The sequence below is a fragment of the Laedolimicola sp. genome, from assembly GCF_051972735.1.
Classification (GTDB): domain Bacteria; phylum Bacillota; class Clostridia; order Lachnospirales; family Lachnospiraceae; genus Laedolimicola; species Laedolimicola intestinihominis.
In genome coordinates, this window is sequence record NZ_JBOKYU010000018.1 from 1 (window position 1) to 43,121 (window position 43,121).

The window sequence follows — 43,121 nt, forward strand, 5'->3', positions numbered from 1 at the left end:
GGAAGTAACACCGCAAAAGCCCACCTGATTTTTGTGCAAAACATAGATTTTTTATGTGTGATATCAGGTTCGCTCCCTTCCCGGTGTCACAGCCTTTCTGGGCGCTGCCTCATGGTCTGCAACGTATCCACAGGAGGATCTGGACAAATTTTCGGCACCTTGAAAACTTTATATTTCCCTGGTTCTATGACCATCACACCGCCATACAGGCATAGGCAGAATGACGGAACCCGCATGGCTGCCGGTTCGCAATCCTTTGTGTTTTCTGGTATAATGAAAACAGTTTAAGGAGCAGGACAATGGCAGACAGACATACACTGGAAGAACTGAATAACTGCAGCCGGGAGGAGCTGATCACCATCGTTCTTATGATGCAGGGACAGCTGGACACACTGAATGAGAACATTGAACGGCTGATCGAACAGGTGCGCATAGCGAACAGCTATCGTTTCGGAAAACACACGGAAACGCTGGATTCCATAGACGGCCAGCTGTCCTTCTTTGATGAGGCAGAAAGCTGCTGTGATCTGTCTGTCCCGGAACCTGCTACGGAGGAAGTACTTCCATCGCGACGTAACCACAAGAAAAAAGGACAACGGGAAATGGATCTGAAAAATTTCCCGGAAGAGATCCTTTCACCTTATCATGTATCCACAGAAGAACTGGATACGTTTTATGGTGCAGGAAACTGGCGCAGAATGAAGGATGAAACCTACAAAAGACTGCGCCACGAACCGGAATCCTGGACGGTGGAAGTCCATACCGTGGAAGTCTATGTGGGGACTGGCGGAGATCATCAGGACGAATTCTTACGGGGAAAGCGTCCAAAGGATCTTCTCCGGGGAAGCATCGTGACTCCTTCCCTGCTTGCTTCTATTCTGAATGTAAAATATGTGAATTCCTCTGCACTGCACAGAGTCGAGCAGGAGTTTCAGCGTAATGGTGTAAATATCTCCAGACAGACCATGTCAAACTGGATCATCCGGTGTGCTGAGAAATATTTTGCACCGTTTGTGGAACGCATGAAGCAGGAACTGCTGTCCCTGCCGGTGACGCAGTCAGACGAAACACCTACACAGGTGCTCGGCGACAGTGACCGTCCGAACAGTAAATGCTACATGTGGGTATACCGTTCCGGGGAGTTCTATCAGGAACGTCCTGTGGTGATCTACGAATACCAGAAAGGCAGGGATCACGAAAAACCGCTGGAGTTTTACCGAAACTACAAAGGAGTTCTGGTCACGGACAGTCTGGAGCAGTATCATCTGCTGGACAAGAAACTGCCGGAAGTGACAAACGCAAACTGCTGGGCACATGCAAGAAGAGCCTTTGCAGATGCCGTAAAGGCAGCGGATAAAAAGGATCCCCTGGCAGTAAAAAATTCCGTGGCATACCAGGCGTTACAAAAGATCGCGGAATTCTACCGGATCGATACCGAACTGAAAGAACTTTCCGCAATGGATCGCCTTACACAGCGACAGACAAGGATAAAGCCGCTGGTTGAGGATTTCTTTGCGTGGGCAAAACAGCAGGCTGCAGTGTGTGCGGTACCTCCGAAATCCAAGGCCGGACAGGGACTAAATTTCGTCATCCGTCAGGAAAAATATTTAAAAGTATTTCTGACCGATGGGAATATCCCAATCGATAACTCTGCTTCCGAGCGGGCTATCCGGATTTTCTGTATTGGCAAGAAGAACTGGATGTTCCATAACACAGCAAAAGGAGCCAGGTCCAGTGCTCTTGTTTACAGTATTTCGGAAACGGCAAAGCTGAACAATCTGCGCCCGTACTATTACTTTAGGCATATCCTCACGGAGCTGCCGAAGTATTGTGACGAAAAAAGAAATATAGATCCGGCAAAACTGGACCAACTGATGCCTTGGGCAGATGAGCTTCCCGAGGAATGCCGGAAACCACGCCGCTCATAAAAGCGGCGTTAAATTTAAGGGTAGGCGCAGGATTTGACGTTTACAAATAATTGGAGATTATACACATATGAATATATATGATTTGCTAAATAAGTGTATTGCAATAAAAAAATATGGTCTAAATGCCAGTGTGTTTAAAGATGAGGACAGAGAATGCTTAGATACTGAGGAAGAAAAGCAAGTTTTTGATTTGCTGAAGAATATTTCCTCTATGGCTATTAAAGTTAATAAAAAAGGAGTCACATTTCATCCTTTTATGGTATGGGAGGGGAAAAGGACTTTTTCAATTGAAGATTTGACAGAAGATGATTATAAGACAATGGAATCTCTTGTGCTGGAACAACTTCCTATAAATATAAGGGCTAGGATTGCAGATGTTCTTTGGACACAAAAGAAGAATTATAAAGCTGCAATTGTGGCAGCTAAAGCGTATTATGAACTGTTTTGTCTATTTTTTACAGATGAGAATTGGGGCGGCACTTTGGATATGATAAAGCGTACCTTATTTATTTCTGCACAAATCAATCAAAAAGATATATATAATGAGGCAGGGGACAAGCTTTTTAATCATGTTGTAAAAGTAAATGGACAGGATAAGGATTTTCAGTCTTTACGTTTGTTAGACATTCTTGTTGAAAAGGAATATGGTGATTTTAAGATTTTGCTCACAGTGATAGAAAATATTATTAATAATAACATTGATGATGTGACGAAAGTTGAGCAAGCATATAGGTTAAAGGTAGAATGTTTATATAAAATAAAGGATAGCGTTGCTGCGAAAAAGAGCAACATAGATTTAGCAGATTATTACGTGAATTATGCAGAAGGAATCTTAGGAACGACTTTACAAGGGGCATTGCAAGCGGAACATTTTTATCAAAAAGCAATTGAATTATATCGCAATAATGGTGAAGCTGCAAAAGGTGAAGGAGTTCTTAGGAGATTAGTAGAAATTCAAAAAGAAATTCCTAAGCAAATGGTTCCTGTAAAAATGGAATTTGATGTTAGTGGAGTAAATACAAATATTGATGAAAATATGGCGGGATTGACATTTGAGGAAAGCATTATACGATTGACCCAAATGGTATTGTTTTCTAAGAAGGATGATATAAAGAAAAAACTCTATAAAGAATACAATAATAGTCCTATCAGTCATATGTTTGGTAAAAATTTAGTTAATGCGTCCGGACAGACCGTGTTAGCCCTAAAGCCTTTAAATTTTAATGACCCAGAGTCGGATTTAGAGTTGTTAGACTTACATTTACATCAAAAAGCATTAGAAGAACAAAAGATTTCAGGAGATGTTTGGTTAAAATACGCATTTTACTATATTAGAAATAATTATGAATTTGAACTTACTGATTTAGACTTTTTAGTGTGTAATAATCCTATTATTCCTACGGGAAGGGAGAATATATTTCGGTCTGCTATATATATGGTGTTAAAGGGACAATATTATGAGGCAATGCATATACTTGCTCCTCAAGTTGAAAATCTGTTTAGAAATATTGCGAAAGAGGTAGGGGGATTAACCATAACATTGGAAACTGATGGGGCATCAAAGGAGAAAGCCTTAAAGTCGATTTTTGATTTGCCGGAGTTGTTGGATTGTTATGATAATGATATTCTGTTTCTTTTTAAAGGTTTGTTAAATGAACAAGCTGGTGCAAATATAAGGAATGAGATTGCTCATGGTATAACTAGTGAGTACATGGCGAGTTCGGGAGCATATTTATACTTTGCAGGTGCAGTTATAAAATTATTAACGTATACATCCATAAAATGTTATGACTTGATAACAACGGAAGGTTCGAAGTTAAAAACATTTATAGAACCGGGAAGTGATGCGATAAAAATTAAAAGAGTATAATAGTAGGCAATATTATGGGATTGACATAATGGAACGTTAATATTATCACTATTTGCAAACGAAAAAGATGAAGATAGGATATGTGATTACAGAGTGGATTATAGCATAATAAAAATGCAAATAGAATATTGGATAAACTATGCGGGTACAGGAGATGCGTATAGAAAAAAGAATGATTTAGATTGCATATTAACGAATCTATATAGTGGGGTCTATATAGTGGGGTCAGACCCTATTAAAAAAGTACGAGAACCATATAGATTATTGGTTTTGGCAGGTGGAAAATTTAAGGAAACGAATTTTGGAGCATTTGCAGAAGCTATTATAAATTTAGGAGTGTCTCTTTTATTTATTATAAAATTTGGACTAATTGGTGTTGCAGTGGGAACACTGGTTGCTATTGCATTTAGGCTTATTTATCTTGTTTGGTATCTTCATAAGGATATTATTCAACTTAGTTATGCATCGCTTTCTCCCTACATGGTTACATTTATTGTAGCATTTGCTATGAATTTGTTTGTGTATATTTCTTGGCCTTTAATGTTGAATGGCATTGTTCAGTTTTTTGTTGCTGGATGTATTGTATTTGTTGCAGAGTGTGGAGTCTGTGGCTTAGCATATTGGATTAATCGAAGAATATTTCAAGCGTAAGAGGGCTGTTATTACTACCCGGCTGATTATATAATTCCTCGAATTCATATAGAGAGCAAAAATCGTTGAGGATTTCTTTCATCTTTAGTTAAACAGAGGTCGTTAATTTATAATCAGTAAACAGGATTGGCATACTAAGTATGATTTTTTGTAGCCGGTTTCTGTTTGAGTCATATCTGGAATAATAAACAATTATAGCTATGTGAGATAGCAAAATCAGTTTCCAAAAAGAGATGAGAACTTGCAACACTGCACATTCATATAAGGAGTTATCTGATTTGATATTTTCAAGAGTAACCATATTTCTGCAGGAACTTCTGCATCAGATTCATTACAGTACAAGCCTGAACCTGTCCGGGAAGGAGATTATTTTCCTGGCAGTTCTGGGTCTGGCGGCCTGGATAGCCGGGCGGAAAAGGCCACGCATCCTGCCCGGATACTGTATTTTTCTGATTCTGTATATCACCCTCCTGCGCCGCGCGCCCGGCTATGATGAAAGCATCCGTTGGAGCTTGCGCTTCTGGCCCGGTGCCGGAATCTGGGCAGGCAATCTGCTGAACATTTTACTCTATATCCCACTGGGCTGGACGGCTGCCCGGACACAGAGACGGAGAAACTGGTTTCGGCTCCTGGCGTTGGGAGCGGTGCTGTCGGTGTCTTGCGAATGCATACAGTATCTGACAGGGCGGGGGTACGCGGATGTGAATGACGTGATTTGGAATGTGGTTGGGATGTCAGTGGGGGGCTTAGGGGCCCGCCAAATTACGTTGAAACATTAAAAAACAAGCATGAAATGTTTTAAGAAATCACACACAAAGGAAAAACAATGGGTACCAGAATTACAATTCATTCCATCAGAATTAAAAATTTCAGAAGCATCAAGAACGAATATTTGGAAGCGAAGGATATGAATATCTTCGTAGGACTGAATGATGCGGGTAAATCCAATGTGTTAAAGGCGTTGAATTTATTTTTCTGTGGTGAGACAGATTATAAGACGCCATTTGATTTTCAGCGGGATTTCACCTACTTATATCGCCCGGAATCCCATCGGCCTAAGGAGATTGCGATTGAAATTAAATTCGAAATTCCGGATTCCTATAAGAATGCCGGCTTATATACATGGCGGAAGATATGGAAAGCGAATGGATACAAGACAGACGTTGTTTTGGACGCGGACGGAAAGAGACCGACGGAGCGCTCCAGAATCCAGGTAGCGCTTCAGAGAGTGCGTTATCAGTATGTACCGGCAGTTAAAAGCAGAGAATACTACAAGGCGTTGCTGGCAGATGTATATATGACGGCTTCTGCTGTACTGGACAGCCCGCTGGAACAGTCCATGAAGGAATTTTCAGCAGTACTGCAGGATTATACGGATCAGATCCATCAGGAGGTAGCTCGTAGGATTGGAATTGATAGCAGGCTTTCGATTCCGCAGAATATGAGCGAAATGTTCAAAACGCTGGTATTCGAAACGGCAGGAACTTCGGAAGATATTACGATTCCGTTGGAGATGCGTGGAGACGGTATACAGGCAAGGCATATTCCGATTATTTTAAAATATATTGCGGATCAGGCTCAGAAAACCCGCAACAGAGGCGCGTCTAAGGCAACTACGATTTGGGGATTCGAAGAGCCGGAAAATGGCGTAGAGCTTTCGCGCGCATTTGAGATGGCAGAGGATTTTCTGGAGTATTCGATGGATATCCAGATGTTTGTTACCACCCATTCACCGGCTTTTTACAACAAGAAATCGGATGACAGAACAAGGATTTTTTATACCTCCAGAAAAGAGAAGGGCGAAGGCACGAAATTAAGCACGGCCTTTAACAATGCGTATCTCAGCGCTACGATGGGACTGATGCCTCTGGTGGCGCCGTATATTGAGGAAAAAGAGAGAGAACTGGAACGTACGAAGCAGATTTTAAATCAAAATCTCCTGTGTGATATTCCTACCATATTTGTAGAAGGGAAGACGGATAAGCAGTACCTGGAATTGGCAATCAAGCATTATTCCCAGGATCTTTATGAGAAGATAAAAAGAGGACAGCTGCGGATATTTACAGAGGAAGGGAAAGGCGGATGCAGCAGGCTGATTAACTGGGCCTGCGCATGGATCTATAGCGGCTATACCAGTAAGGCGGTTGTTTTATTTGACAAGGATGAGGCTGGACGCAAAGCCCATGAGGAACTGTGCGGACACGAAATCTACAGGGGAAAGCGGTCGACGGCAGAAATTCAGGTAAAATATCTGGAGCCTTCGGATGAAATTCTGGAGCTATACAGGAAACAGCTGGATTTGCCTTATGAGATAGAGCATTTGCTTTCGGTGACATGCTGGGAAAAGCTGAAAGAGATGAACTATGTACAGCCAAAGGAGAATGAAGAATTATTTGTTTTGCTGAAAAGATTTTTGGACAGGAAGCGGACAATCGATAATCTGATTGACGATTTTGTAGAAAATGTGGATGTGAGAGATACGATTGTGACGATGAGTCCGATAGACAAAAAGAAGGAACAGATTGCCTGCTGGGTGGCGCAGAGTTCGGAAGCGGAACAAAAGGAATATTTAAAGGGACTGGAGAGAACCATAAGAAAATTGGAAGAGGTGTTCAGATAAAAGAAGAATTGGATGTTCTATAACGCAGCAAAAGGAGCCAGAGCCAAGAGCTTAAAGGTCTATATGGACACCTACAAGCCCGCCTATGCTATCAAGCTCTCTGCCAAAAACTTCGGCTTTGAAGACAATAAAAAAATCGTTCCGCTCTATGCCGCATTTTGTATCTGAAATAGGCATCCATTTTTCCTAAAAGGGCAGTGAATTAATTCAAAACGGGATAAGGAGAACAACCATGTGTGACCCCCAAAACCAATCATCCCCCGCCGCGCAGCAGCCCATGGCAGTGGAACGGCTTCAGCGCACCCGGACCGAGGACGCCCTCTGGCAGGCCGTTGTGGCATTTCAGGGGGAGGCATTTTATACGATATCAGGCCTGCCCTTTTCTTATACGCTGAAACGGGGACGAAGCGGCGACTATAACCGGGAGCTGCTGGTGAGCAGACGCAGGGAGAGCAAGACTCTGGCCTGGAGTTCGGTGGTGCTGGCGTTTCAGAATGCGCTGCAGATGGAGAGGGGCACAGTGATAGGCCGCCCGAAGGAGCTGGGTGATATTCGGGGAATATCCTATATCTATCCGCTGCTGTATCGATGGGGCGTGATACAGGTTCCGGAAATGGCAGCGGAAAAGATGGCTGGAATAGAAAAAGAGACAGAAAAACCTTGCGCTTGCACTTTTTAGTTGTGAATTTGCACTTTTGATTAACTAAAAAATGACATTTGCACTTTTTAATCAAAAATCAATTTGTACTTTTCAATTTAGCAATTATCTGCTACAATACCAATAACAAGTCGGTACCGATTCCTGGCATCCGACAAAGGTAAAATTGTCAATTTGTATAACGGAGCATAAACTGAAGGAATAACAGGAGGATTAAAGGAGTATGTGTGGTATTGTAGGATTTGTGGGAAATCATCAGGCAGCGCCGATTCTGCTGGACGGACTGTCCAAGCTGGAGTACAGAGGTTATGATTCCGCCGGAATGGCGGTGCGGGACGGCGACGGAGCCATCGAAGTAGTGAAAGCAAAGGGACGGCTGAAGATTCTGGCTGAGAAGACCAATGGCGGTCAGGCGCTGGCAGGCGACTGCGGCATCGGCCACACCCGTTGGGCGACCCACGGCGAGCCCTCGGAGAATAATGCCCACCCCCATTGCAGCGACGACGGCAATGTGGTCGGCGTACACAACGGCATCATTGAGAACTATCAGGAGCTGAAGGATAAGCTGCTGCGGAAAGGTTATCAGTTCTATTCCCAGACCGACACCGAGGTGGCGATTAAATTAATTGACTATTATTACAAGAAATACCTGGGCACCCCGGTAGACGCCATCAACCATGCCATGGTGCGTATCCGCGGTTCCTATGCGCTGGCTGTGATGTTTAAAGATTATCCGGAGGAGATCTACGTGGCCCGCAAGGACAGCCCGATGATTCTGGGCGTGGAGAATGGCGAGTGCTTCGTGGCCTCCGACGTTCCCGCCATCCTGAAATATACACGTAATGTCTACTACATCGGCAACCTGGAGCTGGGCCGTCTGCAGAAGGGCAAAATTACCTTCTATAACCTGGATGGCGACGAAATCGAGAAAGAGCCGGTGGAGATTAAATGGGACGCCGAAGCGGCGGAAAAAGCAGGCTTCGAGCATTTCATGATGAAAGAGATCCACGAGCAGCCAAAAGCCTTACAGGATACCCTGAACTCTGTGGTAAAGGATGGCACAATCGATCTGTCCGAGATGGGACTTTCCGAGGAAGAAATCCGCGATATCAGCCAGATATACATGGTGGCCTGCGGCTCCGCATATCATGCGGCCATGTCCGCCCAGTATGTCATCGAGGATCTGGCGAAAATCCCGGTCCGCGTGGAGCTGGCGTCCGAATTCCGCTATCGGACCCTGCTGCTGGACAAAAAGGGACTGGTTATCCTTGTCAGTCAGTCCGGCGAGACCGCAGACACCCTGGCGGCTCTTCGTGAGGCCAAAAGCATGGGTATCCGTACCCTTGCCATCGTAAATGTGGTCGGCTCCTCCATTGCCCGTGAGGCAGACAACGTCTTCTACACCCTGGCCGGTCCGGAGATCTCTGTGGCCACCACTAAGGCCTACAGCACCCAGCTTCTGGCCTGCGACATCCTGGCTGTCCAGTTCGCGAAGGTACGCGGTGCGATCGATGAAGACCGCTACAGGAGCCTGATTGCGGAAATGGGAACCCTGCCGGAGAAAATCACCCGGATACTTCAGGATAAAGAGCGCCTCCAGTGGTTCGCCTCCAAGCAGGCCGCAGCCCACGACGTCTTCTTTATCGGACGCGGCATCGACTACGCCATCTCCCTGGAGGGCAGCCTGAAAATGAAAGAAATCAGCTACATCCACTCCGAGGCCTACGCCGCGGGTGAGCTGAAGCATGGCACCATCAGCCTCATCGAGGACGGCACCCTGGTCATCGGTATCCTGACTCAAAGCGACCTCTACGAAAAGACTGTCAGCAATATGGTCGAGTGCAAGAGCCGCGGCGCCTACCTGATGGGCCTGACCACCTACGGTCATTACAACATTGAAGACACGGCCGACTTCGTCACCTACATCCCGAAGACCGATGAACACTTCGCGGCCTCCCTGGCCGTGATCCCACTCCAGCTCATCGGATACTACGTATCCGTAGCGAGAGGCCTGGACGTCGATAAGCCCCGGAACCTGGCGAAGAGCGTAACGGTAGAGTAATAAATAGTAGTAAGCAAAATATAGAAACTATATCCCGGACAGGAGAAGAACCGCTCCCTACCGGAACGTTAGTTGATTTTCCGTAGCGACGAGCAGGCTGGCAGCGCCCGAAGGAGCCACTGTCTGAGGCCCTTTAGGGCCGAGTTTGGCAGTCGGGCGCGAATAAGCCGCCTGCGAGGAGTAGGAAAATCTGCGTGTTCCGGTAGGGAGCGGTTCTTCTCCTGTCCGTACACAAGCTAAATCCTTTTATACTCCGCCTCTTCCCTGCACAGAAACCCGATTTCCCGGGGAGCGATAGGAAAAGGCAGCGGTAGCTCGATGAGAGAACCGCTATGCAGCTCCGTCTGCACAAACTGCCGTATCACACCTGCGATCCCCAACCCCACCCGGGCGAAATCAATGAGCAGATCCATAGAAGTTGTCTCCAACACATTTTCCGGAAACAGCGTATGCTCCTTCATATGCGCGTCCAGATACTGCCGGGTCAGATTCTCCCGATTCAGCAGCATCAGGACGCCATTTTTTATGAAAGAAACAGAATCCTCAGCAGTCAGATTCTCGGGAACAGGCTGCCCCAGCTGCCGGGCCAGATTGTCGAGATAATCCCGGGTAGTCACAAACGTATCCTGGATCTCCATGACCGGAGAGAAGAGCAGCGTCCCGGTCTCCTCCGGCCGCCCGGTCAGTCCCAGATCCAGCTCTCTGTTTTCCAGCATCTGCAAAGTCTGGTTAGTGGCCTGGCAGGAAATGGTGACCCGCAGGTGCGGATGGGTTTTGATAAAATCCTTAAGCCGGGGCATCAGAACATATTTACAGAGGGTTGAGCTGGCTCCGATGCGCAGCTGCCCTATGCCCAGCTCCCGGCGGAGACGCAGCTGATTTTCCGCATTCTCCAGGGTCTGGAAGGCTGATTTTACATGGGAGAAAAGCAGTTCCCCGTCTTCGGTCAGCTGGACCCCCCGGGAGGACCGGGTAAAGAGAGCCGTGTTCATAGACTGCTCCAGCTTTCGGATAGACTTGCTGACTGCGGGCTGGCTGATAAAGAGTTCGTCGGCGGCGTGAGAAATATTGCCGGTCAGGGCGACCGTGTAGAAAATGCGGTAGAGGGATAGATTCTGGTTCATGATTCAAATCCTTTCTATAAAAAAGAGAGAAGCCTGACGCTGCAAAGAATTTCTGCAGGAATCCTCAGGTTATTCCTAATCCTTTGAAACATAACTTATAGTTATAATAAATATTATTAATATGTATTTTGATTATATCAATAAATGTGCTAGAATACAAGAAGCTGAAAATAAAGACTGCATACCCGAAAGGAGCTTATTTCCACAGATATGCAGAAACTACAGATAAAAGGAGAACAAAATCATGGGAATGACAATGACACAGAAGATCCTCGCAGCCCACGCAGGACTTCCCGAGGTAAAAGCGGGACAGCTCATCGAGGCCGATCTGGATCTGGTTCTGGGAAATGATATCACCACACCGGTAGCTATCCGCGAGATGCAGAAGCTGAACAGACAGGACGTATTTCATAAGGACAAAATCGCCCTGGTTATGGATCATTTTATTCCGAACAAGGACATCAAATCCGCGGAAAACTGCAAATGCGTCCGTGAATTTGCCTGTCGTCAGGAGGTAACCAATTACTTCGACGTGGGAGAGATGGGCATCGAGCATGCGCTGCTTCCGGAAAAAGGACTGACCGTAGCAGGCGACTGCATTATCGGTGCAGATTCACACACCTGTACCTACGGAGCCCTGGGCGCGTTTTCCACTGGTGTGGGAAGCACCGACATGGCAGCAGGCATGGCCACCGGCAAGGCCTGGTTCAAGGTACCGTCCGCCATTAAATTCAATATCGTAGGCAAGCCCTCCAAATGGGTCAGCGGTAAAGATGTAATCCTGCACATCATCGGCATGATCGGCGTAGACGGCGCCCTTTATAAATCCATGGAATTCGTGGGCGAGGGAATCAAAAATCTGTCTATGGATGACCGATTCACCATCGCTAACATGGCCATCGAGGCAGGCGGCAAGAACGGCATCTTCCCGGTGGATGAGAAGACCATTGCTTATATGAAGGAGCATTCAAAGAGGGAATATAAGATTTACGAGGCAGACCCGGACGCAGAGTACGATGAGGAGTACACCATCGATCTGAGCGAATTAAAGTCCACCGTCGCATTCCCGCATCTGCCGGAGAATACGAAGACCATCGACGAAATCACCGATCCGGTAGAGATCGATCAGGTAGTCATCGGTTCCTGTACCAATGGACGTATCGACGATCTGCGTGCAGCCGCTGAGATTCTGAAAGGCCGCAAGGTGAAGAAGGGACTTCGCTGCATCGTGATTCCGGGAACCCAGAAGATCTACATGGACGCCATGGACGAGGGACTCTTAAAGATCTTCATCGAGGCGGGCGCTGTGGTCAGCACACCCACCTGCGGACCCTGCCTGGGCGGATATATGGGAATTCTGGCAGCAGGCGAGCGCTGCGTATCCACCACCAACCGGAACTTTGTAGGTCGTATGGGACACGTGGATTCCGAGGTATATCTGGCAAGCCCGACGGTAGCCGCAGCCAGCGCCGTGACCGGACGCATCAGCGCACCGGCAGAGCTTGGATTATAGGAGGAAGAAAAGATGCAGGCAAAAGGAAAAGTATTTAAATACGGAGACAATGTAGATACAGACGTAATCATTCCCGCCAGATATCTGGCCATCGCAGACCCCAGGGAGCTGGCGGAGCACTGCATGGAGGATATCGACAGGGATTTTGTAAAGAAGGTACAGCCCGGCAATATCATGGTGGCAGGCAAGAACTTCGGCTGCGGCTCATCTCGTGAGCATGCGCCGCTGGTCATCAAGGTGTCCGGCATTTCCTGCGTTATCGCGGAGACCTTCGCGCGTATCTTTTACCGCAACGCCATCAATATCGGACTTCCGATCATTGAGTGTCCGGAGGCGGCAAAGAATATTCAGGACGGAGACGAGGTAGAGGTGGACTTCGACAGCGGTATCATTTACAACCGCACCAGCGGCAAGCAGTACCAGGGTCAGGCCTTCCCGGAATTTATGCAGAAGATTATTAAGGCCGAGGGACTGATCAATTATATCAATCAGAAATAGAATATCGCGATTCGCTTCCTATCGGTGGTGTTCTGCGGATATTTTATAACATAAGAAAGGCATGAGATTTTGAAATTGACAGATTTTCAGAATCTCATGCTTTTTCTGTGGCTTTTGTTTCTTTCATTTTATGTCGGCGGCGTAAACAGTGGCAGCTCCGGAGGCGCGAAGCTGAAGGAAAAGAAGCAGATGACGAGGAGAAGCAGCAGCACATAGACCGCCAGCAGCGGCAGCCTGAGGCCGGGGCAGCGCACTTCAAAGCAGCGGGACAGAAAAAAGGTCTGCAGGACGCTGAAGATAAAGATCAGAATATCCAGCGCCAGAAAATCCCGCCCCAACAGTCCGGTGTAAGTGAAAAAAGCGGACGCGATAAAAAACATTCCAATGCAGACCGCCAGAAGCCGGGACGTGAGAAAATGCCCGGAGGTCTTATACAGCACGATGATTTCAAAAAAGGTATAGAGCAGCACAGGAAAAAACAAAAGCTTTAAGTGTTCCCAGACTGACTCATTGACTGGTGAGTAGAGAGCCACAAAAGGGTTTTCCCCGCTCCATTCATAGGTGAAGTGTAACAGCGTGCCGATGATCAGCGTAAACAGAATCCCGGCAGCCAGGTTGATGCGCTCACGGATTTTCATAAAAGTACTCCTTCGGATAACAGCTTCCATTAAATTTAGAACAGAAAATGCTCCAAAATGTCTGTCCTCTGAAAAATATTTTTTGTTTATTTCACTGGAATTATTCACGAAAAGGATAAAACAGGAAAATAAATACAAAAAATGTTACAAAATTATTACGGAAGGCTTGACGGAGCAGACAATCATTTCTATAATGGGCGTATGAACAGACTAAGAGATGGTGCAATCGTGCTGGGATTGGCAGGCATGCTTTTGATGGTGTCCGCCGATACGAAGGATGTGGAAGCGAAAATCTCTTACGAAAGTGAAAATATTGATAGATCGACAGAAGATGATGCCGCCGGAGCGCTCCGTGGAATCGGAACAGAGCTGCTTGGCGCTGTGGCGGAGAACCGTGTAGATTCCGGTCGGATGCGGCAGGCTTACGCAGAGGCGCAGGCAGACTGGCCGGAGGAAGAGGCGCAGCAGGAGACAGTTTCCGATATAGAAAATGAAGTTGAAAAAACGGAGGAAGAGATAGATCAGACCGTAGTTTCGGAGGAAGAAACAGCAGAGACAGAACCGGTGACAGAAGCTGCCGCAGTGCAGCCGGAACTGGTTGTCCCGGAGAATAGCATTTACGTCATCACCGCGGAGGACTATGACGCCCTCCTGCGCATCGTGGAAGCCGAAGCCTCCGGCGAGGATGAGACAGGCCGTCTGCTGGTGGCCAACGTGGTCCTGAACCGCGTCCGAAGCGCAGCCTTTCCGAATACAGTAAGCGAAGTCGTCTACCAGCGGAAGAACGGCAAAGCCCAGTTCTCACCGGTACACACCGGCAAGATAGCGCGCGTCACCGTCTCCGACGCCACCCGCGCCGCCGTAGCCCGGGCTCTGACCGGCGAGGACGTCTCCGAAGGCGCTCTCTATTTCGTAAACCCCACCCTGGCCGACGCCGGAAACCTTCAGTGGTTCCGGGAGCACCTGACGCTGCTCTTTGCCTACCATGGGCATGAGTTTTATTTATAAAGGGGTTGACAATAACAGTGACATTTGCTATCCTAGACTACAGATATTAGATAAATGCGAGGACGAGGAGTAGTACGATTCCCTTGGAGTTCAGAGAGCTGCTGGCTGGTGTGAAGCAGCGGAAGAGAGAATGGGAACTGACCTCAGAGCGGCTGTCCGAAATCCGATGTCTGATTTTCAGAAAATCGGAAAGTAGACGCAGACGGAGCCCGACCGTTACAGCGGGGAGGATATAAGGTTCGATAATTGTATTGATGAAGAATCCGTATCCGATGAGAGTGTGAATGAGATTCACGAAAATGGAGTGGTACCGCGTAAGGCGAATAAGTCTTCCGTCTCCGTTGGCAGCAGGCTGACGGAGGCGGATTTTTTTACGCGAGCAACGAGTCAAAGTCGCGAAGCGTATTTTATCTCGTTGCGGAAATCCACGTTCCTGTAGGTTGCCATACCGCATATCTATTATCGAAATGCAGAATAACACAACACACAGAACAAAAGGAGAGAAAACATCATGATGAATTACAGGAAATACCAGAGACAGTACTTTTTACCGCCGTACCCCTGTATGAAGTGGGCCGAGAAGGATTACGTAGACAAGGCTCCCGTATGGTGCAGCGTGGATCTGCGTGACGGCAACCAGGCGCTGGTGGTTCCCATGACTCTGGAGCAGAAGGTGGGCTTTTTCAAGCTCCTCTGCAAAGTAGGCTTCAAGGAGATCGAGGTGGGCTTCCCGGCGGCGTCTGAGACCGAGTATGAGTTCCTGCGTACCCTGATTGAGCAGGATCTGATTCCGGACGACGTGACTATCCAGGTACTGACCCAGGCCAGAGAGCACATCATCCGCAAAACCTTTGCGGCGCTGGAGGGCGCAAAGCAGGCCATTGTTCATGTATACAATTCCACTTCCGTGGCACAGCGGGAGCAGGTATTCCATAAATCCAAAGAAGAGATCCTGAAGATCGCCGTGGACGGCGCGGAGCTTCTGATGAAGCTGGCGGACGAGACTGAGGGTAACTTCCGTTTCGAGTACAGCCCGGAGAGCTTCACCGGAACGGAGCCGGAGTACGCGCTGGAGGTATGTAATGCCGTTCTGGATGTATGGAAGCCTACCGCAGATAAGAAGGCCATCATCAACCTCCCGGTTACTGTACAGCACTCCATGCCCCATGTATACGCAAGCCAGGTGGAGTACATGTGCGAGAACCTGAAATACCGCGAGAACGTTATCGTCTCCCTGCATCCCCACAATGACCGTGGCTGCGGCGTGGCGGACACTGAGATGGGCCTGCTGGCTGGCGCTGATCGTGTGGAGGGAACCCTGTTTGGCAACGGCGAGCGTACCGGTAATGTGGATGTGGTAACCCTGGCCATGAACATGTATTCCCAGGGCGTGGATCCGAAGATGGACTTCAGCAACATGCCGGAGATCTGCGAGGCTTATGAGAAGTTCACGGGCATGAAGGTCAATGAGAGAAGCCCCTACGCAGGAGCGCTGGTATTCGCAGCCTTCTCCGGTTCCCATCAGGACGCCATCGCCAAGGGCATGAACTACCGTGTGGAGAACGATCCGGAGCACTGGACCGTACCGTACCTGCCCATCGATCCCACCGACGTGAGCCGCAACTACGACGCAGACGTCATCCGTATCAACAGCCAGTCCGGCAAGGGCGGCGTGGGCTACATTCTGGAGCACAACTTCGGTCTCAATCTGCCGCCGAAGATGCGCGAGGCTATGGGCTACGCAGCCAAGGACGCGTCCGATCACCAGAACAAGGAGCTGATGCCGGAGGAGATCTTCGAGATCTTCAAGAAGAAGTTCGAGGGCATTACGGCTCCCTACAATATTACGGAAGTACATTTCAAGCAGGTGGACGGTATCACCGCAGAGGTACATACCGAGTACCGGGGAGAAAAGCAGGTTCTCTACGCTACCGGAAACGGTCGTCTGAACGCAGTCAGCAATGCGCTTAAGAAGGGATACGGCCTGGAGTACAGCCTGGTTACTTATCAGGAGCACGCTCTGGAGCAGAGCTCCAGCTCCCGCGCTATCGCCTATGTGGGTCTCCAGAAGCCGGACGGAACCCTGGCCTGGGGCGCAGGCGTGGACCCGGATATCATCCGTGCCTCCATCGACGCGCTGCTGACAGCCATCAACAATTCCGTGGCATAGAAAACAGGATAAAAACAAGCGGAAAAATGAGGTCTCTCCACGTTCAGAGGCCTCATTTTATATGTACGTCTGTGGCGGACATGCTGTGCCAAAACTGTGGTTTTTCAAAGTCCTGTGGAAATGCCGGATAGAATGGACTATAATACAAAATAAGAAGAAAAAAGGAAAGGAAAGAAACGGGTATGCGGATCGCACTGGCACAGACGGAGCCTCTCTGGGAGGCAAAATACGAAAATTTTGAGCGCGCGGAGCGCTTTTTGCAAGAAGCGAGAGAAGGACAGGCGGAGCTTGTCCTATTTCCGGAAATGAGCATGACCGGCTTTTCCATGCATCCGGAGAAGATCGGGGAACCGGCGGAGGAGCCGGAGACGCTGAACTATTTTGCGAAAAAGGCGGTGGAATACGGCCTCTACATCGGTGTGGGTTACGTAGAATACCGGGAGCCCAAGTCCTATAACCGTTACGCAATGATAAGTCCCAAGGGCGAGCTTCTGACGGATTACCGGAAGATCCATCCCTTTACCTTCGGAACAGAATCGGTGCATTACGCAGGCGGCGATTCCCTAAGTTTCTGTAAGGTAGGCGACTGGACCATAGCTCCCTTTATCTGCTATGATCTGCGCTTTCCGGAGATCTTTCAGCTTGCCTCCCCACAGGCGGAGCTTATCGTGGTTCCCGCCAACTGGCCGGAGGACCGGGTGGAGCATTTCAAGACCCTTTTAAAAGCCCGCGCCATCGAGAATCAGTGTTACATCGCCGGAATCAACCGGGTAGGACATGCCAGAACCTCGGTGTACAGCGGGGATTCCATGATTGTAGATCCGTTGGGACGGGAATTGGCCCATGGCGGAAGAACGGAAGAACTGCTGGTGGCTGACCTGGATCTGGAAATGGTGCGGAAATACCGGGCAGCGTTCCCGGCAAAGATTGACCGGAAGCCGGAGCTGTACCGAAAGCTGGCGGATGGGCTGCATATTTAACTTTTGACGTAATGATTTAACGTAATAAAGAGCTGCGCATTGACGCGGTTCCTATGATCTGATATAATAAGCGGGAATTTTGTGAGAACAAAGAATCACGATTTGCGATCTCGCTCCTGAAAAAGGGCAGTTCAGCAGATGCAGTGATCAGAATACAAGAAAAGGGGACGACTACTATGGATTTGTTATACAGAAGTACCAGAGATTCCAGTGTGCAGGTAACTGCTTCCCAGGCTATCTTAAAGGGCCTTTCCGCGGACGGCGGTCTGTTTGTGCCGATGGAGATTCCGGCGCTGAATGTAAGTCTGGATGAGCTGGCAAAGATGAGCTATCAGGAGACAGCTTACGCGGTTATGAGCAAGTTCCTGACGGATTTTACAGAGGAGGAGCTGAAGCACTGCATCGACAGCGCTTACGACGAGAAGTTTGATACGCCGGAGATCGCGCCGCTTGTGAAGGCGGACGGCGCTTATTTCCTGGAGCTGTTCCATGGTTCCACCATCGCGTTCAAGGATATGGCGCTCTCCATCCTGCCCCATCTGATGACCGTTTCCGCAAAGAAGAATCAGGTGAAAAATGAGATCGTGATCCTGACCGCTACCTCCGGCGATACCGGCAAGGCAGCTATGGCAGGCTTCGCCGATGTGCCGGGTACCAGAATTGTGGTATTCTACCCGAAGAACGGCGTCAGCCCCGTACAGGAGAAGCAGATGGTGACCCAGAAGGGTAAGAATGTGAAGGTCATCGGTATCCATGGCAATTTTGATGACGCCCAGAGCGGCGTGAAGGCCATCTTTGGCGACAAGGATCTGGCGAAGGAAATGGACGCGGCAGGCTTCCAGTTTTCTTCTGCAAACTCTATCAACATTGGCCGTCTGGTTCCGCAGATTGTATATTATGTATATGCTTACGCGAAATTATATGCAAATGGCGAGATTGAAAAGGATGAGAAGATCAACGTGGTGGTTCCCACCGGCAACTTCGGCAATATTCTGGCGGCATATTACGCAAAGCAGATGGGTATGCCCATTGAGAAGCTGATTTGTGCCTCCAATGACAATAAGGTGCTGTATGATTTCTTCCGGACCGGAAGCTACGACCGGAACCGGAAATTTGTGCTGACCACTTCCCCGTCCATGGACATTCTGATTTCCAGCAATCTGGAGCGTCTGATTTACCGCATCGCCGGTCACGACGACAAAGCGGACGCGGCGTTCATGAAGTCCTTAAGCGAGAATGGCAAGTATGAGATTACACCGGCCATGCGGGAGAAGCTGGGTGATTTCTATGGCAATTACGCGACTGAGGCGGAGGCTGCGAAGACGATTCATGATCTGTATGATGAGAACGGCTATGTCATCGATACCCACACAGCGGTAGCGGACTGTGTATACAAGAAATATCAGGCAGAGACCGGCGATCGGACCAAGTCTGTGATCGCGTCTACCGCAAGCCCCTTTAAGTTCACCAGAAGCGTCCTGGAGGCCATGGGCGTGGACTGCGAGGGTAAGGATGACTTCGCACTGGCGGATGAATTGTCGAAGCTGTCCGGTGTGGAGGTTCCGAAGGCAGTGGAAGAGATCCGCACCGCGCCGGTTCTGCATGATACCGTAGTGGAGGTACCGGAGATGAAGGCGGCTGTAAAGGCATTTCTCGGTATGTAAGCTCAAAAAAAGAAAAGGAAGCGCTGTCCCCGGGAGAGAGGGCAGCCAAAGGTAAAAACATGGATAATATATGGAGCTTTCTGGATATTATTTTTGTGGGAGCCGGCGTCTATATGCTGTATGCCTGGTTTCTTATGAAAAAAAAGGGCGAAATTAAGCAGGAAGTCCTGATGAGTAAGGATATTGAATTGAAAAAGTGTAAGGATTTGGAAGGCTACAAGGCTTACATAGCGCCGAAGATGCTGGTGTTTGGAGTGGGTGCGGTAGCTTATGGCGGCATGGGGCTGGTCAATAGCTATGTGACACCGCTTCCCTCTATGCTTTACAATGTAATGATGTTTGTATTTCTGCTGATCCTGATCTGGTTCGCGCTGATGGCGCGAAAGGGAACCGAAAAGTTCTGGTAAAATATGTGAGGATCCCGGCAGAATGAAAAAGCTGCCGGGATTTTTATACGAAAAACAGCCTTCGGATCAGAAATACAGAAATCTGACCGCCGAAGGCTGTATCATTTTCCGGGAGAAAGCGGATTAGCGCTCAGCGAGCTTCACATACTCCTGCCGCTCGGCCACGCTCTTATATGCCGGACGGATGATCTTGCCGTTATTCGCCAGCTCCTCGATGCGGTGGGCGCTCCAGCCTACGATACGGGCCATGGCGAAGATCGGGGTGTAGAGCTCCAGGGGAAGATCCAGCATGCTGTATACAAAGCCGCTGTAGAAGTCCACATTGGCGCTGACGCCTTTGTAGATTTTGCGTTCCTCGCCGATGATCTGGGGGGCCAGCCGTTCCACCATGGAATAAAGGGCGAATTCCTCTTCCCGTCCCTTTTCCACGGAGAGACGCTTGACAAAGGATTTGAAGATGTTCGCACGGGGGTCGGAGAGGGAGTAGACCGCATGGCCCATTCCATAGATGAGGCCTGCATGGTCAAAGGCTTCCTTGTGGAGCAGAGCACGCAGATAAGCGCTTACCTCTTCCTCATTGGTCCAGTCCTTCACCTGCTGCTTCATATCCTCGAACATCCGCACCACCTTGATATTCGCGCCGCCGTGCCGGGGACCCTTTAAGGAGCCCAGAGAGGCAGCCACCGAGGAGTAGGTGTCGGTACCGGAGGAAGAGACCACATGGGTGGTGAAGGAGGAGTTATTACCGCCGCCGTGCTCCATATGAAGCACCAGGGCGATGTCGAGAATCTTGGCCTCAAAGTCTGTGTACCTGCTGTCGGGACGCAGGGTGTAAAGAATATTCTCCGCTGTAGACAGCTCCGGCTTCGGCGGGTGGATGTAGAGACTCTTGCCATCGTGGTAATGGGCGTAAGCCTGATAGCCATAGACCGAGAGCATCGGGAACAGGGCGATGAGCTGCAGGGACTGGCGAAGTACGTTGGGAATAGAGATGTCGTCGCCACGGTTGTCGTAGGAGTACAGGGTCAGGACGCTTCTGGCCAGGGTGTTCATCATATCCTTGCTGGGAGCTTTCATAATGATATCTCTGACAAAATGGGTGGGCAGGGAACGGTAGGAGCCCAGAAGCTCCCGGAAGGAAGTAAGCTCCCCGGGATTCGGCAGTTCCCCAAAGAGCAGCAGATAGGTGATTTCCTCGAAGCCGAAGCGGCCTTCCGATACGAAGCCACGCACCAGCTCCTCGATATCCATGCCCCGGTAGAACAGCTTTCCCTCGCAGGGAACCAGCTTACCGTCCACCATATCGTAGGCGTGAATCTCGCCGATCTCCGTGAGACCGGCCAGCACGCCCTGACCGCTGATGTCGCGCAGTCCCCGTTTTACATCGTATTTTTTATAAAGCTCTGTGTTAATCTGGCTGGTTTTCTCGCTTAAGCGGGAGAGATCCAGAATTTCGGGTGTGATTTCGGAGTATGAATTGATCTGCATGGGCAAAAGCTCCTTTCTAAAATATAACAGGTGTTCTGTTGATAACGGGTGATTTGCGATGCTCAGATATGTCTGCCGGGCGGATATGAAAGAGTATTCATTGAATTACTTTGCACAGACACTGTTCCGCCGCGTATTGGAGTTATCATAACATAAAGTGGACAGAAAATCATGCGAAAACAGAAAATTTACAGAATTTTAAGAAATTGGTAACAAATGAGAATGCGGACGAACGGATACAACTTTCCGCAGGCGAGCTAGCTCTCCTACAGAAAGTTGCATCCTTTTTTACTGCGCGTCAATTCTGGCGAAATAAATTGTATTATTTTAAGTACTTTTCCTTGACTTTTTTTTCACAAGATGTGATAATAAGTGGCGTGGGCGGGTAAGCCCTGTATGCAGGATGGCAGCTACATGCAGAGGGACCCTTTAGTTGACACATATAATACAAAGAAAGAGGTCGAGTGAAAGATGGCAAAGATTGATTTAACTCAGTATGGTATCACAGGTACCACAGAGATCGTACACAATCCTTCTTACGAGATGCTTTTCGAAGAGGAGACAAAGCCGGGTCTGGAAGGCTTTGAAAAGGGCCAGGAGAGCGAGCTTGGCGCAGTGAACGTTATGACAGGTATTTATACTGGACGTTCCCCCAAAGATAAATTCATCGTTATGGATGAGAATTCCAAGGACACCGTATGGTGGACATCCGAGGAGTATCCGAACGATAACCATCCGGCAACTCAGGAAGCATGGGCTGCAGTAAAGGATATCGCAAAGAAAGAGCTGTCCGATAAGAAGCTGTACGTAGTAGACGCATTCTGCGGCGCAAACAAGGACACACGCATGGCTATCCGTTTTATCGTAGAGGTAGCTTGGCAGGCTCATTTCGTTACCAATATGTTTATTCAGCCGACCGCTGAGGAGCTGGAGAACTTTGAGCCGGACTTCGTTGTATACAACGCATCCAAGGCAAAGGTAGAGAACTACAAGGAGCTGGGTCTGAACTCTGAGACCGCAGTTATGTTCAACATCACCAGCCGTGAGCAGGTTATCGTCAATACCTGGTACGGCGGAGAGATGAAGAAGGGTATGTTCTCCATGATGAACTACTATCTGCCGCTGAAGGGCATCGCTTCCATGCACTGCTCTGCAAACACAGATATGGAAGGAAAGAACACCGCTATCTTCTTCGGTCTTTCCGGAACAGGTAAGACAACTCTGTCTACCGACCCGAAGCGTCTTCTGATCGGTGATGACGAGCACGGCTGGGACGACAACGGCGTATTCAACTTCGAGGGCGGCTGCTATGCAAAGGTTATCAACCTGGACAAAGAGTCTGAGCCGGATATCTACAATGCCATCAAGAGAAACGCTCTTCTGGAGAACGTAACTCTGGACAAGGACGGCAAGGTTGACTTCGCAGATAAGAGTGTTACAGAGAATACACGTGTATCTTACCCGATTAATCACATCGAGAAGATCGCGCAGAATGTAAATGTTATTTCTTCCGGTCCGGACGCGAAGAACGTTATCTTCCTGTCCGCAGACGCATTCGGCGTACTTCCGCCGGTATCCGTTCTGACGCCGGAGCAGACTGAGTACTACTTCCTGTCCGGATTCACTGCAAAGCTTGCAGGAACCGAGCGTGGAATCACAGAGCCGACACCGACCTTCTCCGCATGCTTCGGCCAGGCATTCCTGGAGCTGCATCCGACCAAGTACGCTCATGAGCTGGTTAAGAAGATGAAGAAGAGCGGCGCTAAGGCATACCTGGTAAATACAGGATGGAACGGCACAGGCAAGCGTATCTCCATCAAGGATACCCGTGGAATCATCGACGCTATCCTGAACGGCGATATTCTGAACGCAGAGACCAAGACCATTCCGTACTTCAACTTTGAGGTACCGACAGCTCTTCCGGGAGTTGATGCAGGCATTCTGGATCCGCGTGATACATACGCAGATGCTGCAGAGTGGGATGCAAAGGCTAAGGATCTGGCACAGCGTTTCATCAAGAACTTTGCAAAATATGAGAGCAACGCAGACGGCAAGGCACTGGTTGCAGCAGGTCCGCAGCTCTAATTTATACAAAGGGATTGACAGGAAAAAAAGAACATGTTAGAATGACTCCATTAAAACCCGAAAGGGAAGTGGATTTTTCCGGAGTGATTCTGCTTTTCGCCACACAGATATGAGAGATCATATCTGTGTGGTATTTTTATGCGGGAAAATAAGAGGAGATACGAAATGAACGATGCTTTCATGAAAGAGAAACCGATTCTGGGTCTGGTGCTTTCGATGTCCCTGCCCATGGTGCTTTCCATGCTGGTCAATTCCCTGTACAATATCGTGGACAGCTATTTTGTAGCCAGCATCAGCGAGGAGGCCATGACGGCCCTGTCCCTGGTCTATCCGATTCAAAATCTGATCAATGCGATTACCATCGGCTTTGGCGTCGGCATCAACGCCACCATTGCCTTCTATCTGGGGGCACAGCGAAAGGAGCAGGCGGATCGGGCGGCTTCTGCCGGCTTTTTCATCAATGCGGTTCAGAGCCTGATTCTGATGCTCATCTGTCTGCTGGTGATGCCGGGCTTTCTGCGGTTGTATTCGAAGGATACAGGGGTTATCGACTATGCGCTGCGGTATTCTCGCATCGTTTTTGCCTTTGCGGTGATGATTTCCTTTAGCCTGAGCTTTGAGAAAATCTTTCAGGCAGTAGGAAGGATGAAGGTGTCCATGGTAAGCCTCATGGCAGGCTGTATCAGCAATATTATTCTGGATCCGTTGCTGATCTTCGGCGTTGGACCCTTTCCGGCTATGGGTATCGAGGGCGCGGCCCTGGCAACGGGCATCGGACAGACCGTCAGTGTGGCTGTGTATCTGATCATTTATGTTGTACGCCCGATTCCGGTGCGAATCACCAGAAAAGCCCTGAGCCTTGAAAAGGATGTGCTGAGCCGTATCTATAGCGTGGGCATTCCGGCCACCCTGAATCTTGCGGTACCATCTCTGACAATTTCCGCATTAAACGCGGTTCTTGCCGGATTTTCAGACGTCTATGTGCTGGTGCTGGGCGTATATTATAAACTACAGACCTTCCTGTATCTGACCGCAAATGGCATCGTGCAGGGCATCCGCCCGTTAGTCGGCTATAACTACGGCGCGGGCGAGGAGCAGCGGGTGCGGAAGATTTACCGGACGGCGCTTAGCCTGGCGGCGGTGATCATGGCCTTCGGTACAGTCATCTGCGTCCTGTTCCCGAACCAGCTGTTCAGCCTCTTTACGGAAAATGCCGCGACAGTGCAGATGGGAGCCGAAGCTCTGCGCATCATTTCTCTGGGCTTTCTGGTATCCTCTGTGTCCATTATCTCCGGCGGCGTGCTGGAGGGGCTGGGCCTGGGCGTGCCGTCCCTGATAATCTCCCTGCTCCGCTACCTGGTACTCCTGGTTCCGGCAGGCTTCATCCTGAGCCGCTTCCTGGGCGCAGCAGGCGTCTGGCACGGCTTCTGGCTGACCGAATGGGCGACCGCGGCGGCCGCGTTTGTGATTTACAAAAAAGCGGTAAGTAAGCTTTTTGCTAACCATTCATAGCCACTATTCCGCGAGGTGTATGACTGAGAACAAAGTGAACAGTAATAATTTTTTCTGTTGCCAAATAGTATCATTTGCAGTATAATAATTTCATGAGTTGAGTAACTTATAAGTGAAACGGAATGAATTCCTGGGGTGTGCGTGAACCCGCTATTTTGAACCTACATTTACGTTCATGGGATTCCAATATCTCTGTCCCGGATGTCAGGCCTCCGAATGTGCAGTGGAAGGCAGAAAGGCAGTTGAGGTTACCCACCTAGCATTAGCTAGGCGTCAAAATCGCGGAAACGGCACTTTGGGTTTACAAGAAAGATAAGGGCAGTCGGAGACGGCTGCCTTTTCTTGTGCTTTTCGCAGAAAATGGGGGACGGATGGACAAGAGGAAGCTTTGGAAAATGAAACTTGGGCTGCTGGCGCTGGGAATTATGGTGCTGGGTGGGATGATAAGCCTGCAAAAGAGAAGCGACGGAACCGGGTCGGAATCCGAGACACAGAACCAGAACATAGAATTGGAAGAAAATGAAATTCAAGGAACAGACGCAGAGAAAGCGGCAGAACCGGAAAACACAGAGCCGGAGCCGCTGCCCTACACCGGACAAATCCGCGTTCTTTTAAAGACGGACGGCTTCGCGGAAACCCTTCATGAAAAAGTAAGCCTTGCATCGGAACATGGTTCCGAATTGACGTTGACAGACCGGGAGACAGGTGAAAAACTGGATTCTGGCAGCCAGCTGGAGCTGACCCGGGAGGACGGCGTCCTGTTCCTGAACGGAGAACCGCTGGCGGAGACGCCCATCTGCCTGCGCGTTACCGGGGAAGACGCCCGCATCCGGGTGAATTCCCTGATCCGCAGCGGCGGTCATCCGGTCTACGAGGGCGCACTGGAGCTATGGCCGACCGACGAGGGCTTCTATCTGGTCAATGAGGTGCCCCTGGAGACATATCTGGCCTATGTGGTGCCCAGTGAGATGCCATCCGGCTATCATATGGAAGCCCTGAAGGCCCAGGCGGTCTGCGCCCGGACCTATGCGTATCAGGAACTTTCCACATACGCCTACCCGGACTGCGAGGCTCATGTGGACGACAGTGTCAGCTTCCAGGTTTACGGCAACACGGGCCGGACCGCCGGCACAGATCGGGCGGTGGCAGAAACCGCCGGGCAGATTCTGACCTGTCAGGGCAGTCCGATTACGGCATACTATTTTTCCACATCCTGCGGCGCAACCGGCAATCAGGAGGTCTGGTGGGACGGCGATCAGACAGCGACACCCTATCTGGCCGGAAAGACCGTGGACGCAGCCGGGGAAGCGGTAGATTTAAGTAAGGAAGAAGAATTTAACGCATTTCTTGAGGCGGATCACCCGGACGGCTATGACGCGGATATCAGCTGGTACCGCTGGGAGACGGAGATTGACAACAAGACACTCTCGGAAAATCTGAATCAGGCGTTGGCAGGGCGTATCGCGGCCAATCCGAACGCTGTCCTGACCCGCCTGGGAAGCCGTCTGGAAAGCCGTACCATCAAAACCATCGGGCGGATCCGGGGCATCGACGTGCTGGAGAGAAACGAGGGTGGAGCTGTTACAAAGCTTCAGATTCGCGGCAGCCGTCATACCATCGAGGTCAGCACCGAGTACAATGCCAGGGCCCTTCTGAATGTACAGGGCGGAAGCATCCGGCGAAGGGATGGCAGCAGGGTGGAGGGCGGCATGCTGCTGCCCAGCGCCTGCATGAGGATTACGCCTCTGTTTGATGAAAAGGGCGAGCTGTCCGGCTGGCGGTTCACAGGCGGTGGCTATGGCCATGGCGTGGGCTTAAGCCAAAACGGGGCCAACGGTATGGCGAAGCAGGGAAAAGGCTACGGAGAAATCCTGCATTTTTTCTACACAGATGTGGAATTGACGGATATCAGGGAGATGTGATAATATATAAGATACGGTTAAAAGATTCGAGAATATGACGGGGGAATCATGAAGTTTGTGAAAAAATGCATAAAGTTAATCATGGGCTTTTTGAATGCCATGCAGGAGGACTGTGTGGGGGCGTATGCAGCGCAGACTGCATACTTCATTATGCTGTCCTTTTTCCCGTTTATCATCCTTTTGGTGACGCTGGTACAGTATACCTCCCTGACGCCTGCGGATATCTATAAAGCGGCACAGATGATTTTTCCCCCCAGCATGGATTCGTTCGTGCTGGGAATTATAGACGAGGTATACAGCAAGACGGCAGTTACCATTTCCCTGTCCGCGATCATGACAGCCTGGTCCGCAGGTAAGGGCTTTATGGGTCTGATACAGGGGATGAATATGATTTACAATGTGGAGGAGCGCAGAAATTATATCATTCTGCGGCTGCAGTCCGCGTTATATACGATGGTTTTCGTGGTGGCGATTATCCTGTCCCTGGTGGTTCTGGTTTTTGGCAATTCCCTGCACGAGATGGTGATGGAATACATTCCGATTCTGACCTATGTGACGGAGATTATCCTGAAAATGAAAGGCATGGTGTCCGTCGGGATCCTGGCGGTACTCTTTATGGTGCTGTACCGTTTTGTGCCGAACCGGAAGGTGCGGCTCATCCGGCAGGCTCCGGGCGCGGCTTTCGCGGCGGTGTGCTGGTATGTATTTTCTATCGTATTTTCCCTTTATGTGGAATATTCTCCGGGTCTGGCCAATATGTACGGCAGTCTGACCACCATCGTGCTGGTGATGCTGTGGCTGTATTTCTGTATGTATATCATTCTGATTGGCGCGGAGATCAATTCTTACTTCGAGGATCAGTTCCGGCGGGTGTCCTATTACCGGCGGATGCTGCGGGAGCAGAAGAAGGAACAGGCAGAAGTGGAAAAGGAGCTTCGGGAAGAAGCGAAGGAAAAGGCAGAGAAAGAGATATAAAAAATTCCCGATCGGACGCAGCGCGTCCGGTCGGGAATTTTTTATATCTCTTTTTCTTCTGCTTCTGCAGCCTCTTCCGCAGCGGGAGCGTCTTCGCTCTCTGGGGCTTTAGCAGTCTCTTCTTCTGCGTCCTCTTCTTTTGCTGTGGATTCCTCAGAAGGTGTCAGGGACACATAGCTTCTGTCAGCAGTCTTCGAAGGCTCGGCGTCCAGATCCTCGTCCTCGAATTCGTCCTCCAGCTCATCCACCAGATCGTCGAAATCCTCGTTCGGGGAAATGAATTTTTTATACAGCGCCACGCCTCCTGCAACGGCAGCTCCGACTGCGGCGATTGCTCCAAAAATCTTTGCTATTTTCTTCATGATACAGTCCCTCCTTGTAAATTTACTCTATTGTAATACGAAACCGGAAAAAAGAAAAGCGAAAAAATATTAAAAATTTATTGTCAATCTAAAAATTATATATTACTCTAATAGAAGTGGTATGTCGGTAAAAAAGCTGGCATAGCGGGAAAGAGGAGTGAAAAATTGGAAAAAAGAAAACTGATACTGGCTTCCGCGTCACCGAGACGCAGGGAGATTCTGAGCAATATGGGCCTGAACTTCCAGGTGCATCCAGCCTGCGGAGAAGAAAAACTGGAGACGTCGGACCCGGTAGAGGCAGTAAAAGCCCTGGCATTGCAGAAGGCCCGGGAAGTGGCGGACAAGACAGGAGAGCCCGCGCTGGTCATCGGATCCGATACGGTAGTGGCCAGTGGGAATAAAATTCTGGGAAAGCCCCATGATAAAGAAGAAGCGTTTCGGATGCTGAAGGAGCTGCAGGGGGCGTCCCATATGGTGTATACGGGCGTGGCGGTGATCGATACCGTGACCGGCGAGCCGTTGGCGCATTTCGCGGAAGGGACAAAGGTATCCATGTATCCCATGACGGACGCCTGGATTCAGGATTATATTGAGACCGGCGAGCCCATGGACAAGGCGGGAGCTTATGCCATACAGGGCGGCTGTATGCCCTATATCCGCGGAATACAGGGAGAATACGCCACGGTCGTTGGCTTTCCGGCGGCCCGGTTTTATCAGGAGCTTCTGAAAAAGGGCGTGGATTTGCGGAAGCCGGAAGAGGAGGAATATTATGAGCTTTAAAGCATGTATTTTTGATTTGGACGGTACCCTCTGTGACAGTGTGGAGTCCATTGCCTGGAGTGCCAACCGGGCTTTACGGGATTTCGGAATGAGGGAAGCTGCGACAGAGCAGTATAAGATTTTTGTGGGAGAAGGCGTAGACGTCCTGATTCAGCGGCTGCTCCGCTTCGGCGGCGACGAGGCGTGTGAGAACTTTGAACGGGTGCGGGAACGCTATATGGAATATTTCAAAGAAGGCTGTCTCCATAACGTAAAGCCTTATCCGGGCATCGTGGAAGCCTTGAAGGAGCTGAAAAAACAGGGCGCGAAGCTCGCCGTTTTGTCCAATAAACCGGACGCCAACACCAAAAACGTCATCCGTACCGTATTTCCGGAGGAGGGGCTGTTTGACTGGGTGCAGGGACAGTCCGGGGCATTCCCGAGAAAACCCGATCCGGCAGGCGCTCTCTACATCGCGGAGCAGTTTGGCGTAAAGCCGGAGGAGTGCATGTATCTGGGCGATACCAGCACAGATATGAAGACTGGAACCGCAGCCGGCATGTACACAGTGGGTGTGCTTTGGGGATTCCGTGAGGAGCGGGAGCTGCGGGAGAACGGTTCGGACGCCATCGCGGGACAGGCGGATGAAATTGCCGAGATCTACAGAAAGGGTGGACAGATACATGATTAAACTGATATGCAGCGATATTGACGGAACTCTGCTTCCTGAGGGAACCGCGGAAATCAATCCGGAGATCTTTGCTGTTATTCGAAAACTGAAGGAAAAAGATATCATCTTTGCGGCGGCCAGCGGAAGACCCTATTCCAGTATAGTCAGACTGTTTGAGCCGGTTAAGAACGATATTATCTTTGTTTCAGAAAATGGAGCCTATGTAAGCTGCAGAGGCTATCGGATGTCCGAGGAGGTTATCGATTGGAAGGATGTCTGTGAGTGGGTAGAGGAAGTGCGGAAGATTCCGGGAGCCAGCCTTGCCCTGGACGCCGACGGCGGACTTTACTCCGAAAGCACGGATCAGGAGTTCGTGGATCTGGTCCGTCTGGGCTACCACAGCCGGTTGACGATTGTGGAAGATGTACTGGCAGAGGAGCGCCATATCAATAAAATATCCGTATACCGGAAAAATGACATTGAGAAAGTGGCGGAGGACATGGTTCCCAGATGGTCCAAGCGTCTGCATTGCACCATAGCAGGAGACATCTGGCTGGATTTCATGAACAAGGAATCCAACAAAGGACACGCCATCCGGGAGATCCAGAAGATTCTGAAAATCAGTCCGGATGAAACCATGGTTTTCGGTGATAACTTAAATGATCTGGAAATGCTGGCAGCGGCCACGGAAAGCTACGCGGTAGCCAATGCGGCGGAACCGGTCAGAAAAGCGGCAAAGCACATCACGGATACCAATGTCAACGACGGCGTACTGAAAGTACTCCGCACTCTGTTGTAGGATAAAATACAAACAAAAAGGAGAGCATACAATGAACGAATATACAGAAGAATGTCTGAAAACATTTCTGAAGAACCAGGGTCAGCTTTTTGATGAACCCGTGGCGGAGAACCTGGAAGAGGCGGAAGAATTTCTGGAGGACTGCATGGCAGTGGTCGTAGACAGCCTGGAAGACGTCCGCGAATATCTGGAAGAAAGCGGTATGGACGTCAGCGGCATGAGCGACGAAGAAGTAGAAGAAACCGCGGAAGTCTTCGCCCTGGATGACGGCACCTACCTGATTGTGGAGGGATAAAAAACAATGATAAAAACCATCAGACGGGGGGCGGCTGCCCTGCTTGCGGCCATCGTACTGACGGGCAGCCTGACCGGCTGCGGCACATGGAGCAATACAAAAATTGTACTGACCACCGGCCTGACCGGCGATCAGCTCTTTAAAGTGGGCAAAAGCGTCTGCACCCTGCCCGAAGCCATGATTTACGTCATGGACTACAAGCAGCAGTATGAAAACGCCTATGGCGTGGAAATGTGGGAGCACGATTTTGGCGGCGTGACACTGGAAGAATATGTAAAAGATACCATTATTGCCCAGCTGGCCTCTGTCAAAGCAGTAACCCTGCTGGCTAAAGAAAACAATGTCACCTTAAGCGATGCCGAAAAAGAAAAAATCAGCCAGGCAGCCGAAGAATATTACAGCGCTCTGACTGATGAACAGAAAAAATACATGAAAGTCGAAAAAGGCGACGTAGAAGACCTCTACACCGCCCATGTATTATCGAAAAAAGTCTACACCGAGATCACCAAAGACGTGAACACGGAAGTCAGCGACGACGAAGCCCGCATCATCACCATCCAGCAGATCCGCCTGGACAGCCTGGACAACGCCGAAATCGTCAAAGCACGCCTGGACGAAGGCAAAGATTTCGCTACCGTAGCCGCCGCTTATAATAGAGACAGCCAGACCACCGTAACCTTAGGCCGTGGTGAAAAAGAAGCAGCCTACGAAGAAGCAGCCTTCTCGTTGGAAAACGATCAGATAAGCGACGTCATCGAAACCACCGGTGGCTACTATATCCTGAAATGTGTCAACAACTTCGACCGCGACGCCACCGAAGCCAACAAAATTACCATGGTAGAAAAACGCCGCGACGAAGAATTCACCGAAGCCTACGAAACTTTGATGGCCGACACCCCATCCGAGTTCAACCGGCAGAAGTGGACCAAAGTCCACTTCGCCGACTATAGCGGTGAAGCCGCCCCCAACTTCATGACCATCTACACCAAATACTTCGGCAATTGATAATATACGAACAGAAAAAAGGGCGCAACCCCTGCGCCCTTTTTTCGTCCGTCCTAAAGTAATTCATGCAGACAGTTCAAAAGCTCCGTATTCTTCTCCGGACTCATAAAGCAAAATCGGAAAAACCTCTCATCCAAAAATGGAAACGTCGAACAATTCCGAATCATAAGTCCCCGCTTAATGGCATGCTCAAACAACACATCCGCATCCACGCCCTCCTTGAGGATCTTCACCAGCATAAAATTCGCTGTAGGCTTATACACCTTCACCGTACCCCAGCCCTTCATTTCCTCATAACACCGTGTCCGTTCACGATGAATCAGCTCCCGTGTCTTACGGATATACTCTTCATCCGAGAACATCAGCTCCCCGGCCACCGCCGCCAGACTGTTAATGGTCCAGGGATTCTTATGGGTATTGATATACTTCAATAGATCCGCATTCCCCGTGACCGCATACCCAAGCCTGAGTCCCGGTGAAGCGAAAAACTTGGATACGCCCCGCAGTACCACCAGGTTATTGTAAAAATGAGTCAGCGGAATCGAATCCACCGCCGCCGCGTCCGGCGCGAACTCCACATAAGTCTCATCTACCATCACAAAGATGTCATACCGCTTACACTCATCCAGAATTTTCCGCATGGAATCCTGGGAAATCGCCGTAGAAGTGGGATTGTTGGGATTGCAGATTACCAGCAGATCAATACTTTCATTGAGCGCCGTCCTGAATGCTTCCGGATGCAGAACGAAATCGTCTTCCTCTTTAAGCGGAAAATAAAGAGACGTACCGCCGCCCAGGGAAATCTCCCGCTCGTATTCGGAATAAGTGGGTCCCAGAATCAGCGCCTTTTTCGGATGTTCCATCTGGATAAACAGCGAAATCAGCTCTGTGGAGCCATTTCCCACCAGAATACTCTCAGCGGGGGCGCCCACATAAGCTCCAATCCGGCGGCGTAAGGATGTATACTCCCGATCCGGATAAGAGGTAATCGCGTCAATATGGTCAATCAGCGAGGAACGCAGCTTCGGAGAGATGCCGAGCGGATTCACATTGGCGCTGAAACTGGTGATGTCTTCCTTTTTGATGCCGTAAACTTCTTCAATCTTCTCCAGATCACTTCCGTGAAAATGGTCTTTATGCTTAATCATTTCGAATTCCTCTTTCCTTGTGCTTTCTGACAAATAATGCTATACTGATTATAACTGGATTTCAAAAAAATGCAATCAAAACTTGGAAAGCCGCGCAGGCGGCGGAAGGAGCGAATATCTATGCGGGCGAAGCTGGAACGAATCGCAGCAGGAAAGATAGAATACGAAAAGCCGAAGATGAGTCTGTCCGAATCTCTGATCACTCTGAATTGCAGGCCGGGGGAAAAGGCGGAGAGCAGTTTTACCGTGACCGCGGATCGGCAGATCAAAGGCATCGTCTATGCTTCCTCCTGGCGGATGCAGGTGGAGCATCCCAGCTTTTCTGCCCGGACGGCGCGCATCGGTTACAGCTTTGACGGGCAGGGCCTCTGGGGCGGCGAGGAGATTGAGGGCGAATTTTGTATCGTAGCCGAGGCCGGAGAGTATCTGCTTCCGTATACGGTGCGGGTAGCGCCCCATGAGGAGCCAAAGGAAGAGGGCTACGCTTACTTTATTTCCGCCGATCCGATTGAACCGCTGCCGGAGGAAAAGAGATCGGAACAGCCGGAAGAAGTACTGGATGTGAAAATCATCGAGGATACGGAAAAGAAGGAACTGACGCCGGGAGAGGCGCTGGAACTGGCTGATCAGATCAGGCGGGGCAGACGGCCCGAGGCTCAGGGCTTTGCCCGGGTAAAAGAGGCCTATGAGCGGTATGGCGGCAGTGAACTTCTGTCAGCGATCTGCTCGATTCTGATTAAAAACGGCAGCACCGACGAAGAAAGCTTTTCCTGGTACCGGCGCGGCGTGGAGCTGGAGCTGAAAATCACCAATCTTTATGAGTACTTTATGATGTCGGTTCCCGGAACCTTTGCGGAGGCATTTCCCCGGAATCTGCTGCTTTATTTTCTCATGGAGAATACGCTGAATAATGCTCAGAAGGCGCTGCTTTACGCCAATGTGATACGTTTCCAGCCGGAGGACGGCGAGCTTTACAGGCGCTACCGGGATCGGATTGAGGCCTTTATGCTGGATCAGCTTCTGGAGCGCAGACTCAGCGAAAATATGGCTGTCATATACGAACGTTTTCTGGTGGAAGAACTTCTGACCATTGATTTTGCCGAGGCGTTGTCAGATATTATGTTCCTGCGCCGTTTCCGCTGCAATGACAGACGGATCCGGCATGTGCAGGTGCTCTATGAGCAGCTGCAGCAGAAGATTACCGTGCCTTTGAGCCACGGGGAAGCACTGATTCCCATCTATACGCCGGGGGCGGTGATTGTGCTGGTAGATGAACAGGGCAGCTGTTATACCAGCAGCGTCCCCTACACACTGACCCGTCTTATGAACGAGCGCCGTTACGTGGATAAATGCCGGGAACTGCTCCGATATCACAGAGGCTTATATCTCTACCTCTGCGACGGTATGTCCAGATGTCATGTGATTACCAGAGAAAATGTGGAAAATTATAAGCGGGTATTAAAGATTGAAGGCTTTACGGCTCATTACAAAGAAGATGTGCGCCAGGAGATCCTGCAGTTCTATTACGCAAACCAGGATCTGGACGATCTGGATCAGGAATTCTTTGTGACCGAGACAACCCGGATGACGCCGAAGGACCGGGCACGTTATGTGGAAATCCTGATTTTGCGCGGCATGTACGGGGAAGCATGGGATACGATCCGCGCTTACGATTATTCCATGGTGCGGGTAAAGCTCTTGCTGAAGCTGGCGGTCTGGAAAATGCGGGAGCTGGAATATGAGGAGGATGCCTTCCTTTTGAAGCTCTGTCTGCATATTTTCCGGGAACACAAATACAACGAAGGAATCCTGGAATATCTTTCCGGTTACTATTATGGCTCTGTGGCCATCATGGAGGAAGTCTGGAATGAGGCGCATGAGTTTGAACTGGATGTCTTTGATCTGGAAGAACGTATTCTCGGCCAGATGCTGTTTACCGGACAGGTGAAAGAAGAGGCTTATGGAATCTTTGAGGATTACCGGGCGCTGGGCGGCGACGGTCTGGTGGCGCGGGCTTATCTCACATGGATGAGCTGGCAGGATTTTGTACGGGATGAGAAAGTGCCGGAAGGAATTTATGGGCAGCTTGCGCAGGCCATTGCCTGGGAAGCCGGTCTGGCGCCGGTCTGCGAACTGGCGTATCTGCGATATCTGTCCGGCAGGCGGAAGCTGACAGAAAGCGAGGAGATACGGGCCGAGCGGATGACGAAGCTCTGTATTCAGAAGAAAATGCGGTTTTCTTTTATGAAACCACTTTTGGCCCGGCTTGGGCGCTCGGAGCTTCTGGAGGATAAGACCTTCGTGGAATACCGGGCTAATCCGGAGCATAAGGTGATTCTGCATTACGTTATCGAGTCGCCCCGGATGAAAAACTGCAATTATGTGGCGGAGCGGCTGTATCCGGTGGAGCCGGGACTTTTTGTGAAGGAATTTACCCTGTTCTACGATGACCGGCTTACCTGGTTTGTGACGGAGGAGGACGAAGAGGGCGAGCACGCTACGCCGGATCACAGCTTCGTGGAAGGCGGTGAAGAGCCGCTTGTGACCGGCACCAAATATGCTTCCATTTACGAAATGGCCCGTGCCCTGTCCGAGCACGACATGCCGGAACTTCGGCGGCAGTATGGGACCTACGGAAAAAAGAAATTTCTGGTGGAAACCATGTTTTCGTTAAAATAGACTGACATTTGTTCGGACAAGGAGGTAGCAGACAGTGGGAACCTTTGTAATAGGGTTTGATCTGGGAAAAGAGTATTCGCAGATCTGCTGCTGGAATGAAAAATCAAAAGAACCCGTCTCGGTGGCTGTGGAGCCCGGAACGGAGAAATACAGAATCCCCACAGAAACCACGGAGGCTTTTCTGAAAAAGGCCATGCGGCTTCTGAAGCCCTACGGTAAGATTCACGAGGCGGCTGCCGTGGTATTCTGTGTGGAACAGGCGGATGAGCAGACAGTGGCGGAGCTTCGGCGGGCGGCCATGCAGATGATTGGCATTCCGGAAAGCCGGATTTTCGTTCAGTCCCGTGAGGAGAGCTTCTGTGCTTATGTGCTGCATCAGCCCCGGGAAATCTGGCGGCATCAGTCCGTTCTCTTTACCTGCGAGGGAGGAGAACTTAGGAGCGCTGTGCTCAATGTGAACGGCAGGACGATTCCGGCCATGGCCCGGGCGGAAAAAGAAGAAAAATGGCAGACCGGCTTGGGGAATTATACCAATGGGGAGAAGGATCTGGCGCTGTCCGGCATTGCCCGGGATATTTTCGGAGGCCGTCCTGTGTCTTCTGTTTTTCTGGTGGGAGAGGGCTTCGATGGAAAATGGTATGAAGAAAGCCTGAAGATTCTCTGCAGTGCCGGGAAACGCGTCTTTGCGGGCAATAACTTATTTGCCAAGGGGGCCTGTTACCGGGCCATGGAAGAACTGAAGAATCCGGAGGAGCGCAGCTACGTGTTCCTGGGTGAAGATAAAATTTCCTACAATGTGGGTATCCGCACACCGGGAACGGGAAAAGACAGCCTCTATACCCTGCTGAACGCGGGAACCAGCTGGTATGAGGCCAAGGCGCAGTGCGAGGCCCTGCTTCTGGATGAACCGGTGCTGGAATTTATCTTAAAGCCCATGCAGGGAAATATGACGCTGAAGGAAAGCCTGGAGCTTACCGGCATTCCGGAACGGCCTTCCAGGACCACCAGGCTTCGGATTTTTGTGGAATTTGAAGGCGTGGAAAAGCTTCGGATAGAGGTGCGGGATCTGGGCTTTGGCGAGCTGTTTCCCTCTTCCGATATGGTCTGGAACGAAACGGTTGATTTGAGTCAGGAAGGAGGCGCGCGGGTATGGGAGCAGTGATGATTTGCCGGGATGAACCGGTAAAGACGCCCTATTACATAGAGAGCATGGGTATCCGCCTGTATTCCATGGAGGAGCTGGCGTTTTTCCTGTACGAAAATGTCTATCTGGCCGATCGTCAGATGCTGGGGAAACGCCTCTGGGAATGGCTTCGGACGGAGGCCCACAATCCGGATTTGGCGGAGAAGCTGAAAAAGGGAGCCGAGGCAGGAAGCAGCATCCAGAATATGGTTCTGACCATCCTTCGGAGCGTCGACTATTATACCCGGGAGGAGCTGACGGAGCTTTCTTCCAGGATGAAGGTGCTGAACACTTACCAGGAGCAGGAACGGCTGAAGCTCCGGGCCGACGAATATTTCATCAATGGTAATTATCTGGCGTCCATTTATGAATATGAAAAGATTCTGGACATCCGGCAGAGCGATCGGCTGGGTGTGGAGTTTTACGCCCATGTCTGGAACAATCTGGGCGTCTGCTACAGCCGTTTGTTTCAGTTTGGAAGGGCTGCACGGGCATTTCGCACATCCTGGCAGTACCAGAAGGATCCGGAGGTTCTGAAGGAGTATGTCTTTTCCATGCGGCTGGGACTGTCCGACGAAGATTTTGAACAGGCCATGGAGCTTCAGAATATTCATGGAGAACAGCTCTCAGAATATATGGAGGACTATGAACGGCTTCTGTCCGAGGCAGAGGAGCATCTGGAACAGCCGGAACATCTGGCGGAGAAAATCTATGAGCTGGAGCGGGAATATGAAAAAAATACCCGCTATGCGTAAAGTTCGGGTTGACAGACCAGAAACCAGATGTTAAAATGCAATGGTACCGTCGCTTTATCGTTGTACAGTGATTGAATGGTAGAGAATGAAAGAAAACGGTAACGAATCAGCCGCAGAGTCGGCAGTGGGAGGACAGATTATGAAAAAGAAAGTATTAAGCGTATTTTTATGTGGAGTAATGGCAGCTTCCATGCTGGCAGGCTGCGGATCTTCCGGTAAAGAAGAAGTAGTAACCAATACCGACGCCCAGGACGCGGCTGAGGACAGCGCGGATGACGCGGCAGAGGATGATACAGCTTCCGCAGACAGCGACATGGCGTATGTGGTAGACAAGGGGACTCTGGTAGTCGGTATCACTGATTTCGAGCCCATGGATTATAAAGATGACAATGGCGACTGGGTCGGCTTTGACGCAGATATGGCAAAGGCCTTCGCGGAAAGCCTGGGCGTAGACGTGGAGTTCGTAGAGATTGACTGGGATAATAAGGTCCTGGAGCTGGACGGCAAGAGCATCGACTGTGTATGGAACGGAATGACCCTGACTGACGAGGTCACAAGCTCCATGGAGTGCACCGGCGCATACCTGAATAACGCGCAGGTAGTCGTAGTACCGAAGGACGCAGCGGATAAGTATCAGGATACCGACAGCCTGAAGGATTTAAGCTTCGCGGTAGAGGCTGGCAGCGCCGGAGAGGCAGAGGTCAGCGCCCTTGGACTTAATTACACACCGGTGAAGGCACAGTCCGACGCCCTGCTTGAAGTGGCATCCGGCACATCCGACGCGGCAGTTATCGACTCCCTGATGGCAGCGGCCATGATTGGCGAGGGAACCAGCTATGCGGATTTGACTTATACCGTAGCCCTGAACAGTGAGAAATACGGCGTTGGCTTCCGTAAGGGTTCTGACCTGGCAGCCGTTCTGGACGAGTTCTTCGCAAACGCCACAGCAGATGGAAGCATGAAGGCGTGCGCAGAGAAGTACGGCGTACAGGCTGCTCTGGTACAGGAGTAATAAAAATAAAAGCAAAAGAGAAGTAAAATGGAACGAATCATAGAACAGATGCCGATTGTTCTGGGAGCATTGAACAGCGGCTTTCTGCAGACACTGAGATTATTTTTCATCACATTGATAGGAGCGGTACCCTTAGGACTGGTGATAGCTTTCGGGTCCATGTCAAAATTCCGCCCCTTGAGTATGTTATCCAAATTCATCGTCTGGATCATACGCGGTACGCCGCTTATGATCCAGCTTTTAATCATCTTTTATTTCCCGGGACTGGTATTGCATAAGCAGATCTGGGGCGGTGGAGAAACCGGTCGGTTCCTGGCCGCGTCCCTGTCCTTCGTCCTCAATTATGCCTGCTATTTTTCCGAAATCTATCGCGGCGGCATTCAGAGTGTTCCTGCCGGGCAGGAAGAAGCCGGTCTGGTGCTTGGTATGACCAAGACCCAGATTTTCTTCAAGGTTAAGCTGATGCAGATGATCAAGCGCATTGTACCGCCCATGTCCAATGAGATCATCACCCTGGTAAAGGATACTTCCCTGGCGCGTATCATCGCCCTGCAGGAGATTATCTGGGCCGGACAGGCTTTCATGAAGGGCTCCCAGGGAATCGCGGGTGAGATCTGGCCGCTGTTCTTCACAGCCGTCTACTATCTGATATTCAACGGTGTTCTGACGGTCCTTCTGGAGCGTCTGGAGCGGAAACTGGACTATTTCAGGTAACAGGAAATTCCGATGGAATTCCCTGTTACCTGAAAATATTATCGCACTGCGGCGGAGAGGTAGTATGTCGCTTAGGCGACCCGCCGCAGGCGGAGAATCCTGCGAAGCAGGATTCTTTTCAGATAAGGAGGATGTAAAAAGAATGGCAATACTGGAAGTAGAACATGTAAGCAAAACCTTTGACAAAACAGAGGTTTTAAAAGATATCAGCTTTACCCTGGAAAAAGGCGATGTAGTATCCATCATCGGATCCTCCGGAAGCGGCAAGACCACATTTCTCCGCTGCCTGAACTTTCTGGAGCACCCGGATACAGGCGTCATCCGTGTAAACGGCGAGACCCTGTTCGACGCCGCAGATCCACAGACCCGTCAGGAATCCGAGATCCGCAAAAAGAGACTGCACTTCGGACTGGTCTTCCAGTCTTTCAATCTGTTCCCGCAGTACACGGCCCTGGGCAACGTTATGTTGGCCAAAGAGCTGCTGGCCAAAGAGCAGCCGGACTACAAAGCCCGTAAAAAAGAAATCCACGCAGAGATCGAGGCCGAGGCCAAAGGTCTCCTGACCCAGATGGGACTGGCGGACAGAATGAACAACTATCCCCACCAGCTTTCCGGCGGTCAGTGCCAGCGTGTGGCCATCGCCCGCGCCCTTGCCTTGAAGCCGGACATCCTCTGCTTTGATGAACCGACGTCAGCCCTCGACCCGGAGCTTACCGGCGAGGTTCTGAGAGTCATCAAAGAGCTGGCGGATCAGAAAACCACGATGATTATCGTTACCCATGAAATGGCCTTCGCCCGCGACGTGGCCAGCCAGGTCATCTTCATGGATGACGGCCGCATCCTGGAAAAAGGCACGCCCGAAGAAGTCTTTGAGCATACCCGCGAAGAGCGTACGCGACAGTTCCTGTCCCGCTTCACGCAGGGGTAAAATAAAAACATCTCTGACCAAAGCGTCTTTGTTAAAACGTGAGGGCGGGGGAGAAAAATTTTCTCCCCCGCCTGTATTTTTACCACAAAACCCAGTTGAAAATCCGAACAATTCATATTAGAATAAAACAGATTGCAATTAAGAGAGGAGGACGTCCATCGTGAAAAAGCCCCTGATTATCCTGACCGGCCCCACCGCCGTCGGAAAAACAAAACTATCCATTGCCCTGGCGAAAGCCGTAAACGGCGAAATCATTTCCGCCGACTCTATGCAGGTTTACCGTCGCATGGATATCGGATCCGCCAAGATCCGCCCGGAGGAGATGCAGGGCGTCCCCCATCATCTGATCGATGTTCTGGAACCGGAGGAAGATTTTCATGTGGTTCTTTTCCAGAAACTGGCAAAAGCAGCCATGGAAGACATCTGGTCCCGGGGGCACATCCCCATCCTGACCGGTGGCACTGGTTTTTATATCCAGGCGCTGCTCTACGATATTGATTTTACCGAAAATGAGGGAAATGCGGAACTTCGCGCGAACCTGGAGGCTCTGGCCGCAGAGGAGGGCCCGGAAGCCTTCCACGCCCGACTGGTTCGGGCAGACCCAAAAGCAGCGGAAGAAATTCATGCCAACAACGTAAAGCGGGTTATCCGCGCCCTGGAATATTATGAAATGACCGGCGAGCGTATCTCAGAACATAATGAGGAGCAGCGGGAAAAGAAATCACCCTACAACTTCGCCTACTTCGTCCTGAATGACGAGCGCGCAAACCTTTACGGGCGCATCGACCGACGGGTAGATGAAATGATGAAGGACGGCCTGGTGAAAGAAGTGGAGAGCCTTAAAAACGAAGGCTGCAGGCGCGGCATGGTCTCCATGCAGGGGCTGGGTTACAAAGAAATCCTGGACTATCTTGACGGGGAAATACCACTGGAGGAGGCCGTGCGCGTCCTGAAACGGGATACCAGGCATTTTGCCAAGCGCCAGCTCACCTGGTTCCGGCGGGAGCGGGATGTGATCTGGGTGGAAAAACCGGAATTCGCGTACGATGATGAGAAAATTCTTGCATTTATGCTGAAAATAATAAAAGAAAGAGGAATTATGAAATGACACAGACAGAGAACATGTACCGGGAACTGGGCATCAGCCCGGCCGTATACGCATTTGGACAGGAGATAGAAAAGGGCTTAAAAGAACGCTTTGACCGGATCGATGAGACTGCTGAATATAATCAGCTTAAGGTTGTGGGGGCCATGCAGAAAAACCGTGTGGAGGCGGCCTGCTTCGCAGCTACCAGCGGCTATGGCTATAACGATCTGGGAAGAGATAAGCTGGAGGAAGTTTACGCTGCGGCGTTTCACGCAGAGGCGGCCCTGGTGCGCCCTCAGATCGCCTGCGGTACGCACGCTCTGGCAGTAGCCCTGTCCGGAAACCTGCGTCCCGGCGACGAGCTCCTTTCTCCGGTGGGCAAGCCCTACGATACCCTGGAGGAGGTTATCGGTATCCGTCCGTCCAACGGTTCCCTGGCCGAATATGGCGTGACCTACCGTCAGGTGGACTTAAAGGAGGACGGAAGCTTCGATTATCCGGCCATTGAGGCAGCCTTAAATGAGCGTACAAAGCTGGTGACCATCCAGCGTTCCAAGGGCTATCAGACCCGTCCGACCCTTTCTGTACAGCGGATCGGCGAGTTGATTGCATTTATAAAAGAAAGAAAGCCGGATGTGATCTGCATGGTGGACAACTGCTATGGCGAGTTTGTAGAACGGATCGAGCCCACGGATGTAGGCGCGGATCTCTGCGTAGGCTCTCTCATCAAGAACCCGGGCGGCGGCCTGGCTCCCATCGGTGGTTACATCGTGGGAAAAGAACAGTATGTGGAAAACGCGGCATACCGTCTGACTTCTCCGGGCCTCGGCAGGGAAGTGGGCGCGTCCCTGGGCGTTATGACCAGCTTTTATCAGGGATTTTTCCTGGCTCCGACGGTCACGGCGGCAGCCTTAAAGGGCGCGATTTTCGCAGCCAATATCTATGAAAAACTGGGCTTTGCGGTAGTGCCGGACAGCACCGAGAGCCGGCATGATATTATTCAGGCCGTAACCTTTGGAAAACCTGAGGGCGTTATCGCCTTCTGTCAGGGCATTCAGGCTGCGGCGCCGGTGGACAGCTACGTAACACCGGAGCCCTGGGCGATGCCGGGCTATGACAGCGACGTCATCATGGCAGCCGGAGCCTTTGTACAGGGCTCATCCATCGAGCTTTCCGCGGACGGTCCCATCAAACCGCCCTACGCGGTATATTTCCAGGGCGGACTGACCTGGCCCCATGCGAAGCTGGGCATTCTCATGTCCCTGCAAAGAATGGTTGATGCCGGTCTGGTACAGCTATAAGGAGAAACGGATGAAAAAGGTAGTGGTTGTAGGCGGCGGAGCCGCCGGGCTCATGGCGGCCATTGCGGCGGCAAAGCAGGGCGCAAAGGTGACGTTGTTGGAAAAAAATAAGCAGGTGGGAAAGAAAATACTGGTTACCGGCAATGGCCGCTGCAATCTGACCAACCGGGATCAGAGTCCGGACCATTACCGGAGCGCGGAGCCGGATTTTGCGGCGCAGGTTCTGTCCCGGGTCGGCATGCAGGATATTTTAAAAAAATTTACAGAATTTGGAATATTTACAAAAAACCGAAACGGCTATCTCTATCCCTACAGCGATCAGGCAGCTTCCGTGGCGGAGGTGCTGCGTCTGGAGGCGGAGCATCGGGGCGTAAAGCTGGCGTTGAATACAGAAGCACAGGCTATTACCCGGGAGGAAAATAGTTTTCGGGTGCAGACAGAAGGCTGGAGCTATCCGGCGGACGCAGTGATTTTGACCTGTGGATCCAAGGCGGCTCCGGAGACCGGATCCGACGGCGGCGGTTACAGATTGGCGGAGAGTCTGGGGCACCGAATCATCAAACCGCTCCCGGCGCTGGTACAGCTTCGATGTAAAGAAAAATTTTATGAAAAGCTGGCGGGTGTCCGGATGGACGCAAGAGAGGAGCTCTA

At 50.4% G+C, this 43,121-nt stretch carries 39 protein-coding genes, 1 other RNA gene and 1 other annotated feature; of the genes, 35 read left to right on the forward strand and 5 right to left on the reverse strand.

All coding sequences use genetic code 11. From position 1 onward, the window contains the following. The 9 genes from ACTRC3_RS05955 to glmS form a co-directional block, all read left to right on the forward strand. The coding region (locus ACTRC3_RS05955) for a hypothetical protein (protein ID WP_440322245.1) at positions 1 to 288 on the forward strand (288 nt) is incomplete at its 5' end. Positions 289 to 299: 11 nt separating this feature from the next. Further along, entirely contained in the window at positions 300 to 1,928 is a 1,629-nt protein-coding gene (tnpC, locus tag ACTRC3_RS05960; RefSeq protein WP_440322247.1) for an IS66 family transposase, read from the forward strand. Between the two features lie 67 nt (positions 1,929 to 1,995). Next, positions 1,996 to 3,798 (forward strand): DUF4209 domain-containing protein, encoded by a 1,803-nt coding sequence (locus ACTRC3_RS05965; RefSeq protein WP_440322249.1) that lies wholly within the window; start codon positions 1,996 to 1,998, stop codon positions 3,796 to 3,798. A gap of 93 nt (positions 3,799 to 3,891) precedes the next feature. After that, positions 3,892 to 4,449: a hypothetical protein gene (locus tag ACTRC3_RS05970; protein WP_440322251.1), complete on the forward strand. Its 558-nt coding sequence runs from the start codon at positions 3,892 to 3,894 to the stop codon at positions 4,447 to 4,449. A 278-nt stretch (positions 4,450 to 4,727) separates the two neighbouring features. After that, complete coding sequence (locus ACTRC3_RS05975) at positions 4,728 to 5,228, forward strand: VanZ family protein (protein ID WP_440322253.1); 501 nt, start codon at positions 4,728 to 4,730, stop codon at positions 5,226 to 5,228. 47 nt (positions 5,229 to 5,275) lie between these two features. Beyond that, positions 5,276 to 7,069, forward strand: a complete 1,794-nt coding sequence (locus ACTRC3_RS05980; RefSeq protein WP_440322255.1) for an ATP-dependent nuclease — start codon at positions 5,276 to 5,278, stop codon at positions 7,067 to 7,069. 12 nt (positions 7,070 to 7,081) lie between these two features. After that, positions 7,082 to 7,237: a hypothetical protein gene (locus ACTRC3_RS05985; RefSeq protein ID WP_440322256.1), complete on the forward strand. Its 156-nt coding sequence runs from the start codon at positions 7,082 to 7,084 to the stop codon at positions 7,235 to 7,237. 64 nt (positions 7,238 to 7,301) lie between these two features. Continuing rightward, a complete protein-coding gene (locus tag ACTRC3_RS05990) occupies positions 7,302 to 7,748 on the forward strand; it encodes a hypothetical protein (protein WP_440322258.1) in 447 nt (148 codons plus the stop codon). 202 nt (positions 7,749 to 7,950) lie between these two features. Continuing rightward, positions 7,951 to 9,789 (forward strand): glutamine--fructose-6-phosphate transaminase (isomerizing), encoded by a 1,839-nt coding sequence (gene glmS, locus ACTRC3_RS05995; protein ID WP_440322260.1) that lies wholly within the window; start codon positions 7,951 to 7,953, stop codon positions 9,787 to 9,789. Positions 9,790 to 10,025: 236 nt separating this feature from the next. Here the strand turns inward: glmS and ACTRC3_RS06000 are convergent, their stop codons facing one another. Continuing rightward, positions 10,026 to 10,913 (reverse strand): LysR family transcriptional regulator, encoded by an 888-nt coding sequence (locus ACTRC3_RS06000; RefSeq protein WP_440322262.1) that lies wholly within the window; start codon positions 10,911 to 10,913, stop codon positions 10,026 to 10,028. A gap of 244 nt (positions 10,914 to 11,157) precedes the next feature. On the opposite strand from ACTRC3_RS06000, the gene leuC reads away from it, so the two are divergent. Together leuC and leuD are read left to right on the forward strand one after the other, a co-directional pair. Beyond that, positions 11,158 to 12,426 carry a 3-isopropylmalate dehydratase large subunit gene (gene leuC, locus ACTRC3_RS06005; RefSeq protein ID WP_440322264.1) on the forward strand — a complete coding sequence of 423 codons (1,269 nt, stop codon included), beginning with the start codon at positions 11,158 to 11,160 and terminating at the stop codon, positions 12,424 to 12,426. Positions 12,427 to 12,438: 12 nt separating this feature from the next. Beyond that, on the forward strand, positions 12,439 to 12,924 hold the full coding sequence (gene leuD / locus ACTRC3_RS06010; protein WP_440322266.1) for a 3-isopropylmalate dehydratase small subunit: 486 nt from the start codon (positions 12,439 to 12,441) through the stop codon (positions 12,922 to 12,924). Positions 12,925 to 13,052: 128 nt separating this feature from the next. Here leuD and ACTRC3_RS06015 read toward each other — a convergent pair whose 3' ends face one another. Beyond that, positions 13,053 to 13,562: a DUF6512 family protein gene (locus ACTRC3_RS06015; RefSeq protein WP_440322268.1), complete on the reverse strand. Its 510-nt coding sequence runs from the start codon at positions 13,560 to 13,562 to the stop codon at positions 13,053 to 13,055. A gap of 141 nt (positions 13,563 to 13,703) precedes the next feature. Between ACTRC3_RS06015 and ACTRC3_RS06020 the strand changes: the two genes are divergently transcribed. The 5 genes from ACTRC3_RS06020 to ACTRC3_RS06040 all read left to right on the forward strand — a co-directional run bounded on the left by ACTRC3_RS06020 (position 13,704) and on the right by ACTRC3_RS06040 (position 19,791). Next, a complete protein-coding gene (locus ACTRC3_RS06020) occupies positions 13,704 to 14,570 on the forward strand; it encodes a cell wall hydrolase (protein WP_440322270.1) in 867 nt (288 codons plus the stop codon). A gap of 50 nt (positions 14,571 to 14,620) precedes the next feature. Further along, positions 14,621 to 14,913: a binding site (T-box leader), on the forward strand. A 168-nt stretch (positions 14,914 to 15,081) separates the two neighbouring features. After that, a complete protein-coding gene (locus ACTRC3_RS06025) occupies positions 15,082 to 16,740 on the forward strand; it encodes a 2-isopropylmalate synthase (RefSeq protein WP_440322272.1) in 1,659 nt (552 codons plus the stop codon). Between the two features lie 182 nt (positions 16,741 to 16,922). Further along, the gene (locus ACTRC3_RS06030; protein WP_440322274.1) at positions 16,923 to 17,720 is read left to right on the forward strand and encodes a nitrilase-related carbon-nitrogen hydrolase; all 798 of its coding nucleotides are present in this window, start codon (positions 16,923 to 16,925) and stop codon (positions 17,718 to 17,720) included. A 176-nt stretch (positions 17,721 to 17,896) separates the two neighbouring features. Continuing rightward, on the forward strand, positions 17,897 to 19,384 hold the full coding sequence (gene thrC, locus ACTRC3_RS06035) for a threonine synthase (RefSeq protein WP_440322276.1): 1,488 nt from the start codon (positions 17,897 to 17,899) through the stop codon (positions 19,382 to 19,384). 59 nt (positions 19,385 to 19,443) lie between these two features. Beyond that, on the forward strand, positions 19,444 to 19,791 hold the full coding sequence (locus ACTRC3_RS06040) for a hypothetical protein (RefSeq protein ID WP_349164078.1): 348 nt from the start codon (positions 19,444 to 19,446) through the stop codon (positions 19,789 to 19,791). A 123-nt stretch (positions 19,792 to 19,914) separates the two neighbouring features. On the opposite strand, the gene ACTRC3_RS06045 is transcribed toward ACTRC3_RS06040, so the two are convergent. After that, the gene (locus ACTRC3_RS06045; RefSeq protein WP_440322278.1) at positions 19,915 to 21,279 is read right to left on the reverse strand and encodes a citrate/2-methylcitrate synthase; all 1,365 of its coding nucleotides are present in this window, start codon (positions 21,277 to 21,279) and stop codon (positions 19,915 to 19,917) included. Between the two features lie 471 nt (positions 21,280 to 21,750). On the opposite strand from ACTRC3_RS06045, the gene pckA reads away from it, so the two are divergent. From pckA to ACTRC3_RS06070, 5 genes are all read left to right on the forward strand, one after another. Beyond that, positions 21,751 to 23,364: a phosphoenolpyruvate carboxykinase (ATP) gene (pckA, locus tag ACTRC3_RS06050; RefSeq protein WP_440322280.1), complete on the forward strand. Its 1,614-nt coding sequence runs from the start codon at positions 21,751 to 21,753 to the stop codon at positions 23,362 to 23,364. A gap of 165 nt (positions 23,365 to 23,529) precedes the next feature. Further along, positions 23,530 to 24,876 (forward strand): MATE family efflux transporter, encoded by a 1,347-nt coding sequence (locus tag ACTRC3_RS06055; RefSeq protein WP_440322282.1) that lies wholly within the window; start codon positions 23,530 to 23,532, stop codon positions 24,874 to 24,876. A 124-nt stretch (positions 24,877 to 25,000) separates the two neighbouring features. Beyond that, a non-coding RNA gene (gene ssrS / locus ACTRC3_RS06060) (6S RNA) lies at positions 25,001 to 25,182 on the forward strand. Positions 25,183 to 25,271: 89 nt separating this feature from the next. Then, the gene (locus ACTRC3_RS06065) at positions 25,272 to 26,798 is read left to right on the forward strand and encodes a SpoIID/LytB domain-containing protein (protein ID WP_440322284.1); all 1,527 of its coding nucleotides are present in this window, start codon (positions 25,272 to 25,274) and stop codon (positions 26,796 to 26,798) included. Between the two features lie 48 nt (positions 26,799 to 26,846). Continuing rightward, the gene (locus ACTRC3_RS06070) at positions 26,847 to 27,773 is read left to right on the forward strand and encodes a YihY/virulence factor BrkB family protein (protein ID WP_440322286.1); all 927 of its coding nucleotides are present in this window, start codon (positions 26,847 to 26,849) and stop codon (positions 27,771 to 27,773) included. Positions 27,774 to 27,814: 41 nt separating this feature from the next. On the opposite strand, the gene ACTRC3_RS06075 is transcribed toward ACTRC3_RS06070, so the two are convergent. Continuing rightward, positions 27,815 to 28,135, reverse strand: coding sequence for a hypothetical protein (locus ACTRC3_RS06075; protein ID WP_178039476.1), 321 nt, complete (start codon positions 28,133 to 28,135; stop codon positions 27,815 to 27,817). 165 nt (positions 28,136 to 28,300) lie between these two features. Between ACTRC3_RS06075 and ACTRC3_RS06080 the strand changes: the two genes are divergently transcribed. From ACTRC3_RS06080 to ACTRC3_RS06100, 5 genes are read left to right on the forward strand one after another with little or no spacing between them, the layout of a single operon-like run. Continuing rightward, positions 28,301 to 28,915 (forward strand): Maf family protein, encoded by a 615-nt coding sequence (locus ACTRC3_RS06080; RefSeq protein WP_440322288.1) that lies wholly within the window; start codon positions 28,301 to 28,303, stop codon positions 28,913 to 28,915. Next, on the forward strand, positions 28,905 to 29,585 hold the full coding sequence (locus ACTRC3_RS06085) for an HAD family hydrolase (RefSeq protein ID WP_440322290.1): 681 nt from the start codon (positions 28,905 to 28,907) through the stop codon (positions 29,583 to 29,585). Before ACTRC3_RS06080 ends, ACTRC3_RS06085 begins: the two co-directional genes overlap by 11 nt. Beyond that, entirely contained in the window at positions 29,578 to 30,363 is a 786-nt protein-coding gene (locus tag ACTRC3_RS06090) for an HAD family hydrolase (protein ID WP_440322292.1), read from the forward strand. Before ACTRC3_RS06085 ends, ACTRC3_RS06090 begins: the two co-directional genes overlap by 8 nt. 31 nt (positions 30,364 to 30,394) lie before the next feature. After that, positions 30,395 to 30,658, forward strand: coding sequence for a glyoxalase (locus ACTRC3_RS06095; protein WP_440322294.1), 264 nt, complete (start codon positions 30,395 to 30,397; stop codon positions 30,656 to 30,658). Positions 30,659 to 30,664: 6 nt separating this feature from the next. Further along, entirely contained in the window at positions 30,665 to 31,663 is a 999-nt protein-coding gene (locus ACTRC3_RS06100; protein WP_440322296.1) for a peptidylprolyl isomerase, read from the forward strand. A gap of 53 nt (positions 31,664 to 31,716) precedes the next feature. Here ACTRC3_RS06100 and ACTRC3_RS06105 read toward each other — a convergent pair whose 3' ends face one another. Then, positions 31,717 to 32,811, reverse strand: a complete 1,095-nt coding sequence (locus tag ACTRC3_RS06105; protein WP_349164067.1) for a pyridoxal phosphate-dependent aminotransferase — start codon at positions 32,809 to 32,811, stop codon at positions 31,717 to 31,719. Positions 32,812 to 32,931: 120 nt separating this feature from the next. On the opposite strand from ACTRC3_RS06105, the gene ACTRC3_RS06110 reads away from it, so the two are divergent. From ACTRC3_RS06110 to ACTRC3_RS06150, 9 genes are all read left to right on the forward strand, one after another. Beyond that, positions 32,932 to 35,490 (forward strand): DUF5717 family protein, encoded by a 2,559-nt coding sequence (locus ACTRC3_RS06110; RefSeq protein WP_440322298.1) that lies wholly within the window; start codon positions 32,932 to 32,934, stop codon positions 35,488 to 35,490. Positions 35,491 to 35,524: 34 nt separating this feature from the next. Beyond that, positions 35,525 to 36,652 (forward strand): DUF5716 family protein, encoded by a 1,128-nt coding sequence (locus ACTRC3_RS06115; protein WP_440322300.1) that lies wholly within the window; start codon positions 35,525 to 35,527, stop codon positions 36,650 to 36,652. Then, positions 36,640 to 37,428, forward strand: coding sequence for a hypothetical protein (locus ACTRC3_RS06120; RefSeq protein ID WP_440322302.1), 789 nt, complete (start codon positions 36,640 to 36,642; stop codon positions 37,426 to 37,428). The genes ACTRC3_RS06115 and ACTRC3_RS06120 overlap by 13 nt, the downstream gene beginning before the upstream one ends. A gap of 139 nt (positions 37,429 to 37,567) precedes the next feature. Next, positions 37,568 to 38,440 carry a transporter substrate-binding domain-containing protein gene (locus ACTRC3_RS06125; RefSeq protein ID WP_178039486.1) on the forward strand — a complete coding sequence of 291 codons (873 nt, stop codon included), beginning with the start codon at positions 37,568 to 37,570 and terminating at the stop codon, positions 38,438 to 38,440. Between the two features lie 27 nt (positions 38,441 to 38,467). After that, positions 38,468 to 39,154 carry an ABC transporter permease subunit gene (locus ACTRC3_RS06130; RefSeq protein WP_178039487.1) on the forward strand — a complete coding sequence of 229 codons (687 nt, stop codon included), beginning with the start codon at positions 38,468 to 38,470 and terminating at the stop codon, positions 39,152 to 39,154. A 142-nt stretch (positions 39,155 to 39,296) separates the two neighbouring features. Beyond that, a complete protein-coding gene (locus ACTRC3_RS06135) occupies positions 39,297 to 40,082 on the forward strand; it encodes an amino acid ABC transporter ATP-binding protein (RefSeq protein ID WP_349164062.1) in 786 nt (261 codons plus the stop codon). A 160-nt stretch (positions 40,083 to 40,242) separates the two neighbouring features. Next, entirely contained in the window at positions 40,243 to 41,190 is a 948-nt protein-coding gene (miaA, locus tag ACTRC3_RS06140; protein ID WP_440322305.1) for a tRNA (adenosine(37)-N6)-dimethylallyltransferase MiaA, read from the forward strand. Beyond that, complete coding sequence (locus ACTRC3_RS06145; protein WP_349164060.1) at positions 41,187 to 42,470, forward strand: methionine gamma-lyase family protein; 1,284 nt, start codon at positions 41,187 to 41,189, stop codon at positions 42,468 to 42,470. Before miaA ends, ACTRC3_RS06145 begins: the two co-directional genes overlap by 4 nt. 10 nt (positions 42,471 to 42,480) lie before the next feature. After that, positions 42,481 to 43,121 (forward strand): aminoacetone oxidase family FAD-binding enzyme (locus ACTRC3_RS06150; RefSeq protein ID WP_440322308.1); only part of this gene is annotated, 641 nt, incomplete at its 3' end.

Excerpts from the sequence above, each read along its gene's own strand:
- tnpC (WP_440322247.1), top strand. The coding sequence starts at position 300 with ATGGCAGACAGACATACACTGGAAGAACTGAATAACTGCAGCCGGGAG.
- ACTRC3_RS05965 (WP_440322249.1), top strand. The coding sequence starts at position 1,996 with ATGAATATATATGATTTGCTAAATAAGTGTATTGCAATAAAAAAATAT.
- ACTRC3_RS05980 (WP_440322255.1), top strand. The coding sequence starts at position 5,276 with ATGGGTACCAGAATTACAATTCATTCCATCAGAATTAAAAATTTCAGA.
- ACTRC3_RS05985 (WP_440322256.1), top strand. The coding sequence starts at position 7,082 with ATGTTCTATAACGCAGCAAAAGGAGCCAGAGCCAAGAGCTTAAAGGTC.
- ACTRC3_RS05990 (WP_440322258.1), top strand. The coding sequence starts at position 7,302 with ATGTGTGACCCCCAAAACCAATCATCCCCCGCCGCGCAGCAGCCCATG.
- glmS (WP_440322260.1), top strand. The coding sequence starts at position 7,951 with ATGTGTGGTATTGTAGGATTTGTGGGAAATCATCAGGCAGCGCCGATT.
- ACTRC3_RS06000 (WP_440322262.1), bottom strand. The coding sequence starts at position 10,913 with ATGAACCAGAATCTATCCCTCTACCGCATTTTCTACACGGTCGCCCTG.
- leuC (WP_440322264.1), top strand. The coding sequence starts at position 11,158 with ATGGGAATGACAATGACACAGAAGATCCTCGCAGCCCACGCAGGACTT.
- leuD (WP_440322266.1), top strand. The coding sequence starts at position 12,439 with ATGCAGGCAAAAGGAAAAGTATTTAAATACGGAGACAATGTAGATACA.
- ACTRC3_RS06015 (WP_440322268.1), bottom strand. The coding sequence starts at position 13,562 with ATGAAAATCCGTGAGCGCATCAACCTGGCTGCCGGGATTCTGTTTACG.
- ACTRC3_RS06020 (WP_440322270.1), top strand. The coding sequence starts at position 13,704 with ATGTTACAAAATTATTACGGAAGGCTTGACGGAGCAGACAATCATTTC.
- ACTRC3_RS06025 (WP_440322272.1), top strand. The coding sequence starts at position 15,082 with ATGATGAATTACAGGAAATACCAGAGACAGTACTTTTTACCGCCGTAC.
- ACTRC3_RS06030 (WP_440322274.1), top strand. The coding sequence starts at position 16,923 with ATGCGGATCGCACTGGCACAGACGGAGCCTCTCTGGGAGGCAAAATAC.
- thrC (WP_440322276.1), top strand. The coding sequence starts at position 17,897 with ATGGATTTGTTATACAGAAGTACCAGAGATTCCAGTGTGCAGGTAACT.
- ACTRC3_RS06040 (WP_349164078.1), top strand. The coding sequence starts at position 19,444 with ATGGATAATATATGGAGCTTTCTGGATATTATTTTTGTGGGAGCCGGC.
- ACTRC3_RS06045 (WP_440322278.1), bottom strand. The coding sequence starts at position 21,279 with ATGCAGATCAATTCATACTCCGAAATCACACCCGAAATTCTGGATCTC.
- pckA (WP_440322280.1), top strand. The coding sequence starts at position 21,751 with ATGGCAAAGATTGATTTAACTCAGTATGGTATCACAGGTACCACAGAG.
- ACTRC3_RS06055 (WP_440322282.1), top strand. The coding sequence starts at position 23,530 with ATGAACGATGCTTTCATGAAAGAGAAACCGATTCTGGGTCTGGTGCTT.
- ACTRC3_RS06065 (WP_440322284.1), top strand. The coding sequence starts at position 25,272 with ATGAAACTTGGGCTGCTGGCGCTGGGAATTATGGTGCTGGGTGGGATG.
- ACTRC3_RS06070 (WP_440322286.1), top strand. The coding sequence starts at position 26,847 with ATGAAGTTTGTGAAAAAATGCATAAAGTTAATCATGGGCTTTTTGAAT.
- ACTRC3_RS06075 (WP_178039476.1), bottom strand. The coding sequence starts at position 28,135 with ATGAAGAAAATAGCAAAGATTTTTGGAGCAATCGCCGCAGTCGGAGCT.
- ACTRC3_RS06085 (WP_440322290.1), top strand. The coding sequence starts at position 28,905 with ATGAGCTTTAAAGCATGTATTTTTGATTTGGACGGTACCCTCTGTGAC.
- ACTRC3_RS06090 (WP_440322292.1), top strand. The coding sequence starts at position 29,578 with ATGATTAAACTGATATGCAGCGATATTGACGGAACTCTGCTTCCTGAG.
- ACTRC3_RS06095 (WP_440322294.1), top strand. The coding sequence starts at position 30,395 with ATGAACGAATATACAGAAGAATGTCTGAAAACATTTCTGAAGAACCAG.
- ACTRC3_RS06100 (WP_440322296.1), top strand. The coding sequence starts at position 30,665 with ATGATAAAAACCATCAGACGGGGGGCGGCTGCCCTGCTTGCGGCCATC.
- ACTRC3_RS06105 (WP_349164067.1), bottom strand. The coding sequence starts at position 32,811 with ATGATTAAGCATAAAGACCATTTTCACGGAAGTGATCTGGAGAAGATT.
- ACTRC3_RS06110 (WP_440322298.1), top strand. The coding sequence starts at position 32,932 with ATGCGGGCGAAGCTGGAACGAATCGCAGCAGGAAAGATAGAATACGAA.
- ACTRC3_RS06120 (WP_440322302.1), top strand. The coding sequence starts at position 36,640 with ATGGGAGCAGTGATGATTTGCCGGGATGAACCGGTAAAGACGCCCTAT.
- ACTRC3_RS06125 (WP_178039486.1), top strand. The coding sequence starts at position 37,568 with ATGAAAAAGAAAGTATTAAGCGTATTTTTATGTGGAGTAATGGCAGCT.
- ACTRC3_RS06130 (WP_178039487.1), top strand. The coding sequence starts at position 38,468 with ATGGAACGAATCATAGAACAGATGCCGATTGTTCTGGGAGCATTGAAC.
- ACTRC3_RS06135 (WP_349164062.1), top strand. The coding sequence starts at position 39,297 with ATGGCAATACTGGAAGTAGAACATGTAAGCAAAACCTTTGACAAAACA.
- ACTRC3_RS06145 (WP_349164060.1), top strand. The coding sequence starts at position 41,187 with ATGACACAGACAGAGAACATGTACCGGGAACTGGGCATCAGCCCGGCC.